Here is a 57,015-nt window from a genome sequence, read left to right on the forward strand (position 1 = left end):
GCCCGCATTTCCAGCCCGTCCGGCGCTTGAGGACGAGGCCGTTCAGGCCGACAGCGGGGGTCTGGGGGCGGCAGCCCCCAGCCGACGCCCACACCAACGCCGGTTCACCACCTCCCCGCCCCGAACTCACCCCGCATGGAACCGCGCGGGCGCCTCCGTCGGATTACCCCCCGTCGGCAGCTTCTGCCCATCACACCCGGACAGCACCTTCTTCATCGCCGTCTTCTCCGCCTCCGTCACCCACAGCTCGTACTTCTTCTTCACGGCGACCTGGTTGGCGACATACGTGCACCGGTACGCCTTGTTCGGCGGCAACCAGGTCGCCGTATCGCCGTCACCCTTGCTGCGGTTGGTGCTCGCGTCGACGGCACGCAGGTTGAGCGGGTCGTTGGCCAGGGCTATCCGCTTGCTGGCGTCCCAGTACTTGGCGCCCTTCTGCCAGGCGTCCGAGAGGGCGACGATGTGGTCGATGTCCACCTCGCTGCGGCCCCGCGTGAAGGCCACGTCCTTGCCGCTGTACGGGTCCGGCTCCAGTTCCCCCGAGGCCACCTTGCAGTCGTCGCCGCTGCGGAACCTCACGTCGGCGAGATCCCGTATGAGGATGTCGTCGCGGGTGTCGCACTTGTTGGAGTCGGTGTCCGCCCACGCGCTGCCGAAGCGGTCCCGGTCGTACCCCGTCTTGGGTGCCCGTCCCTTCACGGTCAGCGAGTCGACGGCGGCGAGTGCCGCGCCCCCGCCACCACCGCCCCCGCCGGCCGCACCGCTCGCGCTCTCCTCGGGCCCGGCGGACCCCAGGGTCGTGCCCTCGCATCCGGTGACACCGAACCCCACCACGAGTACGACGGCGGCGACGCCCCCACCCCTCACACGCATCACGCTGCGTCCCTCCCCTGCTCCCCGTGTACGGAATTCCGCTGTTCGACCTGTTTTTCCTGGTCGCCAGGCTATCGGCCGGGCTTTCCCCACCACAGGGGCGCCCACCGGCGCCCAAGGGGCGTATCGCGCATACCGCGCGTATCGTCGTTGCTGACTCACCTCCGGAAGGAGCTCTGGATGGGCATCTTCGACAAGATCAAGGAGCAGATGCGCGGCAAGGCGGGACAGAACGCCTCCGACACTGCGGAAAAACAGATCAACGAGAAGACGGGCAACAAGTACACGAGCCAGGTCGACGACGCTCAGCAGAGGGTCGAGGGCACGATCGGCATGGACCGTGACCGGGATCGCGACAGGCCCGAACAGCCATAGCCCCGGAGGTCGCGAGGACCCACCGAAGCACAACAGAAGCCGTCCGCGGACACCAACCTGCCGCGGACGGCTTCCTCGCAAGTGCCGTTCAAAACCCCCGGAATCAGTACCGGTTCAGGACCCCAGGAATCAGTACCGGTTCAGGACCCCAGGATCGAAGCCAGGAACTCCCCGGTCCACCCCAGCAACTCCCGCCCGACCAACGGCTTTCCGCCGACCTTCGCCGTCTTGGGGCGCGGTACGAGGATCTGGTGGGCGGCCGGTTTGATGACCGTCCCCGGATACAGGCGCTTCAGCCGCAGTTCCTGCGACTCCCTCAACTCCACCGGTGCGAAGCGGATGTTGGTGCCCTGGAGCACGATGTCGCCGACCCCGCAGGCCCGCGCGAGCATCCGCAGCCCGGCCACGAGCAGCAGGTTCTCGACCGGCTCGGGCAACTTGCCGTAGCGGTCGACGAGTTCCTCGCGTACAGCCTTGATGTCGGCCTCGGTGTTCGCGGCGGCGATGGCACGGTAGGCGGCCAGGCGCAGCCGCTCGCCGGGGGCGTAGTCGTGCGGGACATGGGCGTCGACGGGCAGCTCGATCTTGACCTCCAGCGGCTGCTCCTCCTCCACCCCGCCCTCCAGGGAGGCCCGGTAGTCCGCGACGGCCTCGCCGACCATCCGTACGTACAGGTCGAAGCCGACTCCCGCGATGTGCCCGGACTGTTCGCCGCCGAGGAGGTTTCCGGCGCCGCGGATCTCCAGGTCCTTCATGGCGACGTACATGCCCGCGCCCATCTCGGTGTGCTGGGCGATGGTCGCGAGCCGCTCATGCGCGGTCTCGGTCAGGGGCTTCTCCGGCGGGTAGAGGAAGTAGGCGTACCCACGCTCCCGGCCACGACCGACTCGCCCGCGCAGCTGGTGGAGTTGAGACAGACCGAAGTTGTCTCCCCGCTCCACGATGAGCGTGTTGGCGTTGGAGATGTCGATGCCGGACTCGACGATCGTCGTCGACACGAGGACGTCGTACCGCTTCTCCCAAAAGTCGACGACGACCTGCTCCAGCGCCTGTTCGGACATCTGGCCGTGGGCGGTCGCGATCCGCGCCTCGGGGACGATCTCCCGCAGCCGTGCCGCCGCCCGGTCGATGGACTCGACGCGGTTGTGGATGTAGAACACCTGGCCCTCACGCAGGAGTTCACGGCGGATGGCGGCGCCGATCTGCTTCTCCTCGTACGGCCCGACGAAGGTCAGCACCGGGTGGCGTTCCTCGGGCGGGGTGGTGATCGTCGACATCTCGCGGATGCCGGTGACCGCCATCTCCAGGGTCCTGGGGATGGGGGTGGCGGACATGGTCAGCACATCCACGTTCGCGCGCAGCTTCTTCAGCTGCTCCTTGTGCTCGACGCCGAACCGCTGTTCCTCGTCGACGATGACGAGCCCGAGGTCCTTGAACTTGGTCTCGGAGGAGAAGAGCCGGTGCGTGCCGATGACGACGTCGACCGAGCCCTCCCGCAAGCCCTCCAGGGTGGCCTTGGCCTCGGTGTCGGTCTGGAAGCGACTCAACGCCCGTACGTTGACCGGGAATTGGGAGTAGCGCTCACCGAAGGTCCCAAAGTGCTGCTGGACAAGGAGAGTTGTGGGGACGAGGACAGCCACCTGCTTGCCGTCCTGGACGGCCTTGAAGGCGGCCCGGACCGCGATCTCCGTCTTGCCGTAACCGACGTCACCGCAGACGAGACGATCCATCGGGACCGTCTTCTCCATGTCGTCCTTGACCTCGGCGATCGTGGTCAGCTGGTCGGGCGTCTCGGCGTACGGGAAGGCGTCCTCCAGCTCGCGCTGCCAGGGCGTGTCCGGCCCGAACGCGTGCCCGGGCGCCGCCATCCGCGCGCTGTACAGCTTGATGAGGTCGGCGGCGATCTCCTTGACGGCCTTCTTGGCGCGCGCCTTGGTCTTGGTCCAGTCGGCGCCGCCGAGCCGGTGCAGGGTGGGTGCCTCGCCGCCGACGTACTTGGTGATCTGCTCCAGCTGGTCGGTGGGGATGTAGAGCCGGTCGCCGGGCTGGCCGCGCTTGGCCGGCGCGTACTCGACCACGAGGTACTCGCGGGTCGCGCCCTGCACGGTCCGCTGGACCATCTCGACGTACCGGCCCACACCGTGCTGTTCGTGCACGATGTAGTCGCCGGTTTCGAGGGTCAGCGGGTCGATGGTCTTGCGGCGCCGGGCGGGCATCCGGGCGCCGTCCTTGCCGGCGGCCTTCTGCCCGGTGAGATCGGTCTCGGTCAGCACGGCGAGCTTGAGGGCCGTATCGACGAACCCGAAGTCGATCGAGCCGCACGCCACATGCACGACGGAGGGCGTCAGGGAGGTCAGGTCCGCCTCCAGGCGGGCCGCGATGCCCTCCCCGCCGAGCACCTCGACCGTACGGGCCGCCGGGCCGTGCGCCTCGGTCACGTACACCGCGCGCCAGCCGTCCGCGAGCCAGCCCTTGGTGTCGGCGAGCGCCTTCGCGGTGTCGCCGCGGTAGGTCTCGGGCGCGTGCATGCCCAGCTTGAGGGTGTCCGCGGAGACCTCCTCGTCCGCCGCGAACGGCGACACGGACCACCACATCATGTCCAGCTCGCGCGCCCGGTCCCGTACGTCCGCGATGGACCACAGGGAGGCCGCGCCGACGTCGATGGGCGCCTCGCCGCCGCCCGCGGTGGCCGCCCAGGAGGCCTGAAGGAACTCCTGTGAGGTCGCCACAAGATCCGCGGCCCGCGTCCGCACCCGCTCCGGGTCGCATACGACGGCCATGGCGCCCTTGGGCAGGACGTCGAGCAGCAGTTCCATGTCGTCGACGAGCACGGGGGCGAGGGACTCCATGCCCTCGACCGCGATGCCCTCGGCGATCTTGCCGAGCAGTTCGCCCAGCTCGGGGTGCGCCTCGGCAAGGGCCGCGGCCCGCTCCCGCACCTGGTCGGTGAGCAGCAGCTCACGGCAGGGCGGCGCCCACAGCCCGTGCGCGGCGACTTCGAGAGACCGCTGGTCGGCGACCTTGAAGTACCGGATCTCCTCGATGTCGTCGCCCCAGAACTCCACCCGGAGGGGGTGCTCCTCAGTGGGCGGGAACACGTCGAGGATGCCACCGCGTACGGCGAACTCGCCCCGCTTCTCGACCAGCTCGACGCGCGAGTACGCGGCGGCGGCCAGCGCCTCGACGACGGTGTTGAGATCGGCCGTACGACCGGTCCGCAGCGCCACCGGCTCCAGCTCCCCCAGCCCCTTGACCTGCGGCTGGAGCACGGAACGCACGGGGGCCACGACGACCGAGACCGGGCCGGTCTCCGGGTCGTCGGTGGTGGGGTGCGTGAGGCGGCGCAGTACGGCGAGGCGGCGGCCGACGGTGTCGCTGCGCGGGGAGAGGCGCTCGTGCGGGAGGGTCTCCCAGGCCGGGTACTCCACGACCCCGTCCGGCGGCAGCAGCGACCTGAGGGCGGCGGCGAGATCCTCGGCCTCCCGTCCGGTCGCGGTCACGGCCAGCACCGGGCGCCCGGCCTCCCGGGCCAGCGCGGCCACGGCGAAGGGACGCGCGGCGGGCGGTCCGACCAGGTCGACGTGCATACGGTTGCCGTCGCCGGCGGCCTTGACCGCTTCCGCGAGGGCCGCGTCCTTGACGACGACGTCGAGCAGACCGTGCAGGCTCATGAGGGGGCTTTCGTGAGGGGTTGGTCAGGGGTGGGTTCGTCCGGGTCGGGCAACGCGAACCGCCCGACACGTGTGACGGGCCGGGGGGTGTCCAGAGTACGTCGCCACGTGGGCAGGCGTGGCGCCTGTGGACAACGTGCGCGGCGTCGGCCGCCTGAATCGGTCCGACCCACGCGGCCCATCGGGTGCGTACTAGGACACCAGCTGACCTAGATCGGAATTAGCGTCCTCACCGACGTCGAGGCACTCGCACCACACCCCAGGAGGCAGCCGGATGTCCGTCAAACCTGTTCCCCAGGGCTACCACACCGTGACGCCGTGGATCATCTCCCGCGACACGGTGCGGCTCATCGACTTCATGAAGAGGGCGTTCGACGCGGAAGAACTCGCGTGCCTGACCGGCGAGGACGGCAGCGTCGCGCATGCGGAGGTGCGGATCGGTGACTCGGTGGTGATGATGTTCGACGCGCGGCCCGAGTGGCCGCCGACCCCCGGCTTCCTCCGCCTCTACGTCGAGGACGCCGACGCCGTGCACCGGCAGGCAGTCGCGGCCGGCGGCACGTCGGTCACCGAGGTCACCCACCTGTTCTTCGGCGACCGGGTCGGGCGGGTGCGCGACCCGCTGGGCAACCTGTACTGGATCCAGACCCGCGTGGAGGACCTGAGCCCGCAGGAGATGGAACTCCGTCTCGGCGACCCGGAGTTCACCAAGGCGATGGAGTACGTCCAAAGCGCCGACTTCTTCCCCGGCCGAGTCTCCGACCTCGGCTGACGCACCTCGACACGAAGCCCGGCGCCAAGAAGTCCGCAGACTCCCCGGCGCCGGGCTCCCCGTACCCCCCCGTATCCCCCGTCCCCCGTTGCCCCCTAGTCAGTGGCGATGGCGTTCAGCACGTTCATCCGCCCCGCCCTGAACGCCGGCACGAGCGCCGCGAACAGCCCCATGAAGGCCGAGCCGGCGAACACGCCGCCGATCGTCATCCACGGGATCTCCAGGACCTTCAGGCCCTCCAGGGCGAGCAGCTGCTGGGCGGTCGCGCCCCAGCCCATGCCCAGGCCCAGCCCCAGCAGCGCGCCGAACAGCGCGATCACCACGGACTCCAGCCGGATCATCCGCCGCAGTTGCAGCCGTGACATCCCGATCGCCCGCATCAGGCCGATCTCCCGGGTCCGCTCCACCACCGACAGGGCGAGGGTGTTCACCACACCCAGCACCGCCACCACGATCGCCAGGGCGAGCAGGCCGTAGACCATGTTCAGGAGCTGGCCGATCTGGTCCTTGAGTTCCTGCTTGTAGTCGGTCTGGTCGCGGACCTGGTACTGCGGGTAGGGGTCGAGGGCCTTCTTCAGCGCCGTGTACGCCGCCTTCTCCTGGCCCTTCTCGGCCGTGGCGAACATCAGGTCGTTCGGCGGGATCCTGTCGGCCGGCAGGTACTTCTCCATGGTCGCGATGGACAGGTACCGCGCGCCCTTGTCGATGGCCACGTCGTCGTCCGTGACGGCGGCGACCTTGAGCTTCGCCGTCGAGCCGCCCTTGAAGGCGACGGTCATCGTGTCGCCGACCTTCACCCCGTGCTCCTCGGCGTACCCGGAGCCCACCGACATGGCGTCCTTGCCGTACGCGTCGGTCAGCGTGCCCGAGGTGGTGGCGCGGCGCAGGTCGGAGGCGTACGTCGGGTCGGCGGCCGTCAGTTCGGTCTTCTCGGCCGTGCCGCCGGGCGGGGTCAGGGTGACCTCGACCTCCTTGTAGCGGGTGACGTGGGCCAGGCCGGGCGAGTTCTGCATCGCCTTCTCCGCCTGCGGCACGATCCGCTGGTTGCCCTCGACGATGAAGTCCGTGCCGACCGATTTGTCGAGTTCGTCGGTCGCGGAGGCCACCATCGACGAGCCGACCACCGAGAGGCAGGCGACCAGGGCCAAACCGATCATCAGGGCCGCACCCGTCGCACCGGTCCGGCGCGGGTTGCGCAGCGCGTTGCGCTCGGCGAGCCGGCCGACGGGACCGAAGCCCCGCAGCAGTACGGCGCTGAGCACCCGTACGACACCGCTCGCGAGGAGCGGGCCGATGATCACGAACCCGAGGAGCGTGAGGACGATTCCCGCGCCAAGGACCAGCGAGCCGTCCTTTGCCTTGTCGGCGGTGGCGGCCAGGTACAACGCGTAACCGCCCGCGCCCGTCAGGACCAGCCCGATCAAGCCCCTGACCACGCCCGCCTTGCCGTCGGCCGGGGTGCCGGCGTCGCGGAGTGCGGCCATCGGGGAGACCTTGCCCGCGCGGCGGGCCGGGAGGTAGGCGGCGAGGACGGTGACGACGATGCCGAGGACCAGGCCGATCACCGGGGTGGCCGTCTTGATCGTCAGGTCGTCGGTCGAGAGGTTCATGCCGGCCGCCGACATCAGCTTCATCAGGCCGACCGCGATGCCGACCCCCGCGCCGACACCGAGGACCGATCCGACGAAGCCGAGCAGCAGCGCCTCCACCAGCACGGACCGGTTGACCTGCTTGCGGGAGGAGCCGATCGCCCGCATCAGGCCGATCTCGCGGGTCCGCTGGGCGACCAGCATCGAGAAGGTGTTGATGATCAGGAAGATGCCGACCAGGAACGCGATCCCGGCGAAGCCGAGCATGGCGTACTTGATGACGTTCATGAACTCGCCGACGCCCTCACGGTTCTCGTCGGAGAACTCCTTCTGCGTCTGCACCTTGAACACACCAGTGGAGGTAAGGACGTTGGTGACGTTCTGCTTGAGCTGGGTGTCGGTGACCCCGCCGGCCGCCGTGACGTTGAGCTGGGTGAACCGCCCTGTGGCGCCCAGGAGTTCGCGCTGTGCGGTGGCGGTGTCGAAGTAGACGACGGCGGCACCTGGGTTGGTCACCTTGAAGGTGGCGATGCCGACGATCCGCGCCTTGATGTCACCGGTCTGCGCGATGGTGCGCAGTTCGTCGCCGATCTTCAGGTGGTGCTTGTCGGCGGTGTCGGCGTCGACCATCACCTCGGTGGGCCCGCGTGGTGCGTGACCGCCGGTGATCTCCATCGAACGCAGGTCGTTGCGCGTCCAGTTGCCCGCGATGGTGGGAGCCCCGGTGCTGGACCCCATGTTCTCGTTGTCGCTGTCGACGACGGTCACGTTCATCGAACTGACCGCGCCCTCCGCCGACTTGACGCCCTGGGCCTGCTGCGCCTGCGCCAGCACGGAGGCCGGCATCGACTCGGGCACCCCGTTCTGCGGAGTGCTGCCGTCGTTCTTGGCCGCCTTCGGGGAAACCGTGACGTCGGGCGCCGTGGTCGAGAAGAGCTTGTCGAACGTCGTGTTCATGGTGTCCGTGAAGACAAGAGTTCCGCAGACGAACGCCACCGACAGCATCACGGCCACCGCCGACAGGGCCATCCGGCCCTTGTGCGCGAAGAAGTTGCGCATCGAGGTCTTCAGCACAGTCATGACGTACGCCCCCGCGCGTCGAAGTCCTTCATCCGGTCGAGGACGGTGTCGGCGGTCGGCCGGAACATCTCGTCGACGATCCGTCCATCGGCGAGATACAGCACCCGGTCCGCGTACGAGGCGGCCACCGGGTCGTGCGTGACCATGACGATGGTCTGACCCAGCTCGTCGACGGACCGGCGAAGGAAGCCCAACACCTCTGCTCCCGCACGGGAGTCGAGGTTCCCGGTCGGCTCGTCGCCGAAAATGATCTCGGGCCGCGCGGCCAACGCCCGTGCCACGGCGACGCGTTGCTGCTGACCGCCGGAGAGCTGGTTGGGCCGGTGCTTCAGCCGGTCCTTGAGCCCGACGGTCTCCACGACCTGCTCCAGCCAGCCCTTGTCGGGCTTACGGCCCGCGATGTCCATGGGGAGCGTGATGTTCTCTATCGCGCTGAGCGTCGGCAACAGGTTGAACGCCTGGAAGATGAACCCGATCCGGTCCCGGCGCAGTTGGGTCAGCTTCTTGTCCTTGAGCCCGGTGATCTCGGTCTCGTCGAGATGGATCTGCCCGCTGGTCACGGTGTCGAGTCCGGCGAGGCAGTGCATGAGGGTGGACTTGCCGGACCCCGAGGGGCCCATGATCGCGGTGAACTGTCCCCGCGCGATGTCCACGTCCACATGGTCCAGGGCGACGACGCGGGTCTCACCGGACCCGTACGCCTTCACGACCTGCCGCGCCCGGGCGGCAACGGCCGTACGTCCTCCAGTGCCCCCGCGCCTGGTGATGGTCACAGCCGATGTCACGGTATGTCTCCTAAGTCGGTCAGCACGGAGCCGCACTGATGCCCGGTAGTAGCTGGTCGCCCGGTAGTAGCCGGTTGCCCGGTAGCGGCCGGTTGTGCGTCGCCGCTCTTCGGTACGTGTATGAGTCTGCTGTCGGGAGGGGGTCCGGGTCTCTGACGCCCAGCGCAGTCTTCTCCGGGGGAAAACCCCACCCCCGGAGGTACTGCACACCGCCCTTCAGCGGCATAAAGCCAGGTTAAGGACGGTAGACGCCCCGTCTCGTCCTCCGCCGGTACGAACCCTCCCCGAGCCGAAGTACGGAGGTTCCCCTAAGGGCTGTCCACCCTCCGGAGGAGCACGTCTCAGGGTTGCCGTGTGCGGGTCAAGTGGCAGAGTGGTCGGCGGCAGATAGGTGCATGGGGAAAGGAATCAGGTGGGCAGCAGCCGCCGTACGAAATCCGCGACACCCAGCGCCACCCGGAGCGCCGGAACGGAGAAGCGGGGAGCCGTCGTCGCCGCGCTCATGCTCGCGATGGCCCTGGCCGCGCTCGACTCCACCATCGTCTCGACCGCCGTACCGCAGATCGTCGGCGACCTCGGCGGCTTCTCCGTCTTCTCCTGGCTGTTCTCGGGCTATCTGCTCGCCGTCACGGTCACCCTCCCCGTGTACGGCAAGCTCTCCGACACCTTCGGCCGCAAACCGGTCCTGATAGCGGGCGCGGCCCTGTTCCTCCTCGGTTCCCTGCTCTGCGCGCTGGCCTGGAACATGGCCGCGCTCATCGCCTTCCGGGTCGTCCAGGGCCTGGGCGGCGGCGCCCTCCAGGGCACGGTCCAGACACTCGCCGCCGATCTCTACCCGCTGGAGCAACGCCCGCGAATCCAGGCCAAGTTGTCGACCGTCTGGGCGACCTCGGCGGTGGCCGGCCCCGCGGTCGGCGGGGTGCTCGCGACCTACGCCGACTGGCGCTGGATCTTCCTCGTCAACCTCCCCGTCGGCGCGGTCGCAATGTGGCTCCTGGCCCGCCACCTCCACGAACCGCAGCGCGACACCTCCGGCCCCCGCCCGCGCATCGACTGGGCGGGCGCCCTGACGGTGTTCGCGTGCGGCGGCGTCCTGCTGACGGCCCTCGTCCAGGGTGGGGTGGCCTGGCCCTGGCTGTCCTGGCAGTCAACAACCCTGCTCTGTACGGGACTTGCACTGACGTTCCTCGTGGTCGTGATCGAACGCAGGGCGGCGGAGCCGATCATCCCCGGGTGGGTGTGGCGGCGCCCCACGATCGCGGCGGTCAACCTGGCGCTGGGCGCGCTGGGCCTGCTGATGGTGGCCCCGACGGTGTTCCTGCCGACGTACGCCCAGTCGGTACTGGGCCTGGCCCCGATAGCAGCCGGATTCGTGCTGTCCGTATGGACGTTGAGCTGGCCGGTGTCGGCGGCGCTGAGCCAGCACGTGTACCGCAGGATCGGCTTCCGCAACACGGCGATGCTCGGCATCGGCACGGCGACCTTGATCCTGCTGGCGTTCCCCTTCCTCCCGTACCCCGGCTCCGCTTGGCAGCCCACGCTCCTGATGCTGCTGCTCGGCGGCGCCCTCGGTCTCTTCCAACTCCCGCTGATAGTCGGCGTGCAGTCGACGGTCGGCTGGTCGGAGCGGGGTACGGCGACGGCCTCCGTCCTCTTCTGCCGCCAGACCGGCCAGACGATCGGCGCGGCCCTGTTCGGCGCGGTCGCCAACGGCGTACTCGCGTCCCGGCTGGGCGGCGCGAGCGACCTGGACTCGGTGACAAGGGAGTTGGGCACGAGCGCCGCACCCGAGGCGACCCGACGGGCCATCGCGGACGCGGTGCACGCGGTCTACTTCGGGGCGGCGGGAGCGGCGGCGCTGGCGTTCGTGGCGCTGCTGGTACTGGCACCGCGCCGCTTCCCCGTCCTCAAGGACACCCCTTGAACGGGGGCGGCGGGGGTGACAGGGGAGATGGGGGGAGTCGGTGGGAGACGGCAACCGGCGACGACGCCGCAGATCGGTGGGACCGCAGTACCGGAGCCCCCCGCGCCCGCGGCGTGATCCGCCGGACAGGCCCGGGCGCCACCAGGCCCGACCCGGGGCGGGGCGGGGCGGCGTGCTATTCGGCCGCCGCGGCCCGCCCCGTGAGCGTCGTCAGGCTGCTGCGTACGTGGTCCATGTGGGCCTGTACGTCGTCCCACTCCTCCCCGTGCTCCCGCAGCACGCGCTCCGTCTCGCGGGCGATGCGGTCCTCCTGGACGCGGGCCTCGGTGAGGATCTCGGCGGCGCGGACCCGTGCGTCGTCCTCGATGCGCCCGACCGACTCCTCGGCCTCCGCGAAGGCCCGCTTCGCCTCGGACAGCGCGGCCTCGGCGGCCGTCACGCGCTCCATGTGCCGTGTGTCCAGGGCGACTTCGCGCTCGGCGGCGAGCCGTTCCTCCGCGGCCCACCTCTCCGCGTACTCCTTCTCCTGCTCGGCGAGCAGCCCGGAGGTCCGCAGCCGCATCTCGCGCAGCGCGGCCAGCGCCTCGCCCCGCCCCTCCTTGATCTCCCGCCGGGCCCCGATCCGGATCTCGTCGGCCTCGGTGCGGGCGGCGAGCAGCCGGTGCCGGGCGCGTTCGTCGGCCTCGGCGCGTACGGCCTGGGCGGCGGCGTCGGCGCCCTCCCGCAGGGCGTCCGCGCGGGCCTCGGCCGCCGCGACCAGCTGCCGCGCCTCGCCGCGCCCCCGCTCGCGCACGGCGCCGGCCTCCTCGGCGCCCAACTCCCAGAGCCGCCGGGCGCGTTCACCGAGACTGTCGTACGTCTGCGGAGCGAGCCCCGCGACGACCTCCCGCAGCCGCTCCGACTCCGCGTCCATCTGCCGGGCGAGCACGGTCAGCCGCGCGGCCCGCTCCCAGGCGGCGTCCCGCTCCGCGGAGAGCGCGGCGGCGTACGCGTCGACCTGATCGGGCCGGTAGCCGCGCCCCCGTCCGGCCACGAAACCGTGCGACGACATCACTGCGTTGCTCATCCTGCAACCCCTCTCCACGTACGAAGTAATGATTTCGCGCACATCTTGATGGATTGGGATGAAATGTGCCTAACGCGACACTCCGGGCCGGGTCACGGTCGGAAAATCGGAAAAGGGGAGGGGGCGGGTTGCCCTACGGCGACCCGCCCCCTCCCCCGTACTCAGCGGGTCACAGCAACCCGTCCCACATCTGCTCGAGCAGCACCGACCACCAGCTCTCCGGCGAGCCGAGCGCCGCCGGGTCGAGGGAGGCGAGCTGGGCCTGGAAGTCGACGGTCCAGCGGCCCGCCTGCTCCTGGTTCAGGCCGTAGCGCAGCCGCCACATCCGGCCCAGCAGCGCGAGACAGCGCGCGAACTCGGGCAGCCCCGTGTTCACGAACTGCGGCGGTACGGGTGCTCCGCCCGGCCCCGCCTCCACGGGCACGGCGACGATGTTGGCGGTGCCGTACTGCACGCAGATCGACTTGCCGAAGTCGCTGCCCATGACGAGGTACGAGCCCGCGTCCGAGGCCGGCCGCACCCCGCGCTCCTGCGCCAGCTCGGCGAGCGTCGGCACCGGCCGTCCCGGCTGGGCCTGCGCCCAGAAGAACGGCCCCATGTCGGCGGGCAGTCCGGCGACGACCAGGGTGTGCGCCACGATCGGCGGCACCCCCTGCCGCGACACCGCGGCCTGATCGAACCGGAAGACTCCCGGCCCGAACGCACCGGCCAGCTCCTGCGCGACCGCCTCCGGCGGGATCGGCGGCGCGGGCTGTACGGGCGGGAGCGGAGCGCGTACCGGCCCCGGCCGGGCCGGACCATCCGCGACCTGATGCAACTCGCCCTGGTGCGCGAGCAGTTGGGCCATGCCCTGCTGACGGCTGGCGTGATCGGTGCCGTAGGGGGCGATGCTGGTGATCCGGGCGTTCGGCCACTGCTCGCGGATCATGCGCGCACAGTAGGCACCCGGCAGCTCACAGCTCTCCAACTCGGTGTGGAGTTCGAGCACTTGATCCTGCGGGATGTTCATCGCCCGCAACTCATGAAAGATCTGCCACTCCGGATGCGGCGTCCCCGGCGCGGACCGCCGAATCACCTGCTGCTCCGACCCGTCGGGGGCGCGATACCGAAGAACGGCCTGGTAACCGGGGCCCACTGTGGGCTGCCCGGGCGGGGGATAGCCGTAGGAGGGGGCGGACGGGGGTGCGGAGAGGTTGGGGGCAGGGGGTGGCGGGAAACCGGGGGCAGGCCTCCCGGGCGCCGACTGGGCGGGGGCCGCGAGCCCGAGGGCGGGCATGCCGGGGACGGGCGGACCGCCCGGTGCGGACATGCCAGGCCCCGGCCGACCGCCGGGGGGCGGGGCCATCGCGCCGGGGGGCGCGGGGGGCTGGGGGGCGCTCGGGGACGTGCCGGGGGCACGCTGGATACCGGGAGCGTCCTGAGTACCGAGAGGGTTCTGGGCCCCGGGGGCGCTCTGGATACCGGGAGCGCCCTGGGCACCGGGTACGCCCGGGAAACCAGGAGTGCCCTGGGAGCCGGGGGCACCTTGTGCACCAGGGGAACCGGGGGTACCCGGAGCGCCGGGGAAGCCGGGGGCGCCTGGGGCACTGGCGGGGGCCGAAGCCCCAGGGAAGGCCGGGGCGCCGGGGCTGCTGGGTCCGCCGGGTCCACCGGCAGGGCCCGAAGTTCCAGGGAAGCCCGGCGTGCCGGGTCCGCCGGGGACACCGGAAGTCCCTGGGGCACCAGGGGCATTGGCGGGGGCCGAAGCCCCTGGAAAGCCCGGGGCACCGGGGCTGCCGGGTCCGCCGGGTTGGCCAGGGACACCGGGAGCCTGGGGCGGCGGAGGCGCGCCTGGGGCGCCGACCGGAGGACCGGCCAGCATGGTCTCGGCGCGGTGCACGGAATCGGGGACGCCTGGGACGCCGGGAGCACCGGGAGCACCGGGAGCGGACGGTACGCCTGGCGCACCGGGCAGGCCGGGGGCACCCGGAGGCTGCGGAGCGCCAGGGGCGCCCGGCGGACGGGGTGCGTTGGCGCCGCCGCCCTGCTTGGGGTCGGCGAACATCGTCGCGGCCTGGTGAACGCTTCCAGGAGGCGCACCCCCGGGCGAGTTGGGAACGCCGGACCGATTCGGAGCCCCAGGGGCACCCGGCGGCAACGGGGCTCCAGGCGGATTCGGCGCACCCGGCGGCTGCGGAGCCCCGGCCACACCGGACACACCGAGCCGCCCAGGAGCACCCGGAGGCAGAGGAGCACCCGGCCCCCCGGAACCCGCCGGAGGCTGAGCCGCACCGGGCCCACCGGGCCGACCAGGCCCGGAGAACATCGTCGCGGCCTGATGAACGCCACCAGGAGGCGCACCCCCGGGCGAGTTGGGAGCACCGGGCGGATTCGGAACACCCGAAGCCTCAGGGGCACCCGGACCACCTGGGCCACCCGAAGCGCCCGGGCCACTCGGCGCACCCGGCGGATTCAACCCGCCAGACACCCCAACAGCACCAGAACCCGCACCACCGGACCCACGAGGCCCACTGAACCCACCGGGCCCACCAGATCCCCCGGCCCCCTCAACCCCCTCCGCCCCAACCGCCGAAACAAACTGCGTAGGCACATACCCACCCGCAGAACCGGCCACCGGAGGAGGAGGAGGCGCAACTCCCGGACGCACGCCCGGAGTTCCCGGCGCGCCCGGCGGTGGCGGGGTGCCCGCACCCCGGGCGCCGCGCGGCGGCGGGGCCTTGCTGGTCGCCGCGTCGGCGATGTCGCCGGCGTTGGGTGCGAGCGCGCGCCCCGGAGGGTTCGGCGCACCCTGCGGGTACCCGTACCCCTGCGGACCATCAGGGGAGTTGCCTGCGTTGCCGGGCCCCTGCGGGTACCCGTACCCCCGAGGACCATCAGGGGCGTTACCCGCGCTACCGGACCCCTGCGGATACCCGTACCCCCGCGAACCACCAGGAGCGTTACCGGCGTTACCGAGCCCCTGCGGATACCCGTATGTCGGAGCCAGACCCGGACCCGACTGGCCCGGAGCCCCGTCGAAGGCGTCCCGGGAACGCGGAACCTCGTCGCGGTCCTCGTCGCCCAGTGGCGGTGAGAACACGGTCGCCGGCAGCGGTACGGAGCGGTCCTCGCCCGCGTCCACGCCGGTCGTGTCGGTGCCGGTCCAGGGTGTGGCCCCCGGCGGCACCGCGTCGGACGGGGGCGTCGAGGGCGCAGCCGAGGCCGCCACCCCACCCGCACCTCCGCCGGAGGCACCCGCATCACCGCCGGAGGCACCCGCCCGGCGGTCCTGAATCCCCAGCTTGTCCGCCGCCTCCTGCAACCACTCCGGTGGAGTCAGCAGGAAGGACGTCTGGTTCAGGTCGACCCTCGCCGGAGGCGCCGGTACCGCGTCCTCGACGGCGTCCGGACGGCCGTACTCCTCCTCGTAGCGGCGGATCACCTCGCCCACCGGCAGGGCGGGCCACAGCGTGGCCTCGCCGCTGTCCCGGGCGAGGACCAGTCGCTGGGCGCCCCCGTCCGAACGGGGGCCCTCGGCGCGGTCCTCCGCCCAGACCACGAAACCCAGCTCGAACTCCCGTACCCGCACCTCCCGGTGCTGGTACGACGGCACATCACCGTTGACCCATTCCTCGGCGCGCTCCTGCGCCTGCGCGAAGGTCACCATCGGTCAGTTCACTCCCCCACCGAAGTCACCCGAGGACCCCGAAGTCACCGTGGGCACGACACGTGCGAAGCCGCCGTCCACCATCAGGTTCGCCACCGTCTCCAGCTCCGGCGGATTGCCCGCGAGCCGGGACAGGAACTGGTCGAAGTCGTCGCCGCACGGCAGCAGCAGCCGCCGCACCCGGTCGTCCGGCGGCCAGGTCGGATCGACGTCCCGCGCGTCGTCGTACGCGCAGAACCACACCGAACCGAGCCGCTCGCCCTTCACCTTCAGGGCCAGCAGACCGCCCTGCACGAACCCGACGCACAGGTAGTCCTTGGTCAGATGGTCGCGCAGGCACTTGTTGACGTACACGAGGTCGTTCACCGCGGCCTCGTCCCGCACCGTGAAGAACGGCTGGTCCACCAGCAGCCCCAGCTCGGCGTCGAGCGCCGCGCCCACCGGCGCGCAGCCGCCCGCCGCCTTCAGGAACGAGCGGTAGGCCCCCGGCAGGCGGTAGCCGAGGTCCTCCTCGACGCCCTGCACCTGCTGCTCGGTCACCGCGACCGCCGACTTCGGCAGCGCGAAGTGCACCGGCCGCGTCTCCTGCAAGGGCCGCGTGCCGCGCTTGTGCTGGTCGACCGTCGAGGTCGCGATGCCGCCGTGGTGCCGCAGCAGCGCCTTCACCTCGACGGGGACCAACTCCAGCCGCCGGCCGCCGGCCGCGTGGTGCCAGGTCCAGCCGTGCGGGGTCGCCACCGCCGGGACCGTGTCCCACAGTTCGTGCCCGGACGCGGCCAGCGCCGCGTTCGCCGACACGTAGTCCGTCAGCCGCAGTTCGTCGACGCCGAAGCCCTCGGGCGGCTCGGCGATCTCCGCCACCGCACGCGCGTAGAGCGAGAAGTCCGGATAGCCGTGTTCGTCGACCCGCACCCCTCTCGGGTGCCGGGTGGCCCGTACCGGGTCCGGGAAGTGCACGACCTGCCCGGCATAGGCCGCGTTCGGCGGCACGGCTCGCTGCCCGAGCCGACCTGTCGTCATGGCGGTTGCCCCCTGCGGCGTTCTGTAGGGCCCGCACACCAGTGCGGTCCGTACGTCTGTCACATCACGTGCACGTCACATCCCGTACCCCCGCACCCGTCCCGACCGCCAGCACATCAGTACGGACAGCCACCCGGACGAGGCCACGGTTCGCGGTTGCCCGACAGCCTATGCGGTACGCCGACACCGGTCACCGGCACCGGCCACCGGCCCTCCGGTTCCGTGACCTGCCGTCACCCCGCCGTGACGGTCCGCCGAAGCCCTGGCGTGTCACACCGCCCCAGCTTCCGCACCAGCCACGCCATTTGGCACTCTGTGTCCGCCGAGGGGATGCACGGGGGAGGCACCGGAGGGGATGACGATCATGAACGCGACACAGACGGGGACACAGACAGGCAGGCCCGCAGGCAGGCCGGCGGACGGTTCCACGGGCGGTTCCACGGGAACACCCATGCCCGGAATGCCCGGTACGACCGGCAGACCCGGCGGCGATCCACGCGTCGGCTGGAGCGCCAGCGAGATGCCCCGCGTCCCCACCCTCCGCCACCGCCGCGACGGCATACTCCCGACCGTCGCCGCCGCCCTCTCCGTACGCGGCGCCACCCTCACCGGCACGGCGGCCCGCGGCGACCAGCCGCCCGCCCTGCACCCCCTCGTCCAGGACTTCCTCGACACCCTCACCAGCACCCAGCGCGACCGCGCCACCGGCCGCTGCGCCGAGGCACTCCTCATATCCCGGCAGATCACCGTCGCCGACGAGGCCCGCAGCAGGCGCGCGGCCCGCAAGCCCATGACCAACGGCGAGGCCCGCAGGGCACTGAAACAAGCCAAACTCACCACCCGCCGCATCCGCGAGGACGGCGACCCCCTCCACGGCGGCTTCGCCGCGCCCTGCCGCTCCTGCACAGCGCTCAGCGCCCACTTCGGCGTCCGCATAGTCGACCCGTCGGCACCGACCGGCTGACGCCCGCGTCTCTCACTGCAACCGAGCAAGACGGCGCCGCACCACAGACACCCGACACACCCACGCGCCGGTCCATGACCTCGACGATCGAAGGGCAGATGCACACCGACCGCACGTCCTCCCCCAATCCCCCGCATCCGTTCGGGCCAGGGGGATCCTCGTCCCGCTTCCCCGTACCCGTCGACGCCGCACTGCGCGCCGCCGGCTGGCAGCCCGGCCGCTGGGACATAAAGCAGGCGGAGATCTGGGCCGACGCCCTACGAGGCCACACCTCCCCCGCCGGCCACCGCCACGCGGTCTTCCCCGCCGCGGTCGAGGCCTGGGCGGAGTTCGGCGGTCTGCACATCACACCCCCCGGCCCGGGCCGCCAGGTCGCCCCCACCGCCCTGCACCTGGACCCCCTGCACGGCCTCCACATGGCCCGCACCCTCGCCGACCTCGGCCGCGCCCTCGACACCGAGGTCTGCCCCCTCGGCGAGGAACGGGAGACCCAGTCCCTCCTCGCCATCGACACAGAAGGCCGCGTCTACGCCCTCGACCACACCGGCGACTGGTACCTCGGCCCCGACGTCGACCAGGCCCTGGCCACCCTGGTCACCGGGCTGGAACCGATACGCCTGACGGCACCCTGAGCCCCCTCTCGGACCGAGTCGGGTGCGCAACCGCGCCCAGAAAGGGCCCGAAAGGGGCGCGGGGCTGCATCTATTTGCGGCTCCGCCGCGGGGCGCGACCAGCCCCCACCGGACCCGCAGTGAAAGAACCGCACAACCAGCGGAGCGCTCACGTCGGAATGACCGCCGACACCCGAAACCCCCCGGCCTCCGTCGGCCCGGACACGAAAACGCCGCCCAGCGCGGCGACCCGCTCCTTCATCCCGAGCAGACCGTTGCCACCGGACGGCAACCCCACCGACGAGGCCGACGCCGGCTCGGGCGGCGGCTCGTTCTCCACCTGCATCGCGATCTCGCCGCCGCGATGAGCAAACCGTACGTGCGTCTTCGCACCCGCCGCGTGCTTGTGGACGTTCGTCAACGCCTCCTGCACCACGCGGTACGCGGTCTGCTCGACCTCCGCGCCGTACAGCCGCACATCCCCCTCCACCGACAGGTCCACGACCATCCCCGCAGCCGCCGACTGCCCGATCAACTCCTCCAGCTCCTCCAGGCAGGGCCCGTCCCCCACACCGTCAGCACCCTCGGCGGCACGAGAAGCGGCCACCGCCGCGGCCACCCCCACCGCCGCCAACGGCACACCCTGCGCCCGCCGCTCGAACCCGTCCCCCGACCGCAGCACCCCGAGCATCTCCCGCAGCTCGGTCAACGCCTGGCGCCCCATGTCCCCCACCAGGGCGGCATTCCGCACAGCCTTCTCGGGGTCCTTCCGGGCAACGGCCTGCAGCGCCGCCGCATGCACGACCATCAGGCTCACCCGATGCGCGACGACGTCATGCATCTCCCGCGCGATACGGGTCCGCTCCTCGTTACGCGCCCACTCCGCCCGTTCCTCGGCCCGCTCCGCCAGCAACTGAAGCTCCCGCTCCAGACTGTCGGCCCGCTCCCGGAGACTCTCCATCAACCGCCGCCGGGCCCCCACATACAGCCCGAGCAGCAAGGGCGGCGCGGTAACACCCAACGACGTGGTGATGGCGACGACCGGGACCAACCAGTCCCCGATCTTCAGCCCCCCGTCCGCCACACCCTGATGCGACCGCACGAACGTCACGATGAGCGTCCCCACCATCGCCATGCCCGCCAACGCCCCGATGATCCGCCGAGGCAGCTCGGAAGCCGCGAGCGTGTAAAGCCCGACCACACCCATCAGGAAGCCCATCTGGGCCGGCGTAATGGCAATGGCGACCAGCACGACAGCGATCGGCCACCGCCGCCGCAACAACAGCACAGAACCGGCGACAAGCCCGAACACGATCCCGACGGACACGGGAATCCCGGCGTCCCGTGCGAACGGAACCCCCTCCGCCGCGCACTCCCCGGCGGACACCAGCGCGAGGCCCGCGTCAAGCACCGCGCTGCGCCACCTAGCCCACCACCAGGGCCCGGTCAGGGCCGAGGTGTGGTCTTCCCCCGTAGTGGTCATGCGTCCAGCCTACGGGCGCCACCCCTCCCTTTTCCGGCGAGTTTCGACGACTGGCCTACACCACACCAAGGGCCACGACCCCAATCGAACAGAAGCGAAACCCACCAGAATCCCTCGAACTGCTGAATCGCACACCGTTCGACCCTGGAAGCGATGATTCCGCCCCCGGCGACGTCCCCGAGCGCGCCGACCTACACCGTCGCGTCGAGGGCCGGTGTTACGGCATAGTGGTGGGTGCCAATTCGGCGGCCCGGTCAAATGTCCGGTTCCGTCTAGTTCGTTCCCCCGTGGTGTAATTGGCAGCACTGTGGCTTTTGGTGCCATCTGTCCGGGTTCAAGTCCTGGCGGGGGAGCAATACCGGAGCGATACCGGAAGTGGGCCCTGACAGCTCTGTCAGGGCCCACTCTCATGTCCCACACGAAACGCCCCGGTATCCTGCGGATGTCCGCCCCTCCCCCTCCGCAGCCGAAGGGCACACCCCGTGAGCGCCAATCGCCCCGCCGCCGTCGTCGTACTCGCAGCGGGTGAGGGCACCCGTATGAAGTCGGCCACACCCAAGGTCCTGCACGAGCTGTGCGGGCGTTCGCTGGTGGGCCATGTGCTCGCCGCCGCCCGCGAGTTGGACCCCGAGAACCTGGTCGTCGTCGTGGGGCACGCCCGTGAGAAGGTCACCGCCCATCTGACCGAGGCCGACACCGGCATCCGTACCGCCTTCCAGGCACAGCAGAACGGCACCGGTCACGCCGTACGCATGGGACTCGAGGAACTCGGTGGGACCGTCGACGGGACCGTCGTCGTCGTCTGTGGTGACACCCCGCTGCTCACCGGGGCCACCCTGCGCGCCCTCGCCGCGACCCACTCCGCCGACGGCAACGCCGTGACCGTGCTGACCGCCGAGGTGCCGGACGCGACCGGGTACGGGCGGATCGTGCGGGACGGGGCGTCCGGGGCCGTCACCGCGATCGTCGAGCACAAGGATGCTTCCGATTCGCAGCGGGCGATCCGTGAGATCAACTCCGGGGTCTTCGCCTTCGACGGGCAACTCCTCGCCGACGCGCTCGGCAAGGTGCGGACCGACAACAGTCAGGGCGAGGAGTATCTGACCGACGTCCTCGGGATTCTGCGTGAGGCCGGGCATCGGGTCGGGGCGTCCGTGGCCGGCGATCATCGTGAGATCGCCGGGATCAACAACCGTGTGCAGCTCGCCGAGGCGCGGCGGATTCTCAACGACCGGCTGCTGACCGAGGCCATGCTCGCCGGGGTGAGCGTGATCGATCCGGCCAGTACCTGGGTCGATGTGACGGTCACCTTCGAGCAGGACTCGACCATCCATCCGAACACCCTGCTCCAGGGCTCCACCCATCTCGCCGAGGGGGCCGAGGTCGGGCCCAACTCGCGGCTCAAGGACACCCGGGTGGGCGCCGGGGCGCGGGTCGACAACACCGTTGCCGACGGTGCCGAGGTCGGGGCGCAGGCGACCGTGGGGCCGTACGCCTATCTGCGGCCCGGTACGCGTCTCGGGGTCAAGTCCAAGATCGGGACGTACGTCGAGACCAAGAACGCGTCGATCGGTGACGGGACGAAGGTGCCGCATCTGTCGTACGTCGGGGACGCGACGATCGGTGAGTACTCGAACATCGGTGCCGCCAGCGTGTTCGTGAACTACGACGGCGAGGCGAAGCATCACACCACCGTGGGGTCGCACTGCAAGACGGGTTCGGACAACATGTTTGTGGCGCCTGTCACGGTCGGGGACGGTGCGTACACCGCGGCCGGCTCCGTGATCACGAAGGACGTACCGCCCGGTTCGCTGGCCGTGGCCCGAGGCCAGCAGCGGAATATCGAGGGTTGGGTGGCCCGTAAGCGTCCGGGGAGCGCGGCGGCGAAGGCGGCCGAGGCCGCTTCCCGGGAGCAGGGCGACGGAAGCTGACCGGAAACAGGTAGGTCGGACTCGGGCTACCGTGATAGGTGCACACCCGCACACCCCCAGCTGAGCAGGCCTCTCAGGGCTGATCACGGCTGAGACACCACCTCTGAGGAGACAGTGCTGTGACCGGGACCAAGACGACCGGCGAGAAGAAGAAGATGATGTTCTTCTCCGGCCGCGCCCACCCCGAGCTTGCCCAGGAGGTCGCCCAGCAGCTGGGGGTCGGGGTTGTCCCGACGAAGGCCTTCGACTTCGCGAACGGTGAGATCTACGTCCGTTACGAGGAATCGGCACGTGGCGCGGACTGCTTCGTGATCCAGAGCCACACGGCTCCGATCAACCAATGGATCATGGAGCAGCTGATCATGATCGACGCGCTGAAGCGTGCGTCGGCTCGTTCCATCACCGTGATCGTGCCGTTCTACGGTTACGCGCGGCAGGACAAGAAGCACCGTGGGCGTGAACCGATCTCGGCGCGTCTGGTCGCGGACATGATGAAGACGGCGGGTGCGGACCGCATCCTCACCGTCGACCTCCACACGGACCAGATCCAGGGCTTCTTCGACGGCCCGGTCGATCATCTCTTCGCGCTGCCGCTGCTCGCCGACTACGTGGGCGAGAAGGTCGACAAGGGCAAGCTGACGGTCGTCTCGCCGGACGCGGGCCGGGTGCGCGTGGCCGACCGCTGGTGCGACCGGCTCGGTGCGCCGCTGGCGATCGTGCACAAGCGGCGCGACAAGGACGTGGCGAACCAGGTGACCGTCCACGAGGTCGTGGGTGAGGTCAAGGGCCGTGTGTGCGTTCTCGTCGACGACATGATCGACACCGGTGGCACGATCTGCGCCGCCGCGGACGCGTTGTTCGCGCACGGTGCCGAGGACGTCATCGTGACGGCGACGCACGGTGTGCTGTCGGGTCCGGCGGCGGACCGGCTGAAGAACTCCCGGGTGAGCGAGTTCATCTTCACGAACACGCTGCCGACGCCGGGTGAGCTGAGCGGCGACCTGGACAAGATCAAGGTGCTGTCGATCGCGCCGACGATCGCGAGTGCGGTGCGTGAGGTCTTCGAGGACGGTTCGGTGACCAGCCTCTTTGATGAGCAGTAAGCCGAAAAACGCTTCTGCATGATCGATTTTTCTGCGGCCTCCCCAGCTGAGTACACTGTCGAAGTTGCTCGGCGAGGGAGGCCGTACCCATCAGGTACGGCGATCCGTTATCGACGCGCTCTTCGTAGCAGGCCGTTCGTGGCCGGGTGACCTGTCCGTCTCTCACCCGTACGAGGAGTGAAAAGCATGTCCGACGTAAAGCTCACCGCCGAGACCCGCACCGAGTTCGGCAAGGGCGCCGCCCGCCGCATCCGCCGCGAGGCCAAGGTTCCCGCGGTCGTCTACGGCCACGGCGCCGACCCCGTCCACATCACGCTGCCGGGCCACGAGCTCCAGCTCGCCCTGCGCAAGTCGAACGTCCTGCTCACCCTGGACATCGAGGGCAAGACCGAGCTGGCGATCCCGAAGGCCATCCAGCGCGACGCGCTCAAGGGCTTCCTTGTGCACGTCGACCTGCTCACCGTGAAGAGCGGCGAGAAGGTCACCGTCGAGGTCTACGTCCACACCGAGGGCGAGCTGGCCCCGGGTGCCTACCTGCTCGAGCACGTGCTGAGCACGCTGACGGTCGAGGCCGAGGCGACACACATCCCCGAGTCCGTCACCGTGTCCATCGCGGGCCTGGAGGCCGGTGCCTCCATCCTCGCCAAGGACATCCCGCTGCCCGAGGGCACCACGCTGGCGATCGACGAGGACGCGGTCGTCCTCCAGGTCCTCGCCGCGCAGGCGGAGGAGGCCCCCGCCGACGCCGAGGCCGAGAGCACCGAGGCCTGATCCTCAGCTCGGTAGAGTTCGTCGGCCGCCGCTTCCGTACGGGAGCGGCGGCCGACGCGTATCAAGAGGGAGAGATGAACGTGACGACGGATGCGTCCGCCCCCTGGCTGGTCGTCGGCCTCGGCAACCCCGGGCCGGAGTACGCGGCCAACCGCCACAACGTCGGCTTCATGGTGGCCGATCTGCTGGCCGGGCGGATCGGCGGGAAGTTCAAGCGGGCCGGGAAGGCGCAGGCGCAGGTCGTGGAGGGGCGGATCGGCCCGCCGGGGCCGTACAACCGCCGGGTGATCCTGGCAAAGCCGATGTCGTACATGAACCTGTCGGGCGGGCCGGTGAACGCGCTCAAGGACTTCTACAAGGTGCCCGTCGCCAACATCGTCGCGATCCACGACGAGCTGGACATCGACTACGGCACCCTGCGACTGAAGTTCGCCGGCGGGGACAACGGGCACAACGGGCTGAAGTCGATGACGAAGGCCTTCTCCGCCGAGTACCACCGGGTGCGGTTCGGGATCGGGCGCCCGCCGGGCCGGATGCCGGTCGCCGACTTCGTGCTGAAGGACTTCTCCTCCGCGGAGCGCAAGGAGCTGGACTACCTCGTGGACCGGGCCGCGGATGCCGTGGAGTGTCTGGTGGTCGAGGGGCTGGAGCGGGCGCAAAGCACGTACAACTCCTGACTTGTCCGGGCGCGGGGACAGCCGAGGTTGACGGCCGGTTCAGGCATGGCCAATGATCCCCGCCATGCCTGCCACAGCCACCTCCTCCCGCCAGGCCTCGGTCGCCGCCCTCCGGTTCGGACAGCTCGCGGCGATGGGTACGGTCGCCGCGCTGATCCTGATCGCGGGCGTCTGGGCGTCCTGGGGGACGGCCCAGCACGTGATGCTCTCCAAGGGCCGCGAGCAGGGCACGATAACCGTGGCGGAGTGCGAGGACGGCGTCTGCACGGGGCCGTACCGGCCGGTGTCGGTGGGGTCCGAGGCGCGGGGCGAGGTGGTCCTTGACCAGACGGTCGGGGTCAGCGCGGGCGAGACGTACACCGTGGTCGTGAAGCCCGGCAGCCGTGATGTCGTACGGTCCGGTCCGGCCGGTTTCCTGTACGCCTGGGTGCCGTTGGCGGGCGCGCTGCTGCTGGCGTCGGTCGTGGTGGCGGGCGGGCTCGGGCTGACACGGACGGGCTGGGCGCTGGCCGGGAGCGGCCTGGCGCTGGTGACGGCGGCCTGGGTGGCGTTGTAGAGGACATGAGGGTGCCCCCGTACGCGTGATCATGCGTACGAGGGCACCCACAAGCCATGCCCGTCCGGCTCAGCCGGTGTTGCGCAGGCCCGCCGCCACTCCGTTGACCGTGAGGAGCAGGGCGCGGGCGAGGAGCGGGTCCGGCTCGGCGCCCGCTGCCGCCGCGTCGCGCTGGCGCTTCAGCAGCGTCACCTGGAGGTAGGAGATCGGGTCCAGGTAGGCGTCGCGGATGGTGAAGGTCTGCTGGAGGACCGGGTTGGCCTCCAGGAGCTTGCTCTCGCCGGTGATGCGGAGGACCTCGCGGACCGTCAGTTCGTGTTCGGCGCGGATGGTGTCGAAGACGTGCTTGAGGTCCTCGGGGACGAGGGTGTCGACGTAGTGCTGGGCGATACGCAGGTCGGTCTTCGCGAGGGTCATCTCGACGTTGGAGACGAAGTTCCGGAAGAAGTGCCACTGCTCGTGCATCTCGTCGAGCACGGTGTCCAGGCCGGCTTCGCGCAGCGCCTTCAGTCCCGATCCCACGCCGAACCAGCCCGGCACGATCTGCCGTGACTGGGTCCAGCCGAAGACCCACGGGATGGCGCGCAGGCCGTCGAGCCCTGCACCGGAGTCGGGGCGGCGGGACGGGCGGGAGCCGAGGTGGAGGTCGGCGAGCTGGTCGACGGGTGTGGCGGCGAAGAAGTACGACGGCAGGTCCGGGTCCTCCACCAGGCTGCGGTAGGCCGAGTGGGCCGCGTCGGAGACGAGGTCCATGGCCGCGTCCCAGCGGGCGAGGGACTCGTCGGACTGGCGTGGCGAGGTGTGCAGGGCGGAGGCCTGGAGGGTGGCGGCGACCGTCAGTTCGAGGTTCTCGCGGGCCAGCGAGGGGACCAGGTACTTGTCGGAGATCACCTCGCCCTGCTCGGTGACCTTGATCTCGCCCTCCAGCGTGCCCCAGGGCTGCGCGAGGATCGCGTCGTGCGAGGGACCGCCACCGCGGCCGACCGTGCCGCCGCGACCGTGGAACAACCGCAGCCGGACCCCGTACCGATGCGCCACGTCACGCAGGCGGCGCTGGGCGCGGTGGATCTCCCACTGCGAGGTGGTGATGCCACCGAACTTCGACGAGTCGCTGTACCCGAGCATGACCTCCTGGACGTCGCCCCTGAGCGCGACGAGGCGCCGGTAGGACGGGTCGGAGAGCATGTCCTCCAGGATCGTGTCGGCGGCCTTCAGCTCGTCGGTGGTCTCCAGGAGGGGCACGATGCCGATCTTGGCCCAGCCGCCGTGCAGGTCGATCAGACCGGCCTCGCGGGCGAGCACGGCAGCCGCGAAGACGTCGTCGGAGCCCTGGCACATCGAGATGATGTACGACTCGATGACCTCGGGCCCGAAGACGGCGAGGGCCTTCTTGACGGTCTCGAAGACGCCGAGGGTCTTGGCACCGGCCGCGTCCAGGGGCGCCGGGGTGGGCGCCAGCGGCCTGCGCGACCGGAGTTCCTTCGCGAGGAGCTTGTTGCGGTACTCGCGGGGCATGTCCTCGTACCGCCAGGACTCCTCGCCAAGACGGTCGAAGAGCTGGCCGAGGGCGTGGTGGTGGGCGTCCGCGTGTTCCCGTACGTCCATGGTCGCGAGCTGGAGACCGAAGGCGGCGAGCGTGCGGATCGTACGGTCCATGCGGCCGTCGGCGAAGAGGCCGCCGCGGTGTTCGCGCAGGGAGGTCTGGATGAGGGTGAGGTCCGCGAGGAGCTGGCCGGTGCCGAGGTAGTCGCGGCCGGGGGCGTGCGGGGTGCCCTTGGCGAGGCGCTGCTTGGTGTTTTCGAGCTTCTGGCGGATGCAGGTGGCCTTGAGGCGGTAGGGCTCTTCGGCGTTGAGGCGCTTGTAGCGGGGGCTGATCTCGGGGAGCAGCTCGATGTCGGCCCGGAGGGACTCCAGGAGTTCCTCGGTGGCTCCGGTGTAGCGGATGGAGTTGGAGAGAAAGCCGCGCAGCTCGTCGATCAGTTCGAGCGCGTCGTTGATGCCGTGCTCGTGCTGGAGGATCAGGACGTCCCAGGTGACCTGCGGGGTCACGTTGGGGTTGCCGTCGCGGTCGCCGCCGATCCAGGTGCCGAAGGTGAGGGGGCGGGTGTCGTCGGGGAGCTTCACCCCGACGCGTTCGAGTTCGGCGGTGAGGTCTTCGAGCACGTCCCCGACCGCACCCGCGTGCAACTCGTCGAGGTAGTAGATGGCGTTGCGGGCCTCGTCCGCGGGCTCGGGGCGGACGACGCGCAGTTCGTCCGTCTGCCATACGAGGTCGATGTTCTCGGCCAGTCGGGTGTCGTAGCGGCGGCGGTCCGCCTCGATGACGGGGGTCTCCAGCAGGGCGGCGATCCGGCGCAGCTTGTTGAGGACCGAGCGCCTGGCCGCTTCCGTCGGGTGGGCCGTGAAGACCGGGCGAACGTTGAGGTTCCTGACCGTGGCGCGCAGATGGTCGGGGTCGGCGTCCTTGAGGCGGTCGGCGGTGCGGGCGAGGAGGCCGCCCTCGGCGGCGCGCTTGGCGCGCAGTTCGCGGCCTCGGTGCACCTGCTCGGTGACGTTCGCGAGGTGGAAGTAGGTGGAGAAGGCGCGGACGAGCTTGGCGGCGGTCTCCAGCTCGGTGCCGCGCAGCAGGTCGGCGGCGGCCTCGCCGTCCTCGCGGGTCAGGTGGCGGACCTTCTCCACGAGTTCCAGCAGCTCAGGGCCCTCCTGGCGGACGAGGGTCTCGCCGAGCAGGTCGCCGAGGCGCCGGATGTCGGCGCGCAGCTCACCGCTGGTCGTTGTAGTGGCCTGGCCATGGTCGTCGGCACTGCTCACAGGTGCGGCTCCTTGCAGTGTGGAGGCTCGGCGGGCATAGGGGCGGAACATCCGGGAAGTAAACAAAGCGGACCGCGCTGTCCGACGGACCTAAGGATAGGTGTCGACGGGGACGCGCAGGATTTTGGGCTCTTGCCGCCGGGCGACGCGCTGCCATACTTACGACGCCGTAGGTTACGCAACCGTAGGGAGCCGGAGGATCCGATGGCCTCCTCGGATCCCGTGCCCCGGTGTCTGCCCAAGCTGACTGGACCCATCACCCCACAGGGGACGCGCATGACCACCTCAGGTTCCGAAGTGATCGACGACGCTTCGAACTCGACCGTGCCCGACGGCACCCCACTGCCCTCAGCCACCCTTGGCGGCGAGCACAAACGGTCGATCGAACAGATCACGCTCCTCCTCTTCATCACCGTCCCGTTCCTCGCGGTACTGGCGGCGGTGCCGCTGGCGTGGGGCTGGGGGGTGAGCTGGCTGGACCTCGGCCTGCTCGTCTCCTTCTACTACCTGGGCTGTCACGGCATCACGATCGGCTTCCACCGCTACTTCACCCACGGCGCCTTCAAGGCGAAGCGACCGCTCAGGATCGCGCTGGCGATCGCCGGATCAATGGCCGTCGAAGGCCCGCTGGTGCGCTGGGTGGCCGACCATCGCAAGCACCACAAGTTCTCGGACGCGGAGGGCGACCCGCATTCGCCGTGGCGGTTCGGGGAGACGGTTCCGGCGCTGATGAAGGGCCTGTGGTGGGCGCACATCGGCTGGATGTTCGACGAGGAGCAGACTCCGCAGGACAAGTACGCGCCGGATCTGATCAAGGACACGGCGATCCGCACGATCTCGCGCCAGTTCCTGCTCTGGGCGGGCCTGTCCCTGGCACTCCCGGCGCTGATCGGCGGCCTGGTGACGATGTCCTGGTGGGGCGCGTTCACGGGCTTCTTCTGGGGCTCGCTGGTAAGGGTCTGTCTCCTCCACCACGTCACGTGGTCGATCAACTCGATCTGCCACGCGGTGGGCAAGCGGCCCTTCAGGTCCCGTGACCGCTCGGGCAACGTGTGGTGGCTGGCCGTCCTGTCCTGCGGCGAGTCCTGGCACAACCTGCACCATGCCGACCCGACGTCCGCGCGGCACGGTGTGATGCGCGGGCAGATCGATTCCTCGGCGCGGCTTATCCGCTGGTTCGAGAAGCTCGGCTGGGCCTATGACGTGCGCTGGCCGTCACGCTCGCGTATCGATTCCCGTCGAAACACGGACGATGACAGCTCTCGACGCCGGAAGGAGCCCGCGAAGGCGGCATGATTGACGGCGTGGCGACCGACTCCAGCAGCACTCCGAGCAATGAGAAACCGCGGCGCCCCCGCCGCACCCGGATGACGGGTGCCGAGCGCCGGGCCCAGTTGCTGGAGATCGGTCGCACCCTGTTCGCCGCGAAGGGCTTCGAGGCCACGTCGGTGGAGGAGATCGCGGCGAAGGCAGGCGTCTCCAAGCCCGTCGTCTACGAGCACTTCGGCGGCAAGGAGGGCCTGTACGCGGTGGTGGTGGACCGCGAGATGCGGCGCCTGCTGGACATGGTGACCAGCTCCCTGACGGCCGGCCACCCCCGCGAACTGTGCGAACAGGCGGCCTTCGCGCTCCTCGACTACATCGAGGAGTACACGGACGGCTTCCGCATCCTGGTCCGCGACTCCCCCATCCCCCAGTCGACAGGTTCCTTCGCATCTCTCATCTCGGACATCGCCACCCAGGTGGAGGACATCCTGGGCCGCGAGTTCAAGAGCCGCGGCTTCGACCCGAAACTGGCCCCGCTGTACGCCCAGGCCCTGGTCGGCATGGTCGCCCTGACGGGCCAGTGGTGGCTGGACGTACGCCGCCCCCGCAAGGCGGAGGTGGCGGCCCACCTGGTCAACCTGGCGTGGAACGGGCTGGACGGCTTGGAGGCGAAGCCTCACCTGATAGGGCGACGCAAAAACTGAATGAACATTCCTCTTGATTCACCTTGTGACATCATTCGGCCATGACTCAGATTGCGATCAGCGCGGCCCGTTCCCAGCTCGGCGACCTGGTCCGCCGGGCGGCCCACAGCCGCGAGACCATCGCCCTCACCGATCACGGGCACGTGGCGGCGCTCCTCGTCTCGCCTCAGGTGATAGAGGATTTCGAAGACGCGCTGGCGGTGGCCGACTTCCAGCGGCGCAAGGCCGAGGGAGCGCTTGAGCCCGGCATCCCCATGGCGGAGGTACGCAGGCGGCTGGGGCTCGAAATCCGGTGACGTACGAGATCATCTTCGAGCCGCACGCACTCGACGCTGCGGCTCAGTTCCTCAACGAAGATCCGAGCGGCCTCTCCCTGGTCCTGGACACCATCGACAAGCTGGCCACCGACCCTCGCCCGGCAGGGTCGATCCCCTACGGGTCACGCGACATTCGGCGCCTGCGCATCAATGACTACCGGGTCCTCTACTTCATCGACCAGGAGGCGATCCACATCCTCGTCACCCACCTGAGCCGCACAGCCTGACCCTCTCCAGGAACTCCAGCCGGTTGCCCACCGAGTCGCACGAGAAGAACCGCCGGTGGCCCGGGAGTTCGTCGTCCCAGGCCACCGATGCCCCACCTGCGGCCAGCCTCTCCGCGTACGCCTCGATGTCGACGACCCGCAGGCCCGGGTGGGCCTTCCTGGCCGGCCGGAAGTCCTTCTCGATGCCCAGGTGCAGTTGCACCGGGCCCGCCTGGAACCAGCAGCCTCCCCGTGCGGCCAGCGCCGGTGGCTTCGGGATCTCGGTCATGCCGAGGGTGTCGACGTAGTAGGCCCGCAGGGCGTCCTCCGTGCCGGGCGGGGCGGCCAGTTGCACATGGTCGACGGCCGCGATCATCGCTCAGCCCGCCTTCCTGGCCACGACGAACAGCCGTTGGAAGGGCAGCACCGTGCCGTACGTCTCCGTCGGGTAGACGGCCCGCAGCAGGTCGCGGTACTCGGTGATGAAGGCGTCGCGGGCCTCCGGGTCGTCGGACAGAGCCGTCAGTACCGGGCGTAGACCCGTGCCCTTGACCCAGTCCAGGACCGGGTCCTCGCCCTCCAGGACGTGGAGGTACGTCGTCTCCCACACGTCCGTCTCGCAGCCGAGGCGGGCCAGACGGTCGAGGTAGACGAGGGGGGCGTGGACCGAGTCGTCGTGGCGCAGTACCTCGCCGAGGCGGCTTCGCCAGCGGGCGCCGGTGCCCAGTTCGCGCATCAGGGTGTGCAGGGGTGCGTCGAGGTTGTTCGGCACCTGGAAGGCGAAGGTGCCGCCGGGTGCGACCGCGTCCAGCCAGGCCGGGAAGGCGTCGAGGTGCCCGTCGACCCACTGGAGGGCCGCGTTCGAGACGATCAGGTCGTACGTCTCCGAGGGCGCCCACGCCGTGGCGTCCGCGTGGGCGAAGTCGAGGCGCCCGCCACCCGCCGTGGGGCCCGCGTACCGCGCCGCCCGTTCCAGCATCGGTGCGGAGTTGTCGTACCCGGTGATGTGCGCGGTGGGCCAGCGGTCGGCGAGGACGGTGGTGACGTTGCCGGGGCCGCAGCCGAGGTCGGCGATGCGGGGCCGGGTGGAGGGGAGGGCGGGGACTCGGGCCAGGAGGTCGGTGAAGGGGCGGGCTCGGTGGTCGGCGTGGCGGAGGTACTGGGTGGGGTCCCAGGTGGGGGTGGGGGTAGGAGTGGGGGCGGGCATGGGGGGCCTCCTGTGGGGCAGGGTCTGCTGCGGTGGCGGCTGTCCGTGGGGCCAGCCTGACCCAAGGATTCTCTTGACGTCAAGAGACTTGATCCCAAGAGACTTCACGTCGACACAACCACTACACTGATCGTCATGGAGGACGAGGTCGATCGGCTGGTCGCTGCGTGGCGCCGGGAGCGCCCGGACCTCGACGTGGAACCACTCGAAGTGCTCAGCCGGGTCAGCAGACTCGCCCGGCATCTGGACCGTGCGCGCAGGCTCGCCTTCGCCGAGCACGCCCTGGAGCCATGGGAGTTCGATGTTCTCACCGCGTTGCGGCGCGCCGGGAACCCCTATCAGCTCTCCCCCGGGCAGCTCCTCACCCAGACCCTGGTCACCTCCGGCACGATGACGAACCGTATCGACCGGCTGACGAAGAAGGGTCTGGTGGAGCGGCTCCCCGACCCCAGTGACCGGCGGGGTGTGCTCGTGCGGCTCACGGTCGAGGGTCAGGACAGGGCGGATCAGGCGCTCGCCGGGCTGCTGGACCAGGAGCGCGCGATCCTGGCGGAGCTGTCGCGGGCGCAGCGGGGCGAACTCGCCGGGCTGCTGCGCCAGTTGACGGCGCCCTTCGACAACATCCCCGGCTGAACCGGCTCACCCCGCTGATCACCGAGGTGCCTGGCCTGTCCGGTCAGGCGCTGCTGCTCTCCTCCACGCCGATCCGGCCGGCGGGTGCCAGGTCGACTGGGCCGACGCCGGCCCGTCGGGCGAGGGCGACGGCGGCGAGGGTGGAGTGGACGCCGAGCTTGCCCAGCACGTTCTGCATGTGCGTGCGCACGGTGTGCGGGGAGAGGAACAGGCGTTCGGCGACGGCCTTGCGGCCCAGCCCTGCGACCATGCAGCGCAGCACTTCCCGTTCCCGGGGAGTGAGGGACTCCACGAGCCTCTCGCTCTCCGTGCGGTGTTTGCGGGCGGCGGTCAGCTCGCGCAGTACACCCGTCAGCAGGGCGGGCGGGAGATGGGTCTCGTCCCGGAGTACGCCGCGGATGACGGTGAGCAGCCGGGACAGCGAGCAGTCCTTGGCGACCCAGCCGGAGGCGCCGGCCTGGAGGGCGAGTGCTGCCCGCCGCGGGTCGTCCTTCTCGGCGAGGACGACGATCCGTACATGCGGATGGCCCGTACGGACGCCCGCGACCAGCGAGATGCCGTCGACCAGCCCTTCCTCGTTGCCCTCCTGCACGGGCACCGCCGGACGTGCCCCGGGCACATTGCCGCCCAGGTCGGAGTCGACGAGCAGGACGTCGAACCGGCGGCCCTCGGCCACCGCGCGCTCCAGACTGCGCAGCGCGGCGGGACCGCTGCCGGCGGCGGAGACGTCGACATCGGGCTCTGCGGCCAGTGCGGCGGCGAGCGACTCGGCGAAGATACGGTGGTCGTCGACGACCAGGACTCGGATGCGAACCACTGAAACCCCCTTCCCCGAGCTCCTCAAGAGCTGGGGACACCCAATCGTCGGGGGGACACCCCGTGCGGACACGACGCCCGGAGCAGTCCCCGGCTGTTGGTTCTGGCCTGGGACGGGGCTGCCGCAGTCACTGCCGCACGGCCGCCGCCATGCGAAGACTGCTACCCCCACTCCGGGCGTCGTACCCGACTGTCTCGCCCCCTGATCAGCACCGGCCCCCACCGGTGCTGTTCATCAGGGTACGGCCGGGAGGCAGGAGCGGAAGGCAATTCGCAGAACTGATTGGCCAGCACGTTTATGGTGTGCCGCATGTTTCGTATTGAGACAGAAGTCGACAAGGAATGGCTCTCTCTTCTCCGATCAAGGTTGCGCGACACGAACACGGCGGCATCACCGGTCCTGCGCGCCCTGCGCGGAACCCCGGCCGAGCGCGAACTCCCGCTCCATGTATGGGCGTTGGATGCGAAGGGTGAGCTGGCGGGGGGCGTGGTCGGCCACACCTGGACGACCTGGCTGCATGTGACGTACCTCTGGGTCGACACCCCGCACCGGGGCAGCGGCCTCGGCTCCCGTCTCCTCGCCGAAGCGGAGCACAAGGCACACGAGGAGCGCGCGTGCACCCACGCACGCCTGGAGACCTGGGACTTCCAGGCACCGGACTTCTACCGGAAGCAGGGGTACGAGGTGGTGTGCGTGATCCCGGACTATCCGCCGGGGGTGACGGAGTACACGCTGACGAAGCGGCTGCTGCCAGGGGGCTGAAGACCCGGGCACGTGAATGTCCGCACGGCCGAGGCGCTCACCTCGGGGGTTTACCCCGGTCTCAGACAAGACCAAGGTAAGTCTCAGGTAAGAGTTCTAGCGTGCCGCCCCATGAGCATCCTGCGAAAGCTGAACTCCAAGCTCGCCGAGACGACCGGCTACCAGGTGCGCCGGGTCCCCGCGCCCAAGGCCGCCACGGGCGCCGGGGCCGGCACTCTCGATGCCGTGCCGAAGCCGCGGCAGCCACGTCCGGCCCGGCCGCCGGCCGCGCCCCGGCATCCGGTGGACCCGGAGGTCGACCGGCTCCTTGACCGTCCGGTCTTCGTGCTGGCGCCCGTACGGTCGGGCTCGACGCTGCTCCGCATGATGCTGGGCGCCCACTCCGAGCTGCACGCCTCGCACGAGCTGCATCTGACGGGCCTGGAGGTGTACTTCAAGTCGGGCAGCCCCACGGAACGCTCCTTCGAGGCGCTCGGTCTCGGCTACGAGGATCTGGAGGGCCTGCTCTGGGACCGTGCCCTGCACCGGGAACTGGTCAAGTCGGGCAAGCCGTTCATCGTGGAGAAGACCCCGGGCAACACCTTCCAGTGGCAGCGCATCGCCGAGACCTGGCCCGACGCCCGCTTCGTCTTCCTGCGCCGCCACCCGGCCTCGGTCGCCCGCTCCTGGCACGAGGCGGTGCCCGACCGCACCCGTGAGGAGGCGGCGTCCCGGGTGCTGCAGTACATGGAGGCGATGGAGGAGGCCCACGCGAAACTGGGCGGCCACATCCTCACGTACGAGGACCTCACCACCGACCCCGCCACCGAACTCCGCGCCCTCTGCGACTTCCTGGACCTGGACTGGCAGCCCGGCATGCTGGAGTACGGCAGCAGCCTGGAGGGCGCGGTCCTGGGCGGCGGCTTCGGCGACTGGAACGACAAGATCCGGTCGGGGAAGGTCCAGCCGGACCGGCCCGCTCCGGCGCCCGAGGAGATCCCCGAGGTGCTGCGGGAGATGTGCCGGACGTGGGGGTACGTGTAGGGCGGCGAGGGCGAGGACCAGCCGTGCACTCCTCACCCGGGTGCGGGGCAGAACGTCACGTGCCGCCGTCCGGGCCCGGTGGTGCCACCTTCTCGGCGTCGCTGGTGCTGCGGCCGGTGGCGGCGAGGAGTGCGAGCAGGGCGAGAAGGGCCAGCAGGATGACGACCAGGAGCAGGATGGTCAGAACCGTCGGGTGGTTCCAGAGCGCGAAGACCAGGGCCACGATCAGCAGGGCGGCCAGGGTGATCCACCGGCGGTAGGCCTGGGCCCAGATCCCCGCGCGGCCGGTGCGGACCTGGTGACCGTACGCCCACTGTGCCGTGGAGTCCGCGGCGCGGTCGGACGTGCTCCGGATGGCGCGCGGCAGCCGTCCGGGGCCGATGAGGTAGGCGCCCAGCGCGATGACCACGCCGAGCACGATCGCCGTGCGCAGGCTGACGCGCAGGAAACGCAACAGGGTGTCGAAGACGGCTGCCGCGGCGGCCTCCGACTGGACCTGGGGCGGGAGATGGTCCAGGTAGTAGCGGCGGACGACGACCAGGACGACGGCCACGACCAGGCAGGCGAAGGCAGCGCCCAGCGCCGTACGGGCCAGCGCGCGGCGGCGCCGGTGGGCCAGCAGCACGCCGGCCGCGCCGATCACGACGACGAGCACGGGAAACCAGTTCCCGATCACGTCCAGCAGATGGGCGCCCTTGCGGATCTTCTTCAGCTGGTCGGACTGGAGCAGCACCATCTGCTTGTCGACGTCGGGGATCCTGGCGGCCGGGGACAGGCCCGCGTCCACGAGGGCCTGTCTGACCTCGTCGACGGCTTCGCCCACGTCGAGCGTGACCGTCCCGGCGTCCACTCCCACGGCGCCACGGCCCTCGCCGGTGAGTGCGTGCACGACCGTGCTGTGGGCGGCCCGGTTGGCGTTCGTCCAGATCCGTTCGAAACGGTCGCCGCGCACGAAACGGGTGGCCACCTTCTCGACCGTGTCGTTGACCGCGGAGTCGAGCTGCGGACCCAGCCCCTTGACGGCCTGCGCGGCGCGCGGTGACAGTCCCTGGGACCGCAGCCAGGCGGCGATGTCCGCGGCGGCCCGGCTGCCGTCCGCGCGTAGGTCGGCAGCCTGGGTGATGCGCCTGACCGCCGCGTCCTCCATCGCCGGGTGCGAGGCCAGCGGCGAGACCGTCTCCACGTACCGGTCGGTGTCCAGCGCGATGTCGTGGACCCACACCGTGAGCAGCGCCACCGGCACCAGGACGCAGGTGAGCACGATCAGCACCGCCGAGACGGTGTTCCGCGCGATCCGCCCCGCGGCCGAGCCGTGCTTTCGCCCACTCCCCGCCCCGTCACCCGCGCTCCGCTCCGGGACGGCTGCGGGCTCGTTCGGCTCGTTCGGGCCGGTCATGGGGGCTCCAGAGCTCCTGGGGGATCGTCTCCCTCCCATTTCCGCCGTTCCACGGCGACACCGCCCGCCAAGCGGGGCTGTACGGGCGAGACGTGGTCGACCGGCCCCTCGCACCGGCCCTTCGCGTGGACCGTGACAGCCGTCCGGGCGGCGGCACCCGGCGTGTCCCCGTCGACGTCGGCGGGCAGTCCCTCGCCGGCCTGTAGAAGGAGGCCACCGGCACGTTCACGCGGAACCGGCGGCGGAGGGCCGAGACATGAGCAGTGGCGCCTGGACCGGTGTGGCGGTCGCGGGTATCACCGCCGCGTACGCGCTGGGCTCACGTCGGCTGTCCTCGACGCCGCTGTCGGCGGCGATCGTGTTCGTCGGCTCCGGGATCCTCCTCGGACCGGCCGTGCTGGACATCGTCGACCTGAAACGCGACGCCGCACCGATCCTCGCGCTCCTCGAAGTCACCCTGACGCTCGTCCTGTTCACCGATGCCATGACGGTCCGCAGACGGGACCTGGTGACCGGCGGTTTTCTGCCGGCCCGTCTGCTGGGCATCGCACTGCCCCTGAGTCTCGGGGCGGGCTGGCTGCTCGCCTGGCTCCTGCTGCCGGGGCTGACGGTGTGGGAGTTCGCACTCGTCGGCGCCATCCTCGTCCCCACCGACGTCGCCCTCGAGAAGACCGCCATCACCAGCCCTCGCGTCCCGGCTCTCGTACGGCACGGTCTGAACGCCGAGAGCGGCCTGAACGACGGCATCGTGCTGCCCTTCTTCGTCCTGTTCCTGGCGGCCGTCCCGGGCACGCACTATGCGCAGGAGGGCGTGACGGGTGTCTTCTGGCGCGCACTCGTCCTGAGCACCGCGCTGGGTCTGCTCGTCGGTGGGCTCGGCGGCCGGCTGCTGCAGTGGTCCCGGGCCCGGGGATGGGACATGTGGGAGTGGCGGCAGGTCTATCCACTGGCCGTCGCGGCGGCGTCGTACGAACTCGCCGTCGTGACGGACGGCAGCGGCTTCATCGCCGCCTGGGTCGCCGGATTCGCCTTCGGGTTCGTCCTGCGCCGCTACCGGGCCGGCGTCGCGCGGGAGGACCGGGACCGCACGGCCGAGTTCACCGAGAGCCTCGGACGGCTCCTCGCTTCGATCAGCCTTCTGATCTTCGGGGCGGTGCTGCTCGGTCCCGCGCTGGAGCACCTGAGCTGGCGGATCGTCCTGTACGCGGTGCTCAGTCTCACCGTCGTCAGAATGCTGCCGGTGGCCCTCGCGCTCGCCGGGAGCGGGCTGCGGCCCTTCACGGTGGCGTACGTGGGGTGGTTCGGGCCACGCGGTCTCGCGTCCGTCGTACTGGCGCTGCTCGTGGTGGAGGAACACGTCCCCGGGGTGGAGCTGCTGGGCAGGGTGGTCGCGATCACCGTCGGCCTCAGCGTCCTCCTGCACGGTGTCTCGGCCGCGGCCCTCGCCGAACGGTACGGCCGCTGGCACACGAGGGCTGCGGCGGCCACGCCCGACCTGCGCGAGGGCACCCCCGTACCCGAGAGCCCCGTCAGGACGTCAGGACCTTCTGCTTGGCGTTCTGGAACTCCGCCTCGGTGAGGTCGCCCTTGTTCTTGAGTTCGGAGAGCTTGGCCAGCTCGTCCGCGTGGCCGCCCGTGCCCGTGCCTCCGGCGGTCTGCCGGATGTACGCGTCGATCGACTCCTGCCGTGCGACGGCGGACTGCTGTTCGCGCTTGCCCATGTCACGGCCCCGGGCGATCAGGTACACGAAGATGCCGAGGAACGGCGTGATGATCACGAAGAACGTCCAGCCCGTCTTCCCCCACCCGCTGAGCGAGTCGTCGCGGAAGATGTCGCCGATGACGCGGAACAGCAGGACGATCCACATGATCCAGAGGAAGATCCACATCATCGTCCAGAACGCGCCCAGCAGCGGATAGTCGTATGCCAGGTAGAGGCTGTCGCTCATGGTCGTTCTCCTGTCTCCTGTGCGCTTATGCGCTCTGCGCGCTGACCCGGCCGGTGTGCACGGCGTCGGTGAGGGCTTGGTGGTCGCGTTCGTTCTGGTCGGCGTAGCTTTCGGCGAAGACCGTGAGTGCGCGGTCGAAGGCCTCGCCGCCGCCGAGGTAGGCGGAGATGGCGATGCGGTCGCCGGAGCGTGCGTGGGCGCGGGCGAGGGTGGCGCCGCAGATCTCGCCGAAGGCGCGCATGGTTCTGGGGACCATGAACTGGGGTTCGGCGATGCCCTTCCAGTCCCGCAACTGGCGGACGTAGAAGTCGCGTTGGCGTCCGTCGATGCCGATGACGCGTTCCCAGCCGAGGAAGATGTCGCTGGTGGCCTGCATGAGGCGCTGCCCGGCGACCACCCGGTGGCCCTGGTTCTGGTAGGCGCTCGCCCCGGCGTACGGGGCCAGCACCGACCGGTCGGCTTCCTTGGCCTGGAGGAGCAGCGGGTCCTCGTCGTCCCTGCCGAGCAGTAGGATGATCCAGCAGCGGGTGCCGACGCTGCCGACCCCGACGACCTTGCGGGCCATGTCGACGAACCGGTACTGCCGCAGCAGATGGCGGCGGTCGGACTGCACGCTGTGGCCGTACCGCTCGATCAGCTCGCGCAGCTGTTCCTCCAGGGCGTCGCGCTCACCGCCCGTCAGCAGGTCCTGGGCCGGCACGATCAGGGGTGGGTCGGGGGCGATCCTGCGCCGGCCGTCGACCACCTCCGTGAGCTTCTCGAAGGCCTGGAGGCTGTCGCGGCCGCGGGCCTTGGTCATGGCCCGGTGTGTGCGCTTCCGGGCCCGCGAGCCCAGCTTCCGGTCCGCCAGCGTCTGCAGCGTGTCCATGTCGACCTGGGTGTACCAGACGGCGAGGTTGCCCTGGCCGGCGAAGCCGCGCATCCGCTCGCGGTAGGACCGTACGGCGGCGCGTACGACGGAGGCCCGTTCGGCGTCCGTGTAGCCGTTCTCGCGTCCGGCGATGGCCAGGCTCGCGGCCAGCCTCTTCACGTCCCACTCCCAGGGGCCGGGCAGGGTCTCGTCGAAGTCGTTGATGTCGAACACCAGATGCCGCTCGGGCGAGGCCAGCAGCCGGAAGTTCAGCAGATGCGCGTCACCGCACAGCTGCGCGGTGATGCCCGAGCGGGGGGTGTCGGCCAGGTCGCCGGCCATGATGGCGGCGGCGCCCCGGTAGAAGCGGAAGGGGGACTCCAGCATCCGGCCGTAGCGGATGGGCACGAGTTCCTGGACCCGGGCCGCCGACTGTGCCTCGATGGTGTCCACCGGGTCCGGTCGTTTCGCCGCGGGCTGGTACTCCGCGTGGGCGGAGCGCGGTGTGTCCGCCCGGGCGGCCCGTCCCCGCGCTGCCCGTTCTTCGGGAAGGCTTCCGCTGACCTGGTCAGCCATGACGCCACCTCCTGGGCTGAGCCGCCCGGTGGAGAACGTGCCCCGAACCGGGCCCCAGCCCTCTCCCACCGTTCCACACTCCACACCGGCGGGCATCTCGGCCGGCCAGGTCACCTGTGGCGAGCCACGGGCTGGAGGAGGACGCTGGACACAGGGGCCACTGTGACCGAGGGACGTCCCATGGCCGGAACCAGCACAGACCAGCAGCCGCGCACACCGTTCCTTTCCCGCCCTGGTGTCCGCCGCTTCACACCGTTCGTCGTGATCACCGCGATCGCTCTGGTCTTCATCTTCCAGAACCGCACGGACACCAAGATCCGCCTTCTCGTCCCAGAGGTGACCATGCCGCTGTGGGGTGCACTTCTGATCGCCTGGGCCCTCGGCATGATCGCCTGCGCCTTCGTCAGGCGCCGACGCCGGGACCGGCGTACACGACAACACAGGGCGTGACCGCCGTCTTCAGGAAAGGAACCAGCCATGGCCAGTCATGTGACCGGAACCCACTCGGGTGCGGCGGCGCGGAGTTCCGCGCACACAGGGATGGGGAGCGGCTGGTTGGTGTTCGCCGGCGTCCTGATGATCTTCGGCGGGCTGATGACGCTCTTCGCGGGCATCGCCGCCATCGCCGAGGACGACGTGTTCGTCACCACCCGCAACTACGTGTTCGAGTTCGACCTCACCTCATGGGGCTGGATCCATCTGATCCTCGGTGTCGTCATCACTCTCGCCGGTGCCGCCCTCTTCCAGGGCGCCACCTGGGCCAGGGTCGTCGGCGTGGGACTGGCCGGCCTGGCCATGCTCGCGAACTTCCTCTGGATCCCCTACGCACCGTTCTGGGCCATCGTCCTCATCGCGATCAACGCCCTGGTGATCTGGGCCCTGTGCACCGCACCCAGCCCGTCGGAACGCTAGCGGGGTTGTGTCTTCGGAATCCTGTGGGTGAAGAACATAGCGAGGAGGGCGGCGAGGGCGAGGATGGCCAGTGCGGCGCGCAGACCCTCGATCCTGGCGTCGGCGTTCGCGTCGAGTGCCGCCTGGGTCACCTCGCTGCTCGCGCCCGCTTCGGCGAGGGCGGTCTTGAGCTGGGCGTCCGACAGGAAGGGCGCGCCACTCTGGAGTTCTACGGCGGCCTGGCTCTTGACGTCGGCCGGGACATCCGGATTCTGGTCCACGTTCGTCAGGAACGAGGACGTGAGCGTGGCGATCAGGATCGACCCGGCGAGTGCCGTACCCATCGACGCGCCGAGGTTGGTCACGGCGTTCTGCACACCGCCGACTTCCGCGGTCTGTGCCTTCGGCACCGCGGACACGGTGACAGAACCGAGCTGGGACGCCAGCGCTCCCATACCGAGCCCGATCAGCAGGAGAGGGACGGTGACGACCGACGCGTCGGCGTCCACGTCGAGCGCGGCCATCAGGACCACCGCGCCCGCCAGCAGGGCGAGGACCCCGAGCCGCACCACCCGCCGCGGCGAGACGTCCGGGAGGAACCGCGGGATCAGGATCGCCGCCGCCAGCAGCGTCAGCGAGAGCGGCAGGATGCGGGCACCGGTCGAGAGCGCGGACAGGCCCAGGGCGACCGACAGATAGAGCGGTACGACGAAGAACACGCCCATCTGCACGAGGTACTGGAAGAAGAACATCGTCAGCCCGCCGGTGAGCTGCTTGTTGTGCAGCATGGCCGGGTCGACGAGCGGCTCCCCGCGCCGTTCCACAACGCGTGCCTCCCAGCGGAGGAAGAGCCAGATCAGCAGCAGGCCGGCGAACATCAGCCACACGGTCAGCGAGACCCCGAGCCACGAAGGTGCGTCGGGCTTCGGCCGGAACCAGCCCCATTCGCTGGAGCGGAGTACGCCGTAGACGAAGACCCCCAGCCCCAGAGCGGACAGCAGCGCGCCGACGAGATCGATGCGCGGACGTTCACCGACCGGCGCGTCCGCGATGCGGCGGCCCAGCACCAGGATGCCGAGCACCACCACGACCTCGCCGGCGAAGACCCACCGCCAGGAGAAGTACGTCGTCGCGACACCCCCGATGAGCGGCCCGACCGCGATCGCCACGGCCCCCGCCGCCGCGACGAGTCCGTAGGCGGCGGGACGGCGTTCCGCCACGAAGTTGCTTGCCACGAGCGCCACGATCGCGGGCATGATGAGTGCCGCCCCGATCCCCTCCAGGAACGACCAGCCAACCAGCAGCACGGGCAGGTTCGGTGCGAGGGCCGTGGTGAGGGAGCCGCAGCCGTAGATGACGCAGCCGATCAGGAACGCGCGTTTGCGTCCGATCAGCGCCCCCACCTTGCCGCCGGGGATCATGAACATCGCCATCACGAGGGTGTAGGCCGTGATGGCGCCCTGGACACCCGTCACCGTCGTGCCCACGTCCTCGGCCACCGTCGCGATCGAGACGTTCATGACGGAGCTGTCGAGCGCCATCAGGAACTGCCCGGCGGCGAGTGTCAGCAGGACGAGTCGCGCTGTCGCCGCACTCGCGGCTGTGTCTGTTCCGGATGCCATGGGCGCATCGTCCCAGCCGGCCCGGAGCGCGATCCGTGACCCGCCACCGAGGTCAACCGGTTGGCGGACCGACTTCTCGGAGGGCGGCTACGGCGTCACTCGACCCGCCGGGCCCCCGCCGAAGGCACCGCCGCGAACACCCGGGGCGCCGTGTACCCGGCCGCGCCGAACGCCTCCTCGACCGCCTTGCCGACACGTTCCGCGTCCTCCGCCTCCACCAGGACGATGGCCGAGCCGCCGAAGCCGCCGCCCGTCATCCGGGCGCCCAGGGCGCCGGCCTCGACCGCGGACTCGACCACCAGGTCCAGTTCCGGGCAGGAGACCTGGAAGTCGTCGCGGAGGGAGGCGTGGCCCTCGGTGAGGATCGGGCCGATGGCGCGGGTGTCGCCGCCCGACTTCAGCAGCTCGACCACCCGCTCGACCCGGTGGTCCTCCGTCACCACGTGGCGCACCAGGCGCCGTACCTCTTCGTCCGCGCCCGAGTCGGTCAGCCGCTCCAGCGCCGCCGCCAGGTCCTCGTACGCCACGTCCCGCAGCGCCTCCACGCCCAGCAGGGCCGCGCCCCGTTCGCAGCCCGCGCGGCGCTTGCCGTACTCGCCCTCGCTGTGGGAGTGCTTGACCTGGGTGTCCACCACGAGCAGGGTCATGCCCTCGGCCGCGAGGTCGAAGGGGATCTGGTCCTGGGAGAGGTCCCGGGTGTCGAGGAACAGGGCGTGGCCCGCGGTGCAGCACGCCGACGCCGTCTGGTCCATGATGCCGGTCGGAGCACCCACGTACACGTTCTCCGCGCGCTGGCACAGGCGGGCCAACTGCCAGCGCTGCAGGCCCAGTTCGTACAGGTCGTTCAGGGCCAGGGCGACCACGACCTCCAGCGCCGCCGACGACGACAGGCCCGCGCCCGTCGGTACCGTCGAGGTGAGGTGGATGTCCGCGCCGGACGAGACCGACGTGTGGCCCGCGTCCTGCAGTGCCCACACCACGCCCGACGGGTACGCCGTCCAGTTCCGGTCCGACTCCGGCGTCAGGTCCCCGACCCGCAGCTCGACGATCCCGCCCTCCACGTCCGACGAGTGCAGGCGCAGGACGCCGTCCGTGCGGCGGGAGACCGCTGCCACCGCCGTGTGCGGGAGGGCGAAGGGCATGACGAAGCCGTCGTTGTAGTCGGTGTGCTCGCCGATCAGGTTGACCCGGCCCGGCGCCGCCCACACTCCCTCCGGCGCAGACCCGTACAGCCCCTCGAACGCCTCGGCGACATCCACAGTCGTCATGCCCGCTACCTCTGGCCCTTCTTCGTACGTGCTGAGTGCTGCTTGTTGCTTGCTACTTGGCGTTGCGCTGCGCGAATTCCCAGGCGTCCGCGACGATTCCCGCGAGGTCGGACCGGGTCGGGTTCCAGCCGAGGCGGGTCCGGGCCCGGTCGGCCGAGGCCACCAGGACCGCCGGGTCGCCGCCCCTGCGCGGGGCCACGACCTCCGGGATCGGGTGGCCGGTGACCCGGCGCACCGTCTCGACGACCTCGCGGACCGAGAAGCCCTCGCCGTTGCCGAGGTTGCAGATCAGGTGTTCGCCCGCCGTCGCGGCCGTGAGGGCGAGGAGGTGGGCGTCCGCCAGGTCCGCGACGTGGATGTAGTCCCGTACGCAGGTGCCGTCCGGGGTCGGGTAGTCCTCGCCGTAGACCGAGATCGCGTCCCGCTTGCCCTGGGCGACCTGGAGGACGAGGGGGATCAGGTGGGACTCGGGGTCGTGGCGCTCGCCCTGGGTGGCGTACGCGCCCGCCACGTTGAAGTAGCGCAGCGAGACCGCCGCCAGGCCGTGGGCCGTCGCCTCGCTGGTGATCATGTGGTCGACGGCCAGCTTCGAGGCGCCGTAGGGGTTCGTCGGGGAGGTGCGGGCCGTCTCGACGATCGGGGTCGTCTCCGGCTCGCCGTACGTCGCCGCCGTGGAGGAGAAGACCAGCTTGCGGACGCCCGCCTCGCGCATCGCCGTGAGCAGCGCCATGGAGCCGCCGACGTTGTTGTCCCAGTACTTCTCGGGCTTGACGACCGACTCGCCGACCTGGGAGGAGGCCGCGAAGTGCAGGACGCCGTCGAACGAGGAGTCGAGCCACTTGGCCGCGTCCTTGATGTCGCCCTCCACGAACGTGGCACCTGCCGGGACGCCCTCCCGGAAGCCCGTCGAGAGGTTGTCGAGGACGACGACCTCGTGGCCGGCCTCCAGCAGATGCTGGGCGACCACCCCGCCGACATAACCCGCACCGCCGGTGACCAGGTACTTACCGCTCATCAACTCGCTACCTCTCGCAGTCGCTGGGCCGCGGACTCCGGCTGGATGTCGTTGATGAACACGCTCATCCCCGACTCGGAGCCCGCGAGGAACTTCAGCTTGCCGGAAGTACGGCGAATGGTGAAAAGCTCGAGGTGGAGCGCGAAGTCGTCGCGGTTGACGGCTGCGGCTCCATCGAACTCCTCCAGCGTGCCGAACGGCGCCTGGTGCCAGGCCGCGATGTACGGCGTCGGAGGCTCACCCTCGCCGAAGATCCGGTCGAAGCGCCTCAAGAGTTCCAGGTAGACCTTGGGGAACTCTGTGCGGGCCTCCTCGTCGAGCCCCAGCAGGTCCGGCACGCGGCGACGCGGGTACAGGTGCACCTCGTACGGCCAGTGGGCGGCGTACGGCACGAAGGCGACCCAGTGGTCGGTGGCGAGGACCAGCCGCTCACCGGCCAGTTCCTTCTCCAGGATGTCGTCGAAGAGGTTCTCGCCGCCCGTCGCCTCCTTGTGCGCGGCCACCGAGCGGAGCATCAGGGCCGTGCGCGGGGTGGTGAAGGGGTACGCGTAGATCTGGCCGTGCGGATGGCCGAGGGTGACGCCGATCTCGGCGCCGCGGTTCTCGAAGCAGAACACCTGCTCGACGGAGGGGAGATGGGACAGCTCCGACGTCCGGTCGGTCCACGCCTCCAGGACGAGCCGCGTCTGCTCCTCGGTGAGGTCGGCGAAGGACGAGTTGTGGTCGGAGGTGAAGCAGACCACCTCGCAGCGCCCGGAGTCACCGGCCAGAGAGGGGAAACGGTTCTCGAACACGGCCACGTCGTACGAGGAGTCCGGGATCTCGCTCAGCCGGTCACCCTCGGAGGGGCACAGGGGGCACTCGTCGGCCGGGGGGTGGTAGGTGCGGCCCTGGCGGTGCGAGGCGATGGCCACCGAGTCGCCGAGCAGCGGGTCCCGGCGTACCTGCGACGTGGTCACCGTGCGCTCCAGGGGGCGCCGGTCCACCGCGTCACGCACTGTGTCGTCGCGGAGGTCGTAGTAGATCAGCTCACGACCGTCGGCGAGCCTCGTCGAGGTCTTCTTCACGCCGGATTCTCCATCCGTACCAAACCAGCCAGTACAAGCCATTACGAGCCAAGACAAGCTTCAAACAGAACCGAACACATCAAATCATAAATCCACATCCACGGGTACCCCTGCACCCACCGGCAAGACGCCAGCGGAGCCGGAGTTCACCTGGTCGTTCGCGAGGAGGCCCCGGGGCGTTTACACCAGGGAGGAATCGCCTCCCATGACAGCAACGCGGAGCGTCGCCACGTCCCACTTCCTGGCACAGAGCGCCCTGCGACTTGCTCGACGGAGTCGAGCGTGGCGAACACATGCACCCATGTTCACTGATAGGGGTGATCGCGGCGGAAGAGGGGAGCGCGTGTGTGGGTCTCGTACGTATGGTCGTCCGGCAGGGGAGGGTAGCCGGAACTTGGGCGGGGTGAGGGTGTGTCGGAAGCGGCAGTGGCAGACGGGGCAGGGCATGCCCGGTACACGTTCCGGCTTCGTGTGTCGTCCACTGCCCACACGCTGCTGATGGCGGAGTGGGACCGGTGCCGGTGGGTGTGGAACGAGTGTGTGGCAAAGTCGAAGCAGACCCACGCCTGGAACAAGAACCGTCCCGAGGGCACCGACAAGCGGACCTGCGGCCCGGCGCAGCTCGACAGGATGCTGACCGGCGCCCGGGCGGGCACGCCGTGGCTGCGTGAGGGCTCCAGCGTTCCGCAGCAGCAGTTCATCCGGGATTTCGGCAGGTCCAAGGCCAAGGCTCAGAAGGACATCCGCGAACGGGTTCCGCAGCACCGCCGGGCGGGGATGCCGAAGTGGAAGAAGAAGCACGAGGCGCTGCCAACGCTGAACTACACCCGGCGCGGCTTCCGTCTCAAAGACGGCAGGCTGCATCTGGCGGGCGGCATCGCCTTGTCGGTGGTGTGGTCGCGGCCCCTTCCTGCCGACCCGTCATCGGTGCGCGTGTATCAGGACGGCTTCGGGCACTGGTACGCCAGCTTCGTCGTCCTCGCCGAGGTGCTGCCGCTGCCCGGGGCCGGCCGCGTGATCGGTATCGACTGGGGTGTGAGGGAGACCGCGACCACCACCAGCGACGCCCATGACCTCCCGCACGCTCAGCACGGGCGGAAGGCCAAGGAGAAGCTGTCCCGGTACGACCGGATGATGGCCCGCCGGAAGCCCGCCAAGGGGCAAGCAGCCTCCAAGGGGTACCGCGAGGCCAAGAAGTGGCGGGCGAAGACGTACCAAAAAAACGCCCGCCAGCGGCAGGACACCGGCCGCAAGTGGGCGAAGAAAGTCGTGACCGACCACGACGCGATCGCTGTCGAGGACTTCAAACCGAAGTTCCTCGCCAGGACCACCATGGCCAGGAAAGCCGCCGACGCCGCCATCGGCGCCACCAAACAGGCCCTGATCGAGATGGGCCGCAAGCACGCACGCCGCGTGCACCTGGTCCACCCCGCGCACACCACGATGGACTGCGCGCACTGCGGAGCGAGAGCCAAGCACGCACTGCCGCTGGGAGAGCGCACCTATACCTGCACCGCGTGCGGAGTTGGATCCCCCCGGGACAAGAACTCCGCAAACGTGATGCTCATCCGGGCTGGTCTCAACCCGGCTGGTGTCGAGGGCACAAGACCAGCCGGGGCGCCGCCCCGGCTGGCAGCCTGAGCCAGGAATCCCCTCCAGAAGGGAGGGGAGGACTCAAAGGAACTCCGGCTCCGCAGTCAGGGGAAGGAACGGTCGGAGACCGGGTCAGAACTCCGGCTCCGGAGGCAAGTGCTGAAGCGAGTGCTGCTGCACCGGACCCGCCCGGTCCAGCAGGCCCGTACGGGCCGCCAGGGCCGCCGCCTCCAGCCTCGACCCCACGCCCAGCTTCATCAGCACCCGCTGTACATGCGTACGGGCCGTGCTGGGCGCGATCCCCATGCCGGCCGCGATCAGCCGGGTGTCCTCGCCGTCGGCGACCCGGACCAGGACCTCGACCTCCCTCGGCGTGAGCATCTGGAGGAGACGCTGGCCCTCGTCGTCGGGCTGGGCGGCGGGGTTGAGGAGTTCGCTGAACGCGCCCTGGAGCAGAGCGGGAGCGACCGCCGCCTCGCCCGCCCTGGCCTTCATGATGGCGCGCTCGACGCCTTCTATGCGCTCGTCGTGACGTACGTACCCGGAGGCGCCCGCGGCGAAGGCGGCGGCGATACCGCGCGGGCTGGGCACCGGGCCCAGCACCAGGACCGCCACCTGCGGACGCTCGCGCTTGATCCGCACCACCGGGTCGAACATGCCCGGCTCGGCCGGTGTGGCCGTGCCCAGCAGGCACACCTCCGGCGCACGCGTGATCACCAGATCCGCCGCGCCCGCGGCGGGCGCCGCCGCGGCGAGCACCCGGTGCCCGCGCAGCTTCAACGCCGAGGCAAGCGCCTCGGCGAGCAGTCGGTGGTCGTCGACCACCATCAGCCGCACTCCCATCGAGCCACCCCCCAGTCCCCCCAATGGTTGTCCCTTCTGGATGCCCATTGGTCCCCACGGACAGGAGCCCCCCGGCTCCCCCGCTTCCCATGCCCCCGGAAGCTACACGCTTGTTCGACGTTGCGCTTCCCCTACTGGAGAGAAGTGCCCCGGATCGTCGAAAATCCTCTCATTCGAGGGTGATGATGTAGTACGCGCACCATCCCGCCCCTGAGCAGGGGTTCATCCGGTGCCGTACGCGATGGCCAGGTACCGCGTCCCGCCCGTACTGGAGGGCTTTTGGGCGAAGACCTGGGACATGTAGAGGCGGCCGTCGGCGTAGACGATCTCGGCGGACTCGGGCTGCATGCCGAACTCGACCTCGCGCACCGCCTTCGTCGCCGGGTTCTCCATCAGCTTCGTCTGCGCGAAGGTACCGGCGTCGATACTGACGACCTGGCCGCCCTTGTCGTAGGGCGGGCTCTTGTACGCGATCACGTTGCCGCCGTCCATGCGCAGCGGGGAGATCGTGTAGCCGTCGCCCGCGTCCGCCCGCTGACCGTCCTGCTTGCCGGTGGCGAGGTCGAAGGCGACGATCTCGTTGGTTTTCGTGTACTCGCCGGTGCCGTCGTGGTACTCGGTGGGGAGGTACAGCCTGTCGTTGCCGACGGCGAGCTTGGTGCAGTACTCGATCCTGGTGATGCCCTCGCACCTGGCGGCGTACTTGTCGCCGGGCGCCGAGATCTTCGTACGCAGCTGTCCCGTCTTGTTGTCGATGGAGAAGAAGTCCGAGATGCCGCTGCCGTCGCCGGCGGAGCGGTTGACGTCGGCGGCGACGACCAGCGGATTCGTGGACACGACGCTCGCGTCCTCGATGCCCTTGGCCATGGCGTACTCGGAGAGGACCTTGCCGGAGGCCGGGTCGATGGTCTGGATGTCCAGCTGGCGGGCGCCGTACGTCCCGCACTTGCGCACCGCGACCAGCTTCTCGCCACCGCCGTAGCCCGCGTCGTAGCAGGTGTCGGTGGGCTTGGGGGCCCAGAGAGCCTTCCCGGTGATGTCGAAGGCGGCGCCGCCGCTGGTGCTGCCGACGGCGACCGTGCTCGCGCTGATCGTCACGTTGTTGAGGCTGATCACCTGGTCGCCGGACCTGACCGTCCGGGTCCAGAGCTGCTCGCCCGCGGCGAGGTCGATCGCCGCGACCTGGCTGCAGCCGTGGGAGGGCTTGTCCTTGGTCGGCATGGCGGGTTCGTACACGATCGCTGTCCGGTCGCTGTCGGTGGTGTGACGGCTGGCCGCGCAGACCGGTCCTGGCAGCGGGACCGTCCAGAGTTTGGTGCCCTTCTCGGGGTCGTACCCGACGATCTCGGCGTAGCCGCTCTTGGCGTACACCGAGTCGGTCAGCCAGGACCCGACGACGGTGGCACTGTTCTGGTCGGCGCCGATGGCGGGCTCGGGGACCTGGAAGAGGACCTTGGAGGCGGTGTTGGCGGGGGCCTTCGCGTCTGCGGTGCCGCCGCTGGTCGCTCCTGTGCCGGTGGCGTTGTTCTTGTCGTCGCTCTGGCTGTTCTTGGTGGAGGAGTACCAGACCCCGCTGCCGATGATCAGGGCGATCGCGGCGACGGCCGAGACGATGATGGCCGCCTGTGCGTTCAACTTCCTTTTGGGGGTGGGTGGTTGAGGCGGATAGCCGTATCCGTACGGGGGCTGCTGGGCGTACGGGGGATGGTTGGGCGGAGGCGGGGGCGGCGGCTGGGTCATGGCGGGCGTACCTCGGGAGCGGAGAGAAAGGGGAGGCGAGGGTTTCAGGGAAGGAGAGGGCGTGTTACTTGCCGTAGGCGAGCATCAGCTTCTCCTTCAGCTCGTCCTTGCCGCTCAGCCTGGTGGAGGAGAGATAGAAGCGGCCGTCGACCCAGTCGTACGCCTTGGAGTAGAAGCCGTTCTCGACGTCGGCGGCGGACGCCGGGTTCTGGAGCAGCTTCACCGGGGTGTGGGCGCTGCCGGTGACGGGGATCGACACGACCTGGCCGCCGGTGTCGTACGACGGCTCGACGTAGGCGATGAGCTGCGCGCCCTCGGTCCTGATCGGCAGCATGGACTCGTCGGCCGGTGACTTGGCGCGCCACTTCTCCTTGCCGGTGGCCAGGTCGATCGCGACGATCTCGTTGGCGCCGGTGGTGGCCTCGGTCGGGAGATAGAGGGTCTGGGCGTCGGAGGCGACACCCTGGCAGCCCTGGAGGTCGCGTTCGAGGATCGCCCAGCCGCACACGGGTGCGAAGGACTCGTCGACGGTCACCTCGGAGCGGAAGCTGCCGTCGGCCTTGAGCGTGGAGATGTTCCACGACTTCTTGTCCTCGTTGGTGAGGTAGAGGACGACGGGATCGACGGAGTACATACGCCCGACCGCCCAGCCCTTCGGGATCGCCCGGGTCCACCTGGCCGCACCCGTCCTCGGGTCCAGCTCCTGCACCTCGTCGTGCTCGGTGGAGGTGGAGGCCCCGCAGGACGACACGACGATCAGCCGGGCGCCGCCCGCGAAGGCGGCGGGGAAGCAGGCGGACCCGTACTTCACCTTGTCGAACAGTTTGGTGCCGGTGGCGAGGTCGTACGCCGTGCCGGACTGTGAACGCCCCACCATCAGCGTCGACTTGGTGATCGTCAGCTCGACGCTGAGCGAGCTGTCGAACAGCGCCCCGTCGGCGACCTCACCGCTCCAGCCCTTCGCACCCGTGTTCAGGTCGAGCAGCTGGAGCTTGTTGCACTTGGCGCGCTGGCTGTCGCCGTTCATATAGGCGACCACGATCTTGTCGTCGGCCGACTTCTGCGGAGTGACGGCACAGATCTTCTGCGGGAAGGTGATCGGCCCCCAGGCCGTCTCCCCGTCCGCGGCGCGGAACGCGAACACCTCTTTGTACGCCGCCTTCACGGCCACCTTGTCGGTGATCCACATGCCGTTGGCGTCGGCGCCGGAGGCGGGCGCGTCCGGGGCGTCCTTGGACCAGAGCACCTTCGACTCGCCGCTCTGGCGCCCCTCGTTGAGGTCGCCGGGATCGGCACCGGCGACCCCGCCCCCGTTGTCGCCGCCGCTGTCGTCACCGGAGCCGGCGGGTCCGGAGGCGGGAGCGGAGAGGTCGGGGCCGGCTGCCTCGGGCTTCTTGTCGTCGTCGCCACCACTGCTGGTCACGGCGAACACCGTGCCACCGATGACGAGCAGCGCGGCGACGGCCGCCCCGAGCATCAGCGCGGGGCGCCCCTTGAAGGGGTTGCGGGAACCGCCGCCGGGCGGGGGCGGTACGGGGGCGCCGGGGAACTGAGGCGGCTGCTGCTGGCCGGGGTAGCCGTATCCGGGCGCGGAACCGTACCCGTAGGGGCCGGGTTGGCCTGGTTGACCTGGCTGACCTAGCTGACCTGGCTGACCTGGCTGACCTGGCTGGCTGCCGTACGGGCCCGGCTGGGCGTAGGGGCCGGGCTGGGGCGGATGGCCGTAACCGGGCTGGGGCGGGACGGTCGGCAGGGGCGGCGGCGGGGACTGCGGGGGCGGTGGAGCCCCGTACGGCATTGCCTGCGGCGCGCCGGCCTGCGGCGGCCCACCGGCCTGCGGCAGCTCCGGTGGCGGTCCGAAGCCGCCCTGGGGAGGGCCTGGGTACGGCCCCTGGGGTGGTTGGCTGGGCGGCTGGGTCATCAGCGCGTTCCCCCTTCAGCTGATTTTTAGCCACGCCCTGAGGTACCAAAAGGTACGGAATCGCAGTCGCTCAGGGAGTTCTCAGGGGGCTCTTTCTACCACTCCGTGGCCGTCCCGCACCGGACTGTGTCCGCCCCTCCCACCTCTGTTCCCAAGGGCGAACCGCCCCGTGATGCCGCCGTTATGCGCGTTCACGTGCTCTTCACGCCGTGTCTGCGAACCCCACCCGTCGCCGGCGCCCGGGTTATGCGTCGTCCGCGAGTTCCAGCCACCGCAGTTCGAGTTCGTCGCGTTCGCCGGAGAGTTCGCGCAGTTCGGTGTCGAGTTTGGCCACTTTCTCGAAGTCGGTGGCGTTGTCGGCGATTTGGGTGTGCAGCTTGCTCTCGCGCTCGGAGAGCTTGTCCAACTGCCGCTCGATCTTCTGGAGTTCCTTCTTGGCGGCACGGGTGTCGGCGGCGCTCTTCTCGGCGACGGCCTTCGCGGCGGGCACCGGTACGGCGGCTGCGGCGGCCTCCTCCATGCGCCGGCGCCGCTCCAGGTACTCGTCGATGCCGCGCGGCAGCATCCGGAGGCTGGCGTCGCCGAGGAGGGCGAAGACGCGGTCGGTGGTCCGCTCGACGAAGAACCGGTCGTGGGAGATGACGACCATGGAGCCGGGCCACCCGTCGAGCAGGTCTTCGAGCTGCGTCAGCGTCTCGATGTCGAGGTCGTTGGTGGGCTCGTCGAGGAAGAGGACGTTGGGCTCGTCCATCAGAAGCCGCAGGATCTGCAGCCGACGCCGCTCACCACCACTCAGGTCCCCCACGGGGGTCCACTGCTTCTCCTTCCCGAACCCGAACGTCTCGCACAGCTGCCCGGCGGTCAGCTCGCGCCCCTTGCCGAGGTCGACCCGGTCGCGGACCTGCTGTACGGCCTCCAACACCCGGAGATTCGGGTTGAGTTCGCCGACCTCCTGGGAGAGATAGGCGAGCTTGACGGTCTTCCCGACGGCGACCCGTCCGGCGGCGGGCTGCGTCTCCCCGTCACTGCGGGCGGCGTCGGCCATGGCACGGAGAAGGGAGGTCTTGCCGGCACCGTTGACCCCGACGAGGCCGATGCGGTCACCGGGCCCGAGCTGCCAGGTGAGGTGCTTGAGAAGCACCTTGGGCCCGGCCTGAACGGTGACGTCTTTCAGATCGAACACGGTCTTGCCGAGCCGGGACGAGGCGAACTTCATCAGCTCGCTGCTGTCGCGGGGCGGCGGTACGTCGGCGATCAGCTCGTTGGCGGCCTCGACGCGGAAGCGCGGCTTGGACGTACGGGCGGGCGCCCCGCGCCGCAGCCAGGCCAGCTCCTTACGAACAAGGTTCTGCCGCTTGACCTCTTCGGTGGCGGCGATGCGCTCACGCTCGGCACGGGCGAAGACGTAGTCGGAGTACCCGCCCTCGTACTCGAAGACGTCCCCCTTCTGCACGTCCCACATGCGGGTGCAGACCTGGTCGAGGAACCAGCGGTCGTGGGTGACGCAGACGAGCGCGGAGCGGCGCTCGCGCAGATGCCGGGCGAGCCAGGAGATGCCCTCGACGTCGAGATGGTTGGTCGGCTCGTCGAGAACGATCAGGTCGGGCTCGTCGATGAGCAGCTTGGCGAGCGCGATCCGACGCCGTTCGCCACCGGAGAGGGGCCCGATGACGGTGTCGAGCCCCTGTGGGAACCCCGGCATGTCGAGCCCGCCGAAGAGTCCCGTGAGTACGTCCCTGACCTTGGCGTTTCCGGCCCACTCATGGTCCGCCATGTCCCGGATGACCTCGTGGCGGACGGTGGCGGTGGGGTCGAGGGAGTCGTGCTGGGTGAGAACACCGAGGCGCAGTCCGCCGGAGTGGGTGACGCGCCCGGTGTCGGCCTCCTCCAGCTTGGCGAGCATCCGGATGAGGGTGGTCTTACCGTCGCCGTTACGACCCACGACCCCGATCCGGTCCCCCTCGGACACCCCGAGCGAGATCCCGTCGAGCAGGGCACGGGTCCCGTACACCTTGCTGACGTTCTCGACATTGACGAGGTTGACGGCCATTTTTCTCCTGACGCGGGGGTGGATCGACCTTCCAGAGTAGTGGGCGGGGGTGGGGGACATGGCGGGCGGAGTCCGGGGCCGCCTCGGCTGGGGTGGGCCCGTCTGCCGTCAGGGTCAGAAGCCGAAGGAGTTGTGCGGTTCGGGGTCGGTCCGGAACATCCGGGCCAGCCGCCCGATCGCGCCGTCGGTGTGCGGGGTGACGTGGCCCGCGTGTGCCAGGTCGTGCGCGGACATGCCCCCGAGGTAGAGCGAGCTGAGCGCCGGAAGCGTGATGGTCAGGTCCGCCGCCTGGTCGGTGGGAACACATGTCGCCGGAGCACCGGTGGGGACACACGTCGCCGGGACATCGGCGGGAACGCGCGTTGCCGGAACACTGGTGGGAACGCTCGTCGCCGAGACGCCGTCTTCCGCCCGGAGGCACCAGGTCCCGTTGTTCGCCGGGCACATCCGGTCGCCGGTGACGGTGAACGTCAGCTCGCCTGCCGTGTCGTACGCGCGTCGGGTCAGGGCGAGGGGCACGTCGAGAAGGCGGGCCCACAGGTTGTCCGACTGGCGGGTCACACGCATCGCGCGTGGGTTCGTGAGCATCCAGCGCAGGGGTTCGTCGCGCGGACGGGCGGGCGCCACGACGGTCCTCGTGAGGTCGAAGTCGATCAGCAGGCTCCACAGGGCGCGGTAGGCCACCGGGTTCGACGCCTCCAGTGCCTCCACGACGAGCGTCCCCGCGTTGCCCGCTGTCGCGGACCACGGCAGCCGGAAATTGGCGATGCCGTCCACCTCGCCGTGCCGGTCACGGTGGACGAGATACCGCAGCGGTCCGTTCGTACCGTCGGCGTCGTCGGAGAGCCCGTCCCAGCGCCCGGGGAGAGGGCTCAGCTCACCGACGCGGCTCCTGCGCACGGCCGCGTGCACCACGGGCCAGGCCTGCTTCGCCCGCGCGGCGCCGACCAGCTCCAGCGACCCCGGATCGGGCTCCGCCCGAAGGAGGGCGGCCTCGTGACGGGCCAGCTCCCACCGGGTGCGGCGGGTCGCGGGTGAGAACCCGAACCGCCCGTAGATGCTCCCCTCGCTCGCGCTGAGCATCGCCAAGGGCTCGCCCCGGTCCAGGGCCCCCTCGAACATGGCCCGCATCATCTGCCGCAGGTGGCCGCGCCGGCGGTGGGTCGCGATCACGCCGGTGGCGGTGACGCCGGCCATCCTGACCGTGCCTCCGCCGGGGACCGTCACCTCGAAGGAGAGGGTGGCCGACGCGCCGACGCACTTGCCGTCGACGAATGTCGCGACCGGATGGAAGGACTCGTCCTTGACGTCGGCCTCCGCCCACCGCGCGAGCTGCTCCGGGGTCGCGGGGGTGCGCTGCGGAGGCCATGGCTCAGGACCGCCGTGCCACGCCGCATCTGCCGGCTCCCACATCGGCAGCCCGTTCGCGTACGGCAGTGCCCGGTAGTACGCGGTCATCTCGTCAGGTCGCGGCGGGCGGATCTCGGTCACCATGCCGGACATTGCATCCGCCGCCTGATTGATCGGCAACCGGATATCGGCCCCGGACAACGAGAACTCGTCAATGCCCCACCCAAGACACCCCAACACCTCAACAGGCGCCCCAACAGCCTTAGTTGGGGAATTCCTGGGGCACACCCCCACATCGCGCCGCCCGTTACCCGGACGTAGGGATTCCCCTAATTGACGTGATCTCTTCAATTCCGCCACGGTGTGCGCACGGAGACGCCACCCCCCTCACCCCCCACACGTCCCCGTACCACTCGTGCACCTCGAACAAGAGGGGAACCACCCCGTGTCCGTACCGCACTCCCCCACAGCCATGTCCGTCTCCGGGTCCCGCAGACGTGGCGCCCTCGCCGCGCTCGCCGCCGCGGCCTCCGTGCTCGCACTCGGCGGTGCCGCCATCACCCCTGCCTCCGCCGCCACCCCGGCCGTCGGTGTGATCCAGGGCGCCGGTGCCGAAGGCGCCATCAAGGACAGCTACATCGTCACGCTCAAGGACAGCGCCGGTTTCCGTGCCGCGTCCAGCAAGGGCAAGGCGCTCGCCACCAAGTACGGCGCCGAGGTCGAGCAGACCTACACGGCCGCCCTCAACGGGTACGCGACCGAGATGACCGAGGCCGAGGCCAAGCGACTCGCCGCCGACCCGGCCGTCGCGTCGGTCGCGCAGAACAAGACCGTCCACATCAACGACACCCAGTCCGGGCCCACTTGGGGCCTCGACCGGATCGACCAGGCCGATCTGCCGCTCGACTCCGCCTACACCTACCCGTCCAGCGCGGGCAGCGGCGTGACCGCGTACATCATCGACACGGGCGTACGGATCACGCACACCGACTTCGGTGGACGGGCCTCGTACGGCTATGACGCCGTCGACGACGACTCCAGCGCCGACGACGGGAACGGGCACGGCACGCACGTCGCCGGCACCGTCGCGGGCACCACCTACGGTGTCGCCAAGGCCGCGAACATCGTCGCCGTGCGCGTGCTCGACGACGACGGCTCCGGTACGACCGCCGGTGTGGTCGCGGGCATCGACTGGGTGACCGAGAACGCCGAGTTCCCGGCCGTCGCCAACATGTCGCTCGGCGGCAGCGCGGACTCCACCCTCGACACCGCCGTCGCCAACTCCATCGCGGCGGGCGTCACTTACGCCGTCGCGGCCGGCAACGACAACGCCAACGCGTCGAGTTACTCCCCCGCCCGTGTCGCCTCCGCGATCACCGTGGGCGCCTCCACCAGCGCCGACGCCCGGGCCTCGTACTCCAACTACGGCTCCACGCTGGACATCTTCGCGCCGGGGTCGAGCATCACCTCGACGTACAACACGTCGAACACCGCCACCGCCTCCCTCTCCGGTACGTCGATGGCGTCCCCGCACGTCGCCGGCGCCGCCGCCGTCTACCTCGGCGAGAACCCGAGCGCCACACCCGCGGCGGTCACCTCGGCGCTGACCTCCGCGGCCTCCGCGTCGACCCTCACCAGCGTCGGCACCGGCAGCCCCAACCTGCTCCTCCAGGTCACCCCCGCCGGGGACGACGACGGTGGGGACGACGGCGGCGACACCGGCACCGCCTTCGAGTCGACCACCGACGTCTCCATCCCGGACGCCGGGTCGGCCGTCTACTCGCCCGTCACCGTCAGCGGCATCACCGGCAGCGCGCCCAGCGACCTGTCCGTGTACGTCAACATCGTGCACACCTACCGCGGTGACCTCGTCATCGACCTGGTCGCCCCGGACGGCTCCACCTACCGCCTGAAGAGCAGCAGCTCCTCGGACTCGACCGACAACGTCGACGCCACCTACACGGTCGACGCGTCCAGCGAGACCACCGTCAACGGGACCTGGCAGCTCAAGGTCCAGGACGTCTACAGCGCGGACACCGGCTACATCAACAGCTGGAAGCTGACCTTCTGATCAGCCCGAAGAAGTAGGCACACCGGTCCAGAACAAAGCCGTGCGCCCCGGGGACACCATTCACCCGAGGCGCACGGCCGTTTCATGGAGACCCTCCGCAGGAGGGGTACGAGGGCTACTGGCTCCGCTGCTGCGGAATCAGCGCCGACGCCGGTGCCAGCGCCCGGCCG

The 57,015-nt window shown here is 70.2% G+C and carries 47 protein-coding genes and 1 tRNA gene (1 of these 48 only partly in view); 23 read left to right on the forward strand and 25 right to left on the reverse strand.

The genetic code is table 11. The annotated features are described in order from the left end of the window. Positions 1-126 precede the first annotated feature (126 nt). Positions 127-873 (reverse strand): HNH endonuclease family protein, encoded by a 747-nt coding sequence (locus ACWDR4_RS18880; RefSeq protein WP_450410009.1) that lies wholly within the window; start codon positions 871-873, stop codon positions 127-129. 180 nt (positions 874-1,053) lie between these two features. On the opposite strand from ACWDR4_RS18880, the gene ACWDR4_RS18885 reads away from it, so the two are divergent. Next, positions 1,054-1,248 (forward strand): antitoxin, encoded by a 195-nt coding sequence (locus ACWDR4_RS18885; RefSeq protein WP_450409810.1) that lies wholly within the window; start codon positions 1,054-1,056, stop codon positions 1,246-1,248. A 140-nt stretch (positions 1,249-1,388) separates the two neighbouring features. On the opposite strand, the gene mfd is transcribed toward ACWDR4_RS18885, so the two are convergent. Beyond that, a complete protein-coding gene (gene mfd, locus ACWDR4_RS18890; RefSeq protein WP_450409811.1) occupies positions 1,389-4,919 on the reverse strand; it encodes a transcription-repair coupling factor in 3,531 nt (1,176 codons plus the stop codon). Positions 4,920-5,193: 274 nt separating this feature from the next. On the opposite strand from mfd, the gene ACWDR4_RS18895 reads away from it, so the two are divergent. Next, the gene (locus tag ACWDR4_RS18895; RefSeq protein WP_450409812.1) at positions 5,194-5,691 is read left to right on the forward strand and encodes a VOC family protein; all 498 of its coding nucleotides are present in this window, start codon (positions 5,194-5,196) and stop codon (positions 5,689-5,691) included. Positions 5,692-5,786: 95 nt separating this feature from the next. Here ACWDR4_RS18895 and ACWDR4_RS18900 read toward each other — a convergent pair whose 3' ends face one another. After that, positions 5,787-8,360, reverse strand: a complete 2,574-nt coding sequence (locus tag ACWDR4_RS18900; RefSeq protein WP_450409814.1) for an ABC transporter permease — start codon at positions 8,358-8,360, stop codon at positions 5,787-5,789. Then, positions 8,357-9,145, reverse strand: coding sequence for an ABC transporter ATP-binding protein (locus ACWDR4_RS18905; protein WP_450409816.1), 789 nt, complete (start codon positions 9,143-9,145; stop codon positions 8,357-8,359). The genes ACWDR4_RS18900 and ACWDR4_RS18905 overlap by 4 nt, the downstream gene beginning before the upstream one ends. Before the next feature lie 412 nt (positions 9,146-9,557). On the opposite strand from ACWDR4_RS18905, the gene ACWDR4_RS18910 reads away from it, so the two are divergent. Further along, complete coding sequence (locus ACWDR4_RS18910; protein ID WP_450409817.1) at positions 9,558-11,069, forward strand: MFS transporter; 1,512 nt, start codon at positions 9,558-9,560, stop codon at positions 11,067-11,069. Positions 11,070-11,244: 175 nt separating this feature from the next. Here ACWDR4_RS18910 and ACWDR4_RS18915 read toward each other — a convergent pair whose 3' ends face one another. The 3 genes from ACWDR4_RS18915 to ACWDR4_RS18925 all read right to left on the reverse strand — a co-directional run bounded on the left by ACWDR4_RS18915 (position 11,245) and on the right by ACWDR4_RS18925 (position 16,801). Next, on the reverse strand, positions 11,245-12,135 hold the full coding sequence (locus tag ACWDR4_RS18915) for a cellulose-binding protein (RefSeq protein ID WP_450409819.1): 891 nt from the start codon (positions 12,133-12,135) through the stop codon (positions 11,245-11,247). Between the two features lie 169 nt (positions 12,136-12,304). Further along, the gene (locus ACWDR4_RS18920; RefSeq protein WP_450409820.1) at positions 12,305-15,781 is read right to left on the reverse strand and encodes an SUKH-4 family immunity protein; all 3,477 of its coding nucleotides are present in this window, start codon (positions 15,779-15,781) and stop codon (positions 12,305-12,307) included. A gap of 3 nt (positions 15,782-15,784) precedes the next feature. Next, positions 15,785-16,801 (reverse strand): SMI1/KNR4 family protein, encoded by a 1,017-nt coding sequence (locus ACWDR4_RS18925; RefSeq protein WP_450409821.1) that lies wholly within the window; start codon positions 16,799-16,801, stop codon positions 15,785-15,787. Between the two features lie 355 nt (positions 16,802-17,156). Between ACWDR4_RS18925 and ACWDR4_RS18930 the strand changes: the two genes are divergently transcribed. Both ACWDR4_RS18930 and ACWDR4_RS18935 read left to right on the forward strand, forming a co-directional pair. Beyond that, positions 17,157-17,765 carry a YwqJ-related putative deaminase gene (locus ACWDR4_RS18930; RefSeq protein WP_450409823.1) on the forward strand — a complete coding sequence of 203 codons (609 nt, stop codon included), beginning with the start codon at positions 17,157-17,159 and terminating at the stop codon, positions 17,763-17,765. A 98-nt stretch (positions 17,766-17,863) separates the two neighbouring features. Beyond that, entirely contained in the window at positions 17,864-18,397 is a 534-nt protein-coding gene (locus ACWDR4_RS18935) for an SUKH-3 domain-containing protein (protein ID WP_450410011.1), read from the forward strand. A gap of 148 nt (positions 18,398-18,545) precedes the next feature. Here the strand turns inward: ACWDR4_RS18935 and ACWDR4_RS18940 are convergent, their stop codons facing one another. After that, on the reverse strand, positions 18,546-19,859 hold the full coding sequence (locus tag ACWDR4_RS18940) for a sensor histidine kinase (protein WP_450409824.1): 1,314 nt from the start codon (positions 19,857-19,859) through the stop codon (positions 18,546-18,548). Positions 19,860-20,140: 281 nt separating this feature from the next. Here ACWDR4_RS18940 and ACWDR4_RS18945 point away from each other — a divergent pair. From ACWDR4_RS18945 to ACWDR4_RS18970, 6 genes are all read left to right on the forward strand, one after another. Then, positions 20,141-20,212: transfer RNA gene (locus tag ACWDR4_RS18945), tRNA-Gln, on the forward strand. A gap of 129 nt (positions 20,213-20,341) precedes the next feature. Further along, entirely contained in the window at positions 20,342-21,790 is a 1,449-nt protein-coding gene (glmU, locus tag ACWDR4_RS18950) for a bifunctional UDP-N-acetylglucosamine diphosphorylase/glucosamine-1-phosphate N-acetyltransferase GlmU (RefSeq protein WP_450409826.1), read from the forward strand. A 119-nt stretch (positions 21,791-21,909) separates the two neighbouring features. Next, positions 21,910-22,893, forward strand: a complete 984-nt coding sequence (locus ACWDR4_RS18955) for a ribose-phosphate diphosphokinase (protein WP_450409827.1) — start codon at positions 21,910-21,912, stop codon at positions 22,891-22,893. A 186-nt stretch (positions 22,894-23,079) separates the two neighbouring features. Continuing rightward, positions 23,080-23,664, forward strand: coding sequence for a 50S ribosomal protein L25/general stress protein Ctc (locus tag ACWDR4_RS18960; protein WP_450409829.1), 585 nt, complete (start codon positions 23,080-23,082; stop codon positions 23,662-23,664). 74 nt (positions 23,665-23,738) lie between these two features. After that, a complete protein-coding gene (gene pth / locus ACWDR4_RS18965) occupies positions 23,739-24,341 on the forward strand; it encodes an aminoacyl-tRNA hydrolase (protein WP_450409831.1) in 603 nt (200 codons plus the stop codon). A gap of 64 nt (positions 24,342-24,405) precedes the next feature. Beyond that, a complete protein-coding gene (locus ACWDR4_RS18970) occupies positions 24,406-24,897 on the forward strand; it encodes a hypothetical protein (protein WP_450409833.1) in 492 nt (163 codons plus the stop codon). Positions 24,898-24,966: 69 nt separating this feature from the next. On the opposite strand, the gene ppc is transcribed toward ACWDR4_RS18970, so the two are convergent. Beyond that, on the reverse strand, positions 24,967-27,708 hold the full coding sequence (gene ppc / locus ACWDR4_RS18975; RefSeq protein WP_450409835.1) for a phosphoenolpyruvate carboxylase: 2,742 nt from the start codon (positions 27,706-27,708) through the stop codon (positions 24,967-24,969). Positions 27,709-27,984: 276 nt separating this feature from the next. Here ppc and ACWDR4_RS18980 point away from each other — a divergent pair, with 276 nt between their 5' ends. Genes ACWDR4_RS18980 through ACWDR4_RS18995 form a run of 4 tightly spaced genes read left to right on the forward strand, consistent with a single transcriptional unit; the run spans position 27,985 to position 30,222 of the window. Further along, a complete protein-coding gene (locus ACWDR4_RS18980; protein ID WP_450409836.1) occupies positions 27,985-29,004 on the forward strand; it encodes an acyl-CoA desaturase in 1,020 nt (339 codons plus the stop codon). After that, entirely contained in the window at positions 29,001-29,678 is a 678-nt protein-coding gene (locus tag ACWDR4_RS18985; RefSeq protein WP_450409838.1) for a TetR family transcriptional regulator, read from the forward strand. Before ACWDR4_RS18980 ends, ACWDR4_RS18985 begins: the two co-directional genes overlap by 4 nt. A 41-nt stretch (positions 29,679-29,719) precedes the next feature. Then, positions 29,720-29,974 carry a type II toxin-antitoxin system Phd/YefM family antitoxin gene (locus ACWDR4_RS18990; RefSeq protein ID WP_450409840.1) on the forward strand — a complete coding sequence of 85 codons (255 nt, stop codon included), beginning with the start codon at positions 29,720-29,722 and terminating at the stop codon, positions 29,972-29,974. After that, positions 29,971-30,222, forward strand: a complete 252-nt coding sequence (locus tag ACWDR4_RS18995; RefSeq protein WP_450409842.1) for a type II toxin-antitoxin system RelE family toxin — start codon at positions 29,971-29,973, stop codon at positions 30,220-30,222. Before ACWDR4_RS18990 ends, ACWDR4_RS18995 begins: the two co-directional genes overlap by 4 nt. Here ACWDR4_RS18995 and ACWDR4_RS19000 read toward each other — a convergent pair. Further along, positions 30,197-30,577: a glyoxalase gene (locus ACWDR4_RS19000; RefSeq protein ID WP_450409844.1), complete on the reverse strand. Its 381-nt coding sequence runs from the start codon at positions 30,575-30,577 to the stop codon at positions 30,197-30,199. The genes ACWDR4_RS18995 and ACWDR4_RS19000 overlap by 26 nt on opposite strands. Positions 30,578-30,580: 3 nt before the next feature. Then, positions 30,581-31,408: a trans-aconitate 2-methyltransferase gene (locus ACWDR4_RS19005; protein ID WP_450409845.1), complete on the reverse strand. Its 828-nt coding sequence runs from the start codon at positions 31,406-31,408 to the stop codon at positions 30,581-30,583. Between the two features lie 135 nt (positions 31,409-31,543). Here ACWDR4_RS19005 and ACWDR4_RS19010 point away from each other — a divergent pair, with 135 nt between their 5' ends. Beyond that, positions 31,544-32,041 carry a MarR family winged helix-turn-helix transcriptional regulator gene (locus ACWDR4_RS19010; RefSeq protein ID WP_105974558.1) on the forward strand — a complete coding sequence of 166 codons (498 nt, stop codon included), beginning with the start codon at positions 31,544-31,546 and terminating at the stop codon, positions 32,039-32,041. A gap of 43 nt (positions 32,042-32,084) precedes the next feature. Here ACWDR4_RS19010 and ACWDR4_RS19015 read toward each other — a convergent pair whose 3' ends face one another. Then, positions 32,085-32,858, reverse strand: coding sequence for a LuxR C-terminal-related transcriptional regulator (locus tag ACWDR4_RS19015; protein WP_450409846.1), 774 nt, complete (start codon positions 32,856-32,858; stop codon positions 32,085-32,087). A 297-nt stretch (positions 32,859-33,155) separates the two neighbouring features. On the opposite strand from ACWDR4_RS19015, the gene ACWDR4_RS19020 reads away from it, so the two are divergent. Further along, positions 33,156-33,620 (forward strand): GNAT family N-acetyltransferase, encoded by a 465-nt coding sequence (locus ACWDR4_RS19020; protein WP_450410013.1) that lies wholly within the window; start codon positions 33,156-33,158, stop codon positions 33,618-33,620. A 111-nt stretch (positions 33,621-33,731) separates the two neighbouring features. Then, positions 33,732-34,643, forward strand: a complete 912-nt coding sequence (locus ACWDR4_RS19025; protein WP_450409847.1) for a sulfotransferase family protein — start codon at positions 33,732-33,734, stop codon at positions 34,641-34,643. 55 nt (positions 34,644-34,698) lie between these two features. Here the strand turns inward: ACWDR4_RS19025 and ACWDR4_RS19030 are convergent, their stop codons facing one another. After that, entirely contained in the window at positions 34,699-36,039 is a 1,341-nt protein-coding gene (locus ACWDR4_RS19030; protein WP_450409849.1) for a hypothetical protein, read from the reverse strand. 256 nt (positions 36,040-36,295) lie between these two features. On the opposite strand from ACWDR4_RS19030, the gene ACWDR4_RS19035 reads away from it, so the two are divergent. Then, the gene (locus tag ACWDR4_RS19035) at positions 36,296-37,618 is read left to right on the forward strand and encodes a cation:proton antiporter domain-containing protein (RefSeq protein ID WP_450409851.1); all 1,323 of its coding nucleotides are present in this window, start codon (positions 36,296-36,298) and stop codon (positions 37,616-37,618) included. Here the strand turns inward: ACWDR4_RS19035 and ACWDR4_RS19040 are convergent. Then, entirely contained in the window at positions 37,569-37,988 is a 420-nt protein-coding gene (locus ACWDR4_RS19040) for an SHOCT domain-containing protein (protein ID WP_450409853.1), read from the reverse strand. The two genes, ACWDR4_RS19035 and ACWDR4_RS19040, sit on opposite strands and share 50 nt — an antisense overlap. A gap of 25 nt (positions 37,989-38,013) precedes the next feature. Beyond that, positions 38,014-39,414, reverse strand: a complete 1,401-nt coding sequence (locus ACWDR4_RS19045) for a DUF2252 domain-containing protein (RefSeq protein WP_450409854.1) — start codon at positions 39,412-39,414, stop codon at positions 38,014-38,016. Between the two features lie 180 nt (positions 39,415-39,594). Here ACWDR4_RS19045 and ACWDR4_RS19050 point away from each other — a divergent pair, with 180 nt between their 5' ends. Both ACWDR4_RS19050 and ACWDR4_RS19055 read left to right on the forward strand, forming a co-directional pair. Further along, entirely contained in the window at positions 39,595-39,864 is a 270-nt protein-coding gene (locus ACWDR4_RS19050) for a hypothetical protein (protein WP_450409856.1), read from the forward strand. A 27-nt stretch (positions 39,865-39,891) separates the two neighbouring features. Further along, positions 39,892-40,326, forward strand: coding sequence for a DUF7144 family membrane protein (locus ACWDR4_RS19055; protein WP_450409857.1), 435 nt, complete (start codon positions 39,892-39,894; stop codon positions 40,324-40,326). Here the strand turns inward: ACWDR4_RS19055 and ACWDR4_RS19060 are convergent. The 4 genes from ACWDR4_RS19060 to galT all read right to left on the reverse strand — a co-directional run bounded on the left by ACWDR4_RS19060 (position 40,323) and on the right by galT (position 45,277). Further along, a complete protein-coding gene (locus ACWDR4_RS19060) occupies positions 40,323-41,927 on the reverse strand; it encodes an MFS transporter (protein WP_450409859.1) in 1,605 nt (534 codons plus the stop codon). The two genes, ACWDR4_RS19055 and ACWDR4_RS19060, sit on opposite strands and share 4 nt — an antisense overlap. 95 nt (positions 41,928-42,022) lie before the next feature. Next, a complete protein-coding gene (galK, locus tag ACWDR4_RS19065) occupies positions 42,023-43,195 on the reverse strand; it encodes a galactokinase (protein ID WP_450409860.1) in 1,173 nt (390 codons plus the stop codon). 52 nt (positions 43,196-43,247) lie between these two features. Next, a complete protein-coding gene (gene galE, locus ACWDR4_RS19070) occupies positions 43,248-44,210 on the reverse strand; it encodes a UDP-glucose 4-epimerase GalE (protein WP_450409862.1) in 963 nt (320 codons plus the stop codon). Further along, positions 44,210-45,277, reverse strand: a complete 1,068-nt coding sequence (gene galT / locus ACWDR4_RS19075) for a galactose-1-phosphate uridylyltransferase (RefSeq protein WP_450409863.1) — start codon at positions 45,275-45,277, stop codon at positions 44,210-44,212. The genes galE and galT overlap by 1 nt, the downstream gene beginning before the upstream one ends. 426 nt (positions 45,278-45,703) lie before the next feature. Between galT and ACWDR4_RS19080 the strand changes: the two genes are divergently transcribed. After that, positions 45,704-46,918 carry an RNA-guided endonuclease InsQ/TnpB family protein gene (locus tag ACWDR4_RS19080; protein WP_450409865.1) on the forward strand — a complete coding sequence of 405 codons (1,215 nt, stop codon included), beginning with the start codon at positions 45,704-45,706 and terminating at the stop codon, positions 46,916-46,918. 84 nt (positions 46,919-47,002) lie between these two features. Here ACWDR4_RS19080 and ACWDR4_RS19085 read toward each other — a convergent pair whose 3' ends face one another. The 5 genes from ACWDR4_RS19085 to ACWDR4_RS19105 all read right to left on the reverse strand — a co-directional run bounded on the left by ACWDR4_RS19085 (position 47,003) and on the right by ACWDR4_RS19105 (position 54,918). After that, complete coding sequence (locus tag ACWDR4_RS19085) at positions 47,003-47,713, reverse strand: helix-turn-helix transcriptional regulator (protein ID WP_450409866.1); 711 nt, start codon at positions 47,711-47,713, stop codon at positions 47,003-47,005. Positions 47,714-47,935: 222 nt separating this feature from the next. Then, positions 47,936-49,453: an outer membrane protein assembly factor BamB family protein gene (locus ACWDR4_RS19090; protein WP_450409867.1), complete on the reverse strand. Its 1,518-nt coding sequence runs from the start codon at positions 49,451-49,453 to the stop codon at positions 47,936-47,938. A 64-nt stretch (positions 49,454-49,517) separates the two neighbouring features. After that, positions 49,518-51,374, reverse strand: a complete 1,857-nt coding sequence (locus tag ACWDR4_RS19095) for an outer membrane protein assembly factor BamB family protein (protein ID WP_450409868.1) — start codon at positions 51,372-51,374, stop codon at positions 49,518-49,520. A 244-nt stretch (positions 51,375-51,618) separates the two neighbouring features. Beyond that, entirely contained in the window at positions 51,619-53,424 is a 1,806-nt protein-coding gene (locus tag ACWDR4_RS19100) for an ABC-F family ATP-binding cassette domain-containing protein (RefSeq protein WP_450409870.1), read from the reverse strand. A gap of 114 nt (positions 53,425-53,538) precedes the next feature. Next, positions 53,539-54,918 (reverse strand): GNAT family N-acetyltransferase, encoded by a 1,380-nt coding sequence (locus ACWDR4_RS19105; RefSeq protein ID WP_450409871.1) that lies wholly within the window; start codon positions 54,916-54,918, stop codon positions 53,539-53,541. Positions 54,919-55,246: 328 nt separating this feature from the next. Between ACWDR4_RS19105 and ACWDR4_RS19110 the strand changes: the two genes are divergently transcribed. After that, positions 55,247-56,845: a S8 family peptidase gene (locus ACWDR4_RS19110; protein WP_450410014.1), complete on the forward strand. Its 1,599-nt coding sequence runs from the start codon at positions 55,247-55,249 to the stop codon at positions 56,843-56,845. Positions 56,846-56,960: 115 nt separating this feature from the next. Here the strand turns inward: ACWDR4_RS19110 and ACWDR4_RS19115 are convergent, their stop codons facing one another. Continuing rightward, positions 56,961-57,015, reverse strand: partial view of a sensor histidine kinase gene (locus ACWDR4_RS19115; protein WP_450410015.1) — the end only. 1,928 nt of this gene lie beyond the right edge of the window; the window shows 55 of its 1,983 coding nt (coding positions 1,929-1,983); its start codon lies off the right edge, out of view; the stop codon is at positions 56,961-56,963.

It is taken from the genome of Streptomyces sp. NPDC000878 (assembly GCF_053599695.1).

Coding starts and splice junctions, on each gene's coding strand:
- ACWDR4_RS18880 (WP_450410009.1), bottom strand. CDS start 873: ATGCGTGTGAGGGGTGGGGGCGTCGCCGCCGTCGTACTCGTGGTGGGG.
- ACWDR4_RS18885 (WP_450409810.1), top strand. CDS start 1,054: ATGGGCATCTTCGACAAGATCAAGGAGCAGATGCGCGGCAAGGCGGGA.
- mfd (WP_450409811.1), bottom strand. CDS start 4,919: ATGAGCCTGCACGGTCTGCTCGACGTCGTCGTCAAGGACGCGGCCCTC.
- ACWDR4_RS18895 (WP_450409812.1), top strand. CDS start 5,194: ATGTCCGTCAAACCTGTTCCCCAGGGCTACCACACCGTGACGCCGTGG.
- ACWDR4_RS18900 (WP_450409814.1), bottom strand. CDS start 8,360: ATGACTGTGCTGAAGACCTCGATGCGCAACTTCTTCGCGCACAAGGGC.
- ACWDR4_RS18915 (WP_450409819.1), bottom strand. CDS start 12,135: ATGAGCAACGCAGTGATGTCGTCGCACGGTTTCGTGGCCGGACGGGGG.
- ACWDR4_RS18920 (WP_450409820.1), bottom strand. CDS start 15,781: ATGGTGACCTTCGCGCAGGCGCAGGAGCGCGCCGAGGAATGGGTCAAC.
- ACWDR4_RS18925 (WP_450409821.1), bottom strand. CDS start 16,801: ATGACGACAGGTCGGCTCGGGCAGCGAGCCGTGCCGCCGAACGCGGCC.
- ACWDR4_RS18930 (WP_450409823.1), top strand. CDS start 17,157: ATGACGATCATGAACGCGACACAGACGGGGACACAGACAGGCAGGCCC.
- ACWDR4_RS18935 (WP_450410011.1), top strand. CDS start 17,864: ATGCACACCGACCGCACGTCCTCCCCCAATCCCCCGCATCCGTTCGGG.
- ACWDR4_RS18940 (WP_450409824.1), bottom strand. CDS start 19,859: ATGACCACTACGGGGGAAGACCACACCTCGGCCCTGACCGGGCCCTGG.
- ACWDR4_RS18960 (WP_450409829.1), top strand. CDS start 23,080: ATGTCCGACGTAAAGCTCACCGCCGAGACCCGCACCGAGTTCGGCAAG.
- pth (WP_450409831.1), top strand. CDS start 23,739: ATGAACGTGACGACGGATGCGTCCGCCCCCTGGCTGGTCGTCGGCCTC.
- ACWDR4_RS18970 (WP_450409833.1), top strand. CDS start 24,406: ATGCCTGCCACAGCCACCTCCTCCCGCCAGGCCTCGGTCGCCGCCCTC.
- ACWDR4_RS18980 (WP_450409836.1), top strand. CDS start 27,985: ATGACCACCTCAGGTTCCGAAGTGATCGACGACGCTTCGAACTCGACC.
- ACWDR4_RS18985 (WP_450409838.1), top strand. CDS start 29,001: ATGATTGACGGCGTGGCGACCGACTCCAGCAGCACTCCGAGCAATGAG.
- ACWDR4_RS18990 (WP_450409840.1), top strand. CDS start 29,720: ATGACTCAGATTGCGATCAGCGCGGCCCGTTCCCAGCTCGGCGACCTG.
- ACWDR4_RS19000 (WP_450409844.1), bottom strand. CDS start 30,577: ATGATCGCGGCCGTCGACCATGTGCAACTGGCCGCCCCGCCCGGCACG.
- ACWDR4_RS19005 (WP_450409845.1), bottom strand. CDS start 31,408: ATGCCCGCCCCCACTCCTACCCCCACCCCCACCTGGGACCCCACCCAG.
- ACWDR4_RS19010 (WP_105974558.1), top strand. CDS start 31,544: ATGGAGGACGAGGTCGATCGGCTGGTCGCTGCGTGGCGCCGGGAGCGC.
- ACWDR4_RS19020 (WP_450410013.1), top strand. CDS start 33,156: ATGGTGTGCCGCATGTTTCGTATTGAGACAGAAGTCGACAAGGAATGG.
- ACWDR4_RS19025 (WP_450409847.1), top strand. CDS start 33,732: ATGAGCATCCTGCGAAAGCTGAACTCCAAGCTCGCCGAGACGACCGGC.
- ACWDR4_RS19030 (WP_450409849.1), bottom strand. CDS start 36,039: ATGACCGGCCCGAACGAGCCGAACGAGCCCGCAGCCGTCCCGGAGCGG.
- ACWDR4_RS19035 (WP_450409851.1), top strand. CDS start 36,296: ATGAGCAGTGGCGCCTGGACCGGTGTGGCGGTCGCGGGTATCACCGCC.
- ACWDR4_RS19040 (WP_450409853.1), bottom strand. CDS start 37,988: ATGAGCGACAGCCTCTACCTGGCATACGACTATCCGCTGCTGGGCGCG.
- ACWDR4_RS19045 (WP_450409854.1), bottom strand. CDS start 39,414: ATGGCTGACCAGGTCAGCGGAAGCCTTCCCGAAGAACGGGCAGCGCGG.
- ACWDR4_RS19050 (WP_450409856.1), top strand. CDS start 39,595: ATGGCCGGAACCAGCACAGACCAGCAGCCGCGCACACCGTTCCTTTCC.
- ACWDR4_RS19055 (WP_450409857.1), top strand. CDS start 39,892: ATGGCCAGTCATGTGACCGGAACCCACTCGGGTGCGGCGGCGCGGAGT.
- ACWDR4_RS19060 (WP_450409859.1), bottom strand. CDS start 41,927: ATGGCATCCGGAACAGACACAGCCGCGAGTGCGGCGACAGCGCGACTC.
- galK (WP_450409860.1), bottom strand. CDS start 43,195: ATGACGACTGTGGATGTCGCCGAGGCGTTCGAGGGGCTGTACGGGTCT.
- galE (WP_450409862.1), bottom strand. CDS start 44,210: ATGAGCGGTAAGTACCTGGTCACCGGCGGTGCGGGTTATGTCGGCGGG.
- ACWDR4_RS19085 (WP_450409866.1), bottom strand. CDS start 47,713: ATGGGAGTGCGGCTGATGGTGGTCGACGACCACCGACTGCTCGCCGAG.
- ACWDR4_RS19090 (WP_450409867.1), bottom strand. CDS start 49,453: ATGACCCAGCCGCCGCCCCCGCCTCCGCCCAACCATCCCCCGTACGCC.
- ACWDR4_RS19095 (WP_450409868.1), bottom strand. CDS start 51,374: ATGACCCAGCCGCCCAGCCAACCACCCCAGGGGCCGTACCCAGGCCCT.
- ACWDR4_RS19100 (WP_450409870.1), bottom strand. CDS start 53,424: ATGGCCGTCAACCTCGTCAATGTCGAGAACGTCAGCAAGGTGTACGGG.
- ACWDR4_RS19105 (WP_450409871.1), bottom strand. CDS start 54,918: ATGGTGACCGAGATCCGCCCGCCGCGACCTGACGAGATGACCGCGTAC.
- ACWDR4_RS19110 (WP_450410014.1), top strand. CDS start 55,247: ATGTCCGTCTCCGGGTCCCGCAGACGTGGCGCCCTCGCCGCGCTCGCC.